This is a genomic window from Plantactinospora sp. WMMC1484, from assembly GCF_049315195.1.
Lineage (GTDB): Bacteria > Actinomycetota > Actinomycetes > Mycobacteriales > Micromonosporaceae > Plantactinospora.
The window spans coordinates 2,867,254-2,924,924 of record NZ_CP186055.1; the positions used below are offsets into that span (position 1 = coordinate 2,867,254).

Annotated in this window: 46 protein-coding genes and 1 pseudogene (2 of these 47 only partly in view); 34 read left to right on the forward strand and 13 right to left on the reverse strand. The window is 72.2% G+C overall.

Going from position 1 to position 57,671, the window contains the following annotated elements; translation table 11 throughout:
• Positions 1–745, reverse strand: partial view of a hypothetical protein gene (locus ACN28C_RS12745; protein WP_422773681.1) — the 5' portion only. It extends 17 nt beyond the left edge of the window; the window shows 745 of its 762 coding nt (coding positions 1–745); it begins with the start codon at positions 743–745; its stop codon lies beyond the left edge, outside the window.
• A gap of 382 nt (positions 746–1,127) precedes the next feature.
• Between ACN28C_RS12745 and ileS the strand changes: the two genes are divergently transcribed.
• Positions 1,128–4,274, forward strand: a complete 3,147-nt coding sequence (gene ileS, locus ACN28C_RS12750; protein WP_422773682.1) for an isoleucine--tRNA ligase — start codon at positions 1,128–1,130, stop codon at positions 4,272–4,274.
• Positions 4,275–4,405: 131 nt separating this feature from the next.
• A complete protein-coding gene (locus ACN28C_RS12755) occupies positions 4,406–5,089 on the forward strand; it encodes a lysophospholipid acyltransferase family protein (protein WP_422773683.1) in 684 nt (227 codons plus the stop codon).
• 84 nt (positions 5,090–5,173) lie between these two features.
• On the opposite strand, the gene ACN28C_RS12760 is transcribed toward ACN28C_RS12755, so the two are convergent.
• Complete coding sequence (locus tag ACN28C_RS12760) at positions 5,174–6,967, reverse strand: hypothetical protein (protein ID WP_422773684.1); 1,794 nt, start codon at positions 6,965–6,967, stop codon at positions 5,174–5,176.
• Positions 6,968–7,203: 236 nt separating this feature from the next.
• Here ACN28C_RS12760 and ACN28C_RS12765 point away from each other — a divergent pair, with 236 nt between their 5' ends.
• The 8 genes from ACN28C_RS12765 (at position 7,204) to ACN28C_RS12800 (ending at position 17,463) form a co-directional block, all read left to right on the forward strand.
• Positions 7,204–9,192: a TIGR03960 family B12-binding radical SAM protein gene (locus ACN28C_RS12765; RefSeq protein ID WP_422773685.1), complete on the forward strand. Its 1,989-nt coding sequence runs from the start codon at positions 7,204–7,206 to the stop codon at positions 9,190–9,192.
• Between the two features lie 152 nt (positions 9,193–9,344).
• A complete protein-coding gene (locus ACN28C_RS12770) occupies positions 9,345–10,091 on the forward strand; it encodes a TIGR03936 family radical SAM-associated protein (RefSeq protein WP_422774641.1) in 747 nt (248 codons plus the stop codon).
• A gap of 110 nt (positions 10,092–10,201) precedes the next feature.
• On the forward strand, positions 10,202–13,510 hold the full coding sequence (locus tag ACN28C_RS12775) for an Rne/Rng family ribonuclease (protein ID WP_422773686.1): 3,309 nt from the start codon (positions 10,202–10,204) through the stop codon (positions 13,508–13,510).
• 323 nt (positions 13,511–13,833) lie between these two features.
• Positions 13,834–14,373 (forward strand): hypothetical protein, encoded by a 540-nt coding sequence (locus ACN28C_RS12780; RefSeq protein WP_422773687.1) that lies wholly within the window; start codon positions 13,834–13,836, stop codon positions 14,371–14,373.
• Positions 14,374–14,668: 295 nt separating this feature from the next.
• Entirely contained in the window at positions 14,669–14,983 is a 315-nt protein-coding gene (gene rplU / locus ACN28C_RS12785) for a 50S ribosomal protein L21 (protein ID WP_422773688.1), read from the forward strand.
• Between the two features lie 29 nt (positions 14,984–15,012).
• A complete protein-coding gene (rpmA, locus tag ACN28C_RS12790; protein WP_422773689.1) occupies positions 15,013–15,270 on the forward strand; it encodes a 50S ribosomal protein L27 in 258 nt (85 codons plus the stop codon).
• Positions 15,271–15,417: 147 nt separating this feature from the next.
• Complete coding sequence (gene obgE, locus ACN28C_RS12795; RefSeq protein WP_422773690.1) at positions 15,418–16,875, forward strand: GTPase ObgE; 1,458 nt, start codon at positions 15,418–15,420, stop codon at positions 16,873–16,875.
• A gap of 138 nt (positions 16,876–17,013) precedes the next feature.
• Positions 17,014–17,463, forward strand: coding sequence for a GNAT family N-acetyltransferase (locus ACN28C_RS12800; RefSeq protein ID WP_422773691.1), 450 nt, complete (start codon positions 17,014–17,016; stop codon positions 17,461–17,463).
• 69 nt (positions 17,464–17,532) lie between these two features.
• On the opposite strand, the gene trpS is transcribed toward ACN28C_RS12800, so the two are convergent.
• The 3 genes from trpS to ACN28C_RS12815 form a co-directional block, all read right to left on the reverse strand.
• Positions 17,533–18,576: a tryptophan--tRNA ligase gene (gene trpS / locus ACN28C_RS12805; protein WP_422773692.1), complete on the reverse strand. Its 1,044-nt coding sequence runs from the start codon at positions 18,574–18,576 to the stop codon at positions 17,533–17,535.
• 221 nt (positions 18,577–18,797) lie between these two features.
• Positions 18,798–21,521, reverse strand: coding sequence for a PQQ-dependent sugar dehydrogenase (locus tag ACN28C_RS12810; protein ID WP_422773693.1), 2,724 nt, complete (start codon positions 21,519–21,521; stop codon positions 18,798–18,800).
• A 291-nt stretch (positions 21,522–21,812) separates the two neighbouring features.
• Positions 21,813–22,031 carry a DUF397 domain-containing protein gene (locus ACN28C_RS12815; RefSeq protein ID WP_101371446.1) on the reverse strand — a complete coding sequence of 73 codons (219 nt, stop codon included), beginning with the start codon at positions 22,029–22,031 and terminating at the stop codon, positions 21,813–21,815.
• A gap of 69 nt (positions 22,032–22,100) precedes the next feature.
• On the opposite strand from ACN28C_RS12815, the gene pepN reads away from it, so the two are divergent.
• From pepN to ACN28C_RS12865, 10 genes and pseudogenes are all read left to right on the forward strand, one after another.
• On the forward strand, positions 22,101–24,677 hold the full coding sequence (pepN, locus tag ACN28C_RS12820; RefSeq protein ID WP_422773694.1) for an aminopeptidase N: 2,577 nt from the start codon (positions 22,101–22,103) through the stop codon (positions 24,675–24,677).
• Positions 24,678–24,743: 66 nt separating this feature from the next.
• Complete coding sequence (gene nadD, locus ACN28C_RS12825; RefSeq protein WP_421494708.1) at positions 24,744–25,340, forward strand: nicotinate-nucleotide adenylyltransferase; 597 nt, start codon at positions 24,744–24,746, stop codon at positions 25,338–25,340.
• Positions 25,341–25,439: 99 nt separating this feature from the next.
• The gene (rsfS, locus tag ACN28C_RS12830) at positions 25,440–25,838 is read left to right on the forward strand and encodes a ribosome silencing factor (RefSeq protein WP_422773695.1); all 399 of its coding nucleotides are present in this window, start codon (positions 25,440–25,442) and stop codon (positions 25,836–25,838) included.
• Positions 25,835–26,464 carry a histidine phosphatase family protein gene (locus ACN28C_RS12835; RefSeq protein ID WP_422773696.1) on the forward strand — a complete coding sequence of 210 codons (630 nt, stop codon included), beginning with the start codon at positions 25,835–25,837 and terminating at the stop codon, positions 26,462–26,464. The genes rsfS and ACN28C_RS12835 overlap by 4 nt, the downstream gene beginning before the upstream one ends.
• Positions 26,465–26,494: 30 nt before the next feature.
• The gene (locus ACN28C_RS12840; protein WP_422773697.1) at positions 26,495–27,340 is read left to right on the forward strand and encodes a DegV family protein; all 846 of its coding nucleotides are present in this window, start codon (positions 26,495–26,497) and stop codon (positions 27,338–27,340) included.
• 295 nt (positions 27,341–27,635) lie between these two features.
• Positions 27,636–28,874: an alginate lyase family protein gene (locus tag ACN28C_RS12845; RefSeq protein WP_422773698.1), complete on the forward strand. Its 1,239-nt coding sequence runs from the start codon at positions 27,636–27,638 to the stop codon at positions 28,872–28,874.
• A gap of 176 nt (positions 28,875–29,050) precedes the next feature.
• Positions 29,051–29,878 (forward strand): helix-hairpin-helix domain-containing protein, encoded by an 828-nt coding sequence (locus ACN28C_RS12850; RefSeq protein WP_422773699.1) that lies wholly within the window; start codon positions 29,051–29,053, stop codon positions 29,876–29,878.
• Positions 29,875–32,319: a ComEC/Rec2 family competence protein gene (locus ACN28C_RS12855; RefSeq protein ID WP_422773700.1), complete on the forward strand. Its 2,445-nt coding sequence runs from the start codon at positions 29,875–29,877 to the stop codon at positions 32,317–32,319. Before ACN28C_RS12850 ends, ACN28C_RS12855 begins: the two co-directional genes overlap by 4 nt.
• A 242-nt stretch (positions 32,320–32,561) precedes the next feature.
• Complete coding sequence (holA, locus tag ACN28C_RS12860) at positions 32,562–33,536, forward strand: DNA polymerase III subunit delta (protein ID WP_422773701.1); 975 nt, start codon at positions 32,562–32,564, stop codon at positions 33,534–33,536.
• Positions 33,533–33,857, forward strand: a pseudogene (locus ACN28C_RS12865) (hypothetical protein); the annotation flags it as partial. The gene holA and the pseudogene ACN28C_RS12865, both read left to right, overlap by 4 nt.
• 573 nt (positions 33,858–34,430) lie before the next feature.
• On the opposite strand, the gene rpsT reads toward ACN28C_RS12865, so the two are convergent.
• Entirely contained in the window at positions 34,431–34,697 is a 267-nt protein-coding gene (gene rpsT / locus ACN28C_RS12870; protein ID WP_422773702.1) for a 30S ribosomal protein S20, read from the reverse strand.
• A gap of 156 nt (positions 34,698–34,853) precedes the next feature.
• A complete protein-coding gene (locus tag ACN28C_RS12875) occupies positions 34,854–35,837 on the reverse strand; it encodes a phosphotransferase family protein (protein WP_422773703.1) in 984 nt (327 codons plus the stop codon).
• 341 nt (positions 35,838–36,178) lie between these two features.
• Between ACN28C_RS12875 and lepA the strand changes: the two genes are divergently transcribed.
• The 4 genes from lepA to ACN28C_RS12895 all read left to right on the forward strand — a co-directional run bounded on the left by lepA (position 36,179) and on the right by ACN28C_RS12895 (position 40,173).
• A complete protein-coding gene (gene lepA, locus ACN28C_RS12880) occupies positions 36,179–38,065 on the forward strand; it encodes a translation elongation factor 4 (protein WP_422773704.1) in 1,887 nt (628 codons plus the stop codon).
• On the forward strand, positions 38,062–38,739 hold the full coding sequence (locus tag ACN28C_RS12885; protein WP_422773705.1) for an NUDIX hydrolase: 678 nt from the start codon (positions 38,062–38,064) through the stop codon (positions 38,737–38,739). Before lepA ends, ACN28C_RS12885 begins: the two co-directional genes overlap by 4 nt.
• Positions 38,740–38,816: 77 nt before the next feature.
• The gene (locus ACN28C_RS12890; protein ID WP_421494695.1) at positions 38,817–39,104 is read left to right on the forward strand and encodes a GlsB/YeaQ/YmgE family stress response membrane protein; all 288 of its coding nucleotides are present in this window, start codon (positions 38,817–38,819) and stop codon (positions 39,102–39,104) included.
• A 265-nt stretch (positions 39,105–39,369) separates the two neighbouring features.
• Complete coding sequence (locus ACN28C_RS12895) at positions 39,370–40,173, forward strand: hypothetical protein (protein ID WP_422773706.1); 804 nt, start codon at positions 39,370–39,372, stop codon at positions 40,171–40,173.
• A 423-nt stretch (positions 40,174–40,596) separates the two neighbouring features.
• Here ACN28C_RS12895 and ACN28C_RS12900 read toward each other — a convergent pair whose 3' ends face one another.
• The 3 genes from ACN28C_RS12900 to ACN28C_RS12910 all read right to left on the reverse strand — a co-directional run bounded on the left by ACN28C_RS12900 (position 40,597) and on the right by ACN28C_RS12910 (position 43,569).
• Positions 40,597–41,499, reverse strand: coding sequence for a phytanoyl-CoA dioxygenase family protein (locus ACN28C_RS12900; RefSeq protein ID WP_422773707.1), 903 nt, complete (start codon positions 41,497–41,499; stop codon positions 40,597–40,599).
• A 314-nt stretch (positions 41,500–41,813) separates the two neighbouring features.
• The gene (locus tag ACN28C_RS12905) at positions 41,814–42,653 is read right to left on the reverse strand and encodes a hypothetical protein (RefSeq protein WP_422773708.1); all 840 of its coding nucleotides are present in this window, start codon (positions 42,651–42,653) and stop codon (positions 41,814–41,816) included.
• Positions 42,654–42,759: 106 nt separating this feature from the next.
• Complete coding sequence (locus ACN28C_RS12910) at positions 42,760–43,569, reverse strand: enoyl-CoA hydratase-related protein (protein ID WP_422773709.1); 810 nt, start codon at positions 43,567–43,569, stop codon at positions 42,760–42,762.
• A 17-nt stretch (positions 43,570–43,586) separates the two neighbouring features.
• Between ACN28C_RS12910 and hemW the strand changes: the two genes are divergently transcribed.
• A complete protein-coding gene (gene hemW / locus ACN28C_RS12915) occupies positions 43,587–44,810 on the forward strand; it encodes a radical SAM family heme chaperone HemW (RefSeq protein WP_422773710.1) in 1,224 nt (407 codons plus the stop codon).
• Between the two features lie 69 nt (positions 44,811–44,879).
• Here the strand turns inward: hemW and ACN28C_RS12920 are convergent, their stop codons facing one another.
• Positions 44,880–45,551, reverse strand: coding sequence for a DUF4870 domain-containing protein (locus ACN28C_RS12920; RefSeq protein ID WP_422773711.1), 672 nt, complete (start codon positions 45,549–45,551; stop codon positions 44,880–44,882).
• 280 nt (positions 45,552–45,831) lie between these two features.
• On the opposite strand from ACN28C_RS12920, the gene hrcA reads away from it, so the two are divergent.
• The 3 genes from hrcA to ACN28C_RS12935 all read left to right on the forward strand — a co-directional run bounded on the left by hrcA (position 45,832) and on the right by ACN28C_RS12935 (position 48,902).
• The gene (gene hrcA / locus ACN28C_RS12925) at positions 45,832–46,851 is read left to right on the forward strand and encodes a heat-inducible transcriptional repressor HrcA (protein WP_422773712.1); all 1,020 of its coding nucleotides are present in this window, start codon (positions 45,832–45,834) and stop codon (positions 46,849–46,851) included.
• A gap of 89 nt (positions 46,852–46,940) precedes the next feature.
• Positions 46,941–48,077, forward strand: coding sequence for a molecular chaperone DnaJ (gene dnaJ / locus ACN28C_RS12930; protein WP_421497418.1), 1,137 nt, complete (start codon positions 46,941–46,943; stop codon positions 48,075–48,077).
• Between the two features lie 81 nt (positions 48,078–48,158).
• Complete coding sequence (locus ACN28C_RS12935; protein ID WP_422773713.1) at positions 48,159–48,902, forward strand: 16S rRNA (uracil(1498)-N(3))-methyltransferase; 744 nt, start codon at positions 48,159–48,161, stop codon at positions 48,900–48,902.
• 57 nt (positions 48,903–48,959) lie between these two features.
• Here ACN28C_RS12935 and ACN28C_RS12940 read toward each other — a convergent pair whose 3' ends face one another.
• Positions 48,960–51,557, reverse strand: coding sequence for a glycoside hydrolase family 3 C-terminal domain-containing protein (locus ACN28C_RS12940; protein WP_422773714.1), 2,598 nt, complete (start codon positions 51,555–51,557; stop codon positions 48,960–48,962).
• Positions 51,558–51,675: 118 nt separating this feature from the next.
• Positions 51,676–52,437 carry an SDR family NAD(P)-dependent oxidoreductase gene (locus tag ACN28C_RS12945; RefSeq protein WP_422773715.1) on the reverse strand — a complete coding sequence of 254 codons (762 nt, stop codon included), beginning with the start codon at positions 52,435–52,437 and terminating at the stop codon, positions 51,676–51,678.
• A 51-nt stretch (positions 52,438–52,488) separates the two neighbouring features.
• Between ACN28C_RS12945 and ACN28C_RS12950 the strand changes: the two genes are divergently transcribed.
• The 6 genes from ACN28C_RS12950 to ACN28C_RS12975 all read left to right on the forward strand — a co-directional run.
• Entirely contained in the window at positions 52,489–52,845 is a 357-nt protein-coding gene (locus ACN28C_RS12950; RefSeq protein ID WP_421494684.1) for a histidine triad nucleotide-binding protein, read from the forward strand.
• Entirely contained in the window at positions 52,842–54,287 is a 1,446-nt protein-coding gene (locus ACN28C_RS12955; RefSeq protein WP_422773716.1) for a serine hydrolase domain-containing protein, read from the forward strand. The genes ACN28C_RS12950 and ACN28C_RS12955 overlap by 4 nt, the downstream gene beginning before the upstream one ends.
• Before the next feature lie 241 nt (positions 54,288–54,528).
• Positions 54,529–55,587 (forward strand): PhoH family protein, encoded by a 1,059-nt coding sequence (locus ACN28C_RS12960; protein WP_422773717.1) that lies wholly within the window; start codon positions 54,529–54,531, stop codon positions 55,585–55,587.
• A gap of 45 nt (positions 55,588–55,632) precedes the next feature.
• Positions 55,633–56,100: an rRNA maturation RNase YbeY gene (gene ybeY / locus ACN28C_RS12965; protein WP_422773718.1), complete on the forward strand. Its 468-nt coding sequence runs from the start codon at positions 55,633–55,635 to the stop codon at positions 56,098–56,100.
• Complete coding sequence (locus ACN28C_RS12970; protein WP_422773719.1) at positions 56,100–57,536, forward strand: hemolysin family protein; 1,437 nt, start codon at positions 56,100–56,102, stop codon at positions 57,534–57,536. The genes ybeY and ACN28C_RS12970 overlap by 1 nt, the downstream gene beginning before the upstream one ends.
• A protein-coding gene (locus ACN28C_RS12975) for a cytidine deaminase (RefSeq protein WP_422773720.1) crosses the window boundary here: on the forward strand, positions 57,529–57,671 show its 5' end (the start). It continues 256 nt past the right edge of the window; 143 of the gene's 399 nt are visible here — the first part of the coding sequence; its start codon is at positions 57,529–57,531; its stop codon lies beyond the right edge, outside the window. Before ACN28C_RS12970 ends, ACN28C_RS12975 begins: the two co-directional genes overlap by 8 nt.

Consider the following 57,671-nt stretch of genomic DNA (forward strand, 5'->3'; position numbering starts at 1 on the left):
TCGGCGTGCCGTTCGGTGGGAGTGCCGCGAGCGCGGCCGAGGCGACCTCCAGCGCGGTCTCCCGGGCCAGCGCGGTCACCTCCGGGCCGTCGGTGCCCGGCCCGAACTTGAGCACCCCCACGGTCAACAACAGCGGACCGTGCGCGAGGAGCAGGTGTGCCTCGCCGGGCAGGTAACCCACCTGAGGGGCAGGGCGGGGGTCGCGTACCGTCCCGGTGGTCAGCCGGGCCGGGACGGCAGCAACCCGTACGGCGGTGCTGGCCCGCCGGACCTTCGTGGTGGTGTAGCTGAGGGTGAAGTCCGCCGGGCACCGGGCCGAGCGGGCCCGCTCGGCGGTCCGCTCCGCCACGGCCGCACTGGCGAACCCGGTAACCGTGACCTCGATGACCGTGGTCGGCAGCGTGATGCCGGCGAACGAGGCGACCGGGTTGACCTCGACCAGTCCGGCGAAGGTCGGCTCCGGCGGCGTGAACGACTCACCGGGGCGGGCCTCGGCGGTGAGCATCCGGCAGGGCCTGACCTGCACCGAGCCGAGCTCCTGCTCGGCGAGCAGCTCCGGCGGGGGTACGTCGCCCCGGGACCGGACCGCCGTCGCGAGGGCCGCGAGCACCGCCTCGGGCCCGTCGGGTGGCGCGGGGGTGACGCTGGGCGCCGCCGTCGGGCTCGGCACCGGGGCCGGCCGCGACGTGCAGGCGGTGAGCACGAGCAGCGTGGTCACGCCGGCCAGTAGTGATCTGCTACGCATCCGGTCCCCGTTCCGTGTGCTGTCGCGGCAGACTAACGTAGCGACCCGATTTACGCTCCCCGATTTCGCGGCGCCCCGCGCCCGCCGGCCGTTTCACCGGCCGAGGGATATCGGGTGGGTGCCGGCGGGGCGGTCGAGTATCGTTGACGGGCACAGGCGTCGACCCGGCCATCACCGGCGAGCCTCCGGAAGAACAGGTGGAGACACCCCAGTAGAACCGGACGGGACCGGCCCGTCACAGCCGGCCAACGAGCGGGTGGTCGATGTCCCGACCGCCAAGCGGGGTGGTACCGCGGGTCCGCGGCACGCCGGTTCCGGCGTACCGGAGGGCTCGTCCTCGCAGACCACGGAGAGTGAGCTGCGACGAGGAGAACGACCCGCGATGGCGTACCCGAAGAACGCTCCCGCCGGCACGGGCGTGCCGGCCAGTCCCGACCTGCCGGCGGTCGAACAGCGCGTGCTCGACCACTGGGTGGCCGACAAGACCTTCGAGGCCAGCGTCGAGGCCCGCGACCCCGGCCCGAACGGCGGCAACGAGTACGTCTTCTACGACGGCCCGCCCTTCGCCAACGGGCTGCCGCACTACGGCCACCTGCTGACCGGCTACGTCAAGGACCTCGTCCCGAGATACCAGACGATGCGCGGCCGGCGGGTGGAGCGGCGCTTCGGCTGGGACTGCCACGGGCTGCCGGCCGAGGTGGAGGCGGAGAAGCAGCTCGGGATCACCACCAAGGCGGAGATCCTCGACCTCGGTGTGGCCAGGTTCAACGACGCCTGCCGCAGCTCGGTGCTGGCCTACACCCGGGACTGGGAGCGGTACGTCAACCGGCAGGCCCGCTGGGTCGACTTCGGCAACGACTACAAGACGCTCGACCTCGACTACATGGAGAGCGTCATGTGGGCGTTCCGCCAGCTCCACGACAAGGGGCTGGTCTACGAGGGGTTCAGCGTGCTGGCGTACTGCTGGCGCTGCGAGACCCCGCTGTCGAACACCGAGACCCGGATGGACGACGTCTACCGGGACCGGCACGACCCGACGCTGACCGTCTGGTTCGAGCTGACTCCGGACGAGGGCGCGCCGGAGCTGCTGCGCGGGCCGGTCCGGGTCGGGGTCTGGACCACCACGCCGTGGACACTGCCGTCCAACCTCGCCCTCGCCGTCGGCCCGGAGATCGAGTACGCGGTGCTGGAGCGGGACGGCCAGCGCCACGTCGTCGGCGCCGCCCGGCTCGGTGCGTACGCGAAGGAGCTGGAGGGCTTCACCCAGGTCGGCACGGTGCACGGCCGTGACCTGGTCGGACGCCGCTACACCCCGCTCTACGACTTCCTCGTCGGCCAGGCCGGCCCCAACGCCTACCAGGTGCTCGGCGCGGAGTTCGTCACCACCGAGGACGGCACCGGGGTGGTGCACCTCGCCCCGGCCTTCGGCGAGGACGACCAGAAGGCGTGCAACGCGGCCGGCATTCCGACGATCGTGACGGTGGACGACCACACCCGGTTCACCGCGCTCGTCCCGCCCTACCAGGGCGAGCAGGTCTTCGACGTCAACAGGTCGGTGATCCGGGAGCTGAAGGAGCGTGGTGTGGTGCTCCGGCAGGACACCTACACCCACCCCTACCCGCACTGCTGGCGCTGCGACACCCCGCTGGTCTACAAGGCGGTCTCCTCCTGGTTCGTGGCGGTGACCAGGGTCAAGGACCGGATGGTCGAGCTGAACCAGCAGATCAACTGGACGCCGGCACACGTCCGGGACGGCTCGTTCGGCAAGTGGCTGGCGAACGCCCGGGACTGGTCGATCAGCCGGAACCGGTTCTGGGGCTCCCCGATCCCGGTCTGGAAGTCGGACGACCCGCAGTACCCGAGGGTCGACGTCTACGGCTCGCTCGCCGAGCTGGAGGCGGACTTCGGGGTGAAGGTGACCGACCTGCACCGGCCCGGCATCGACGAGCTGACCCGGCCCAACCCGGACGACCCGACCGGGCGGTCCACGATGCGCCGGGTGCCGGAGGTGCTGGACTGCTGGTTCGAGTCCGGCTCGATGCCCTTCGCCCAGGTGCACTACCCGTTCGAGAACCGGGAGTGGTTCGAGCACCACTACCCGGGGGACTTCATCGTCGAGTACGTCCCCCAGGTGCGCGGCTGGTTCTACACCATGCACGTGCTGGCGACCGCGCTCTTCGACCGGCCGGCGTTCCGCAACTCGGTCGTACACGGCATCGTGCTCGGCTCGGACGGGCGCAAGATGTCCAAGAGCCTGCGCAACTATCCGGACGTCTACGAGATGTTCGACAGCTACGGCTCGGACGCGATGCGCTGGACGCTGATGTCCTCGCCGGTGCTGCGCGGCGGCGACGTGGTGGTCAGCGAGTCGACGATCCGGGACTCGGTGCGCCAGGTCCTGCTGCCGTACTGGAACGTCTGGTACTTCTTCTCGCTCTACGCCAACGCCGAGAGCTACGAGGCGGTCCGGCGCACCACCTCGGCGAACCTGCTCGACCGGTACGTGCTGGCCAAGACCCGGGAGCTGGTCGAGACGGCACAGGCGCAGCTCGACGCCTACGACATCTCCGGCGCCTGCGGCACGGTCCGGTCGTTCCTGGACGCGCTCACCAACTGGTACGTCCGGCGTTCCCGGGACCGGTTCTGGTCCGGCGACCGGGACGCCTTCGACACCCTCTACACCGTGCTGGAGACGGTGAGCCGGGTGCTGGCCCCGCTGGCGCCGCTCACCACGGAGGAGGTGTGGCGCGGGCTGACCGGGGAACGGTCGGTGCACCTGACCGACTGGCCGGACAGCACCGAGTTCCCCGCCGACCACGAGCTGGTGGCGGCGATGGACGCGACCCGGGCGGTCGCCTCGGCGGCGCTGTCACTGCGCAAGGCGAAGGGGCTGCGGGTCCGGCTGCCGCTGCCGTCGCTGACCGTGGCCACCCCGGCCGCCGCCACGCTGCGCCCCTTCGCCGACCTGATCGCCGACGAGGTGAACGTCAAGGAGGTCACCTTCAGCGACGAGTTGACCGACTACTGCGAGCAGGTGCTCACGGTGGTGCCCCGGGCGCTCGGGCCGCGGGTCGGCAGGCAGGTGCAGAGCGTGATCAAGGCGGTCAAGGCCGGCGACTGGACGCTCGTCGACGGGGTGCCCGAGGCGGCCGGAATCCGGCTGGAGCCCGGCGAGTACGAGCTGAAGCTGGTGCCGGCCGATGCCGAGCACTCCGCACCGCTGCCCGGCGGCGAGGGCGTGGTGGTGCTGGACACCACCGTCACCCCGGAACTCGCCGCCGAGGGTTTGGCCCGGGATGTCGTACGGGTGGTGCAGCAGGCCCGCCGGGAGGCGGACCTGGACGTGTCGGACCGGATCGACGTGCTGCTGTCCGGGCCGGCGGAGGTCGTCGCGGCCGTCGACGCGTACCGGGAGTTCGTGGCCCGGGAGGTGCTGGCCGACTCGGTCGACGTCGCCGACCGGGTGGACGGGTTCGCGGGCGAGGTCGGCGAGGGCGCCCGGGTGACGGTGGCGGTACGGCGTCGCTGATCCCCCGCCCCGCCGGGTAGGGGCTGGCGGACCGGTCGGTCCGGTTGGGTGATCAAGACGGTCACCTACGCGGACCGACCGGCCGTCGGTTAACGTGACAGCGCCCGATCACCTCGACCGCCGGAGGCCCCGTGCCGCTGCTCTACACCATCGGCAAATACACCGTCGGCACCGCGATGCGGGTCGGCTGGCGTCCCACGGTGGAGGGGCTGGAGAACATCCCCGCGACCGGCGGTGCGATCTTCGCGGGCAACCACCTCTCCGTCGCCGACGAGCTCTTCCTCGGCTCGGTGGTGCCTCGGCACATCGCCTTCTGGGCCAAGGCCGAGTACTTCACCGGCACCGGGCTGCGGGGTCGGTTCACGCGCTCGGTGATCAGCGGCCTCGGTGCGATCCGGGTGGAACGCTCCGGCGGTCGGGCCGCGCTCTCCGCGTTCGACGGGGCGATTCCGGTGCTGCGCGCCGGTGACCTGATCGCGATCTACCCGGAGGGGACCCGGTCACCCGACGGGCGGCTCTACCGGGGGCGTACCGGGGTGGCCAGGCTGGCGCTCGCCGCCGAGGTGCCGGTGATCCCGGTCGGGATGATCGGCACCGAGCGGGTGCAGCCGATCGGTGCCCGGGTGCCCCGGCTCGGCACCGGCAAGGTGACCGTCCGGTTCGGCAAGCCTCTCGACTTCGTCGGCCGCTCCGCCGACCGGACCTCGCTGCGGCAGATGACCGACGAGATCATGACGGAGATCCAGCGGCTGACCGGGCAGGAGTACGTGCCCCGCTACGCGCCGGCCCGCCAGGCGCCGGACAGCGGCCCGTAGCCGGCGCCGGGGCGCCGGGCGGTGCGCTCGCTCTCGTGGCCGGCGGCGGGCACCGCGGAGCGGCGCTCGTAGCCGGCAGGCGCGTCAGCCGCTGCTGGGGTTGCCGTTGCCCGAGCCGACCGGGTCCCGTTGGATGATGCTCTCCCGCAGAGCGGTGAGCAGGTCGGAACTGTCTGTTATCGACAGCCGGGTGAAGAGCGCGGTGGCCAGGCTCCCGTGGTCGGCCCACGTGCAGACGACCACCTCGTCGCCGTCGGCGCGGCCCGTGCCGCAACTGCGATACTCGCCGCGCACGCCGGTCGGAACCGACTCCACCGAGGTGACGCCGTACTCCTCCTCAAGCCGGAGGATCTCGTCCTGGACCGCGGATTCCGGGCTGAACCGGAATCCGGTGGTGCCGTAGATGACCACCCGCTTGCCGTTCGAGGTCCGGTAGACGCCCGCGAACGCCTCACCGTCGGTGAACCAGTTCCGCGCCTGGACCTCCTGCTTCAGCTGCTCGGCCGTCTGCCGGCCGGCCGCGTTGTCCAGCAGGCGCAGGTCGAGGATCTCGCTCGGCAGGGGATCGGCCGGCGAGGCTGGATACTGGTCCCAGATCGGCTTGGCGTAGTACGCCGGGATGCCGCAGCAGCAGGCGATGCTGAGCAGCGTCAGCGTGAGCATGACGCGGGGCCAGCGCCGCCGGCGGCGTACCGGAACGGGGACGTAGCCGCGCGGCGCCTGCCAGCCCGGCGGCGCCGGCGCCAGATCGTCCGCCGGGCGGCGCCGCTGTTTCGGCGGCCGTGGCGGGCCTGCGGGGGCCGGTGGTGGTTTCCGCGCGGCGGGCGGTGCCGGGGCCGGCGGCCGGGCGGCCCGGCTCGGCGGCGCCGGTGGAGTGACCCGGTTCGGCGGCGACGCTGGCGGAGCGGCACGGGACGTCAGCGGTGGTGTGGTGCGCGGTGCCTGTGGTGGTGGCGTGGTGGCGTGCGGTGCCTGTGGTGGTGGCGTGGTGGCGTGCGGTGTTGCCGGTGGCGGGGAGGTGGCCGGCGGGGGAAGCCGCCGGGTCACCGGCAACTGCGGGGCCGGAGGAGGACCGGCGGGGATGTCGTATTCGACGGGTGGGTGCGCATGCCAGGGGTCGTCGGCGACGCCGGCCCACGGGTCCACCGGGGTGGGGATCTCCTCGTCGTCGGCCTCCGCCGCCGGCATCTGAAGGGTGGGATCGACCTGCCGGGCCGGGACATCCTGGGGCGCGGGTGCGTCGGCTGCCTCGCCGTCGCCCCGGAACCAGCGACGCCTGCGCTGCCGTGGCGGCGGTACGGCCGCCGAGCCGGTCCAGCGGGGCGTGGCGACCCGGGTCGCCGTTGCCTCGGTCGCGGTCCCGCCGGGAGCGGCCGGGCTCGTCTGGGCCGCCTTGGTCTCGGCCTTGGTGTTGGTCTCGGTCTCGGCCTCGGCCTCGGCCTCGGCCTCGGCCTTGGTCTCGGTCTCGGCCTCGGTCGGAACGGCCGGGTTCGTCCGGGACGGCTCTGCCTGGGACAGCTCTGCCTGGGACAGCTCTGCCTGGGACAGCTCTGCCTGGGACAGCTCTGCCTTGGTCGGCTCGACCCTGGTCGGTTCGGCCTGGGACGGCTCGCTCGGTGCGTGCTGAGCCGGGGTGGGTGCGGCGGGGCTGTTCCCGGGCGGCGGAGTGGGCCGCGTCGGCTGGTCGTCGAGGTCGACGGCATCGATGTCGTCCACGGCGTCGGCAGGGCCGTCCGGCTCCGCCGGGTGGTGCCGGGCCGCCTCGTCCGGCTGACCCTCCCGACCACCGGCCGCCTCGGTCGCCGTCTCCGGGCTCGGCGGGTCGGTGGGCACGGCTCTGCCCGCCGGTGCGGTCTCCTCCGGCTGCGGCTGGGACATTGTGCGGCTCTCCTCTCGCGCCCGTTCGAGGTTAGTACCGCCCGACCAATCGGTCGTTCCGCGCCGGATCGTACGACTGTCCGGGAGGGCCGGGAAACGCCGATCGGAACGGGTCCGGAGCATCTTGCGACGGCAGCCGGGACACGGCCGGTCACCGGGGACGTCGGATCGGCCGCACGTGCGGCGCGTACCCTGGGTGGTTGCCGGTGTTCCAGCCGAGTGTTCCGGGAGGTTCCATGAGCGCCGCGTCGTCCGTCGCGGGCAGGTCAGCGGCGATGACGGTCTGGCCGCAGCTCGAACGGCTGCTGCCCCAGGTGAGCAAGCCGATCCAGTACGTCGGCGGTGAGCTGGGCGCGGTGGTCAAGGACTGGGAGTCGGCGGTCGTCCGTTGGGCGCTGATGTATCCGGACGCCTACGAGGTGGGCCTGCCGAACCAGGGCGTGCAGATCCTCTACGAGGTCCTCAACGAGCAGCCCGACGTGCTGGCCGAGCGGACGTACGCGGTCTGGCCGGACCTGGAGCGGCTGATGCGGGCCGAGGGTGTGCCGCAGTTCACCGTCGAGGCACACCGGCCGGTCGGCGCCTTCGACCTCTTCGGCATCTCGTTCGCCACCGAGCTCGGCTACACCAACCTGCTCACCGCGATCGACCTGGCCGGCATCCCGCTGCTGGCCGCCGACCGGACCGACGAGCACCCCGTGGTGCTGGCCGGTGGGCACGCCGCGTTCAACCCCGAACCGATCGCCGACTTTCTCGACGCGGCGGTGCTCGGCGACGGCGAGGAAGCGGTCCTGGAGATCACCGAGATCGTCCGGACCTGGAAGGAAGAGGGCAGCCCCGGCGGGCGGGACGAGCTGCTGCTGCGGCTCGCCCGGACCGAGAGCGTCTACGTGCCGCGCTTCTACGACGTGGACTACCTGCCCGACGGCCGGATCCGGCGGGTCGTGCCGAACCGGGCGGACGTGCCGTTCCGGGTACACAAGCGCACGACGATGGACCTGGACGCCTGGCCGTACCCGAAGAAGCCGATCGTGCCGCTCGCCGAGACCGTGCACGAGCGGTACGCGGTGGAGATCTTCCGGGGCTGCACCCGGGGCTGCCGGTTCTGCCAGGCGGGCATGATCACCCGCCCGGTCCGGGAGCGTTCCATCACCACCGTGGGGCAGATGGTGCAGGAAGGGCTGGAATACTCCGGCTTCTCCGAGGTGGGTCTGCTGTCGTTGTCGTCGGCCGACCACTCCGAGATCGGCGACATGTGCTCCGGCCTGGCCGAGCAGTACGCCGGCACGAACGTCTCGCTCTCGCTGCCCTCGACCCGCGTCGACGCGTTCAACATCGAGCTGGCCCAGGAACTCTCCCGCAACGGGCGCCGGACCGGACTCACCTTCGCCCCGGAGGGTGGCTCGGAGCGGATCCGTAAGGTGATCAACAAGATGGTGTCGGAGGAGGATCTGATCCGCACCGTGGTCACCGCGTACACCAACGGGTGGCGGCAGGTGAAGCTCTACTTCATGTGCGGGCTGCCGACCGAGACCGACGAGGACGTCCTCCAGATCGGCCGGCTCGCGCACGAGGTGATCAAGGCGGGTCGGGAGGCAACCGGCTCCCGGGACATCCGCTGCACGGTCTCGATCGGCGGCTTCGTACCCAAGCCGCACACGCCGTTCCAGTGGGCCCCGATGGAGCGGCCGGAGGTGATCGACAACCGGCTCAAACTGCTCAAGCAGGCGATCAACGCCGACCGGGCGCTCGGCCGGGCCATCGGCTACCGCTACCACGACGGCGAGCCGTCGCTGATCGAGGGCCTGCTCAGCCGGGGCGACCGCCGGGTCGGGGCGGTGATCCGGCGGGTCTGGGAGGACGGCGGCCGGTTCGACGGCTGGAGCGAGCACTTCTCCTACCGGCGCTGGGTCGACGCCGCCGCCGAGGTGCTGCCGGCCTTCGGAGTGGACCTCGACTGGTTCACCGTGCGGGAGCGGGAGCAGGCCGAGGTGCTGCCCTGGGATCATCTCGACTCCGGCCTGGACAAGGAGTGGCTCTGGCAGGACTGGCAGGACGCCCTCACCGAGTACGAGCAGGACGACTGCCGCTGGACTCCGTGCTTCGACTGCGGCGTCTGTCCCTCCATGGACACCGAAATCCAGATCGGCCCGACCGGCAAGAAGTTGCTGCCGCTCACGCCGGTCAACACCGGCCTGCGCATGGCGGCCGGCGCCGGACACTAGCGCCGCCGTCCGCGCCGAGGCCGGATCAGGCCGCTTCCGCCGGGACATCCGGGTGGCGGGGCGGCACCCTCACAATCCGTACGAGGAGCAACACGATCAGCAGGAAACCACAGCCGGAGGGCGGCCAGGCGCCGGTCGTACAGCGGATCCGGATCAGGTACGCCAAGCGGGGGCCGCTGCGGTTCACCTCGCACCGGGACTTCGCCCGGGCTTTCGAGCGGGCACTGCGCCGGGCCGGCGTACCGGTGGCGTTCTCGCAGGGCTTCACGCCGCATCCCAAGATCTCCTATGCCAGCGCCGCGCCGACCGGGGTGGCCAGCGAGGCCGAATACCTGGAAATCGGGCTCCAGCAGCCGGTGGAGCCGGCCGCGTTGCGCGGTGCCCTGGACGCCGCCCTGTCACCGGGGCTCGACATCCTCGACGCGGTGGTGGCGAGCGGCGGCAGTCTGGCCGACCGGATCGACGCGTCACGCTGGCGTGTCGAACTGCCGGGCGTCGGGCCGACCGGCCTCCAAGCCGCTGTCTCGGCCTTCCTGGGCGCCTCTGAAGTGCTCGTCGAGCGGATGACCAAGCAGGGGCGGCGCGTCTTCGACACGCGCGCCGCGGTGGTCGGCATCGATGTGATCGAGGGGACGGAGGCACCTTCCGGGGTCGCGGGCATACCGTGTGCGATACTCGAGATGGTCGTCCGGCAGGTCACCCCGTCCGTACGACCCGATGACGTCCTTTCCGGCCTCCGCGTGGTGGCCGACCTGGAGCCGCCGGTGCCGCCGCAGGCGACCCGGCTGGCGCAGGGCACGCTGGCCGCGCAGGGGGAGATCGTCGATCCGTTGGAGGCGGATCGCGACGGGACCGCCATCGGTGAACGCCAGCCGGAAGCCCGGCCGGCGGTCAGGTAGGCAGACTTCGGCGACCGCGGTCACCTTGACGCGTCACCGGAAATACTTTGCGGCAACCCTGCGTGGCAGCGCTCACCCGCGCCCGGGGAAGCCAGAACTGGAGAACGTCCATGCTCGAGAACGAGCCAGAGGGCGGAGAACGGACCGGCGCCCAGCCGGCCGTCGACGCCAGCACCACCAGTAGCGGCAGCACCGCCAGCGGTAGCACCGGAGGTGGTGTCGGAAACAGTGGCAGAGCCGAGACCGATAGCGGCGGCAGAAGCCCGGAAGCGGCGAACGCCAGCGACACCGGTGGCAGCGGCGGGGCCGAGAGTGGCAGCGGCGGTGCCGAGAGTGGCAGCGGGGAGGCCCCCGTCCGGCGGCGTGCCAGCCGGCGCCGGACATCGACGACGGCGAGCGAGCCCGCGCCGACCGGCGTACCTGTCGAGGCGCCGATCTCGGCCCGGACCACAAGCGCGGAGGCGGCCGATGTCGAGGTGCTGGCGCCGGTGGCCGGCGACACCGACCCCGCTCCCAAGGCAACCCGCCGACGGCGCAAGGCCACCACGGCGGAGAAGAAGGCCGGCACGGGCGAGAAGGACGGGACCGGACTTCCGGCCGGCGTAGCGACTCCGGCCGGCGATCCCAGCACGTCGGCGGCCGATCCCGGCACTTCGGGGGATGATTCAGGCGCCTCTCCCTCCCTTTCCGGCACGGAGGCAGCCCCCGGCGAGCAGGCAGCTGGAGCGGTGACCGAGCCGGTACCGCCGGTGAAGGTGACCCGTACCCGGCGGAGGAAGGCGGCCTCGGCCCCTCCGGCCGAGCCGACCGCAACGGCGGCCACCGGCGCTAGCTCCGCCGAGTCCGACCGTCCGGCCGCCGACGTCGGATCCGCCGACCGTCCGGCCGCTGCGGGGACGCCTTCGACGCCGACGAGCACCCCGGTGGGGACCGGCGATGCTCCGGTGACCGGTTCGGAGGTCGGTGCTCCGGCCGTACCGGAGTCGACCGCCGGCACGCCCGCCCCCGGTGACGAGGCCGACACCGAGGTGGCGGAGGAGACCCGCCGGGGACGTCGACGCCGCGCCGCGCTCTCCGCTCCGACCGTGCTGTTCATGGCGCCGGAGGCGGAGTCTCCGGCGAGCCGGGGCCCGGCGACGGGCACGGGCACGGTCACGGGCGAGTCTGCTCCGGTTTCTCGGTCAGCCGAGGTCGAGGAGGAGCCGGCCGAGTCGGCCGAGACCGGGCGGCGGCGCCGCCGGGGCCGACGCGGCGGTGAGCCGGTCACGCCGGAGGCGGAGGCCGAGGTCGAGGTCGAGGTCGAGGTCGCGACCGTCGAGCAGGAGTCCTTCGACGACACCGAGCCTGGGGTGGACGGGGCGGAAGACGAGGAGAGTGCGTCCGCCCGACGTCGGCGGCGTCGTGGTCGCCGGGGTCGGGGCCGGGGCAAGGGCACCGCGGACGAGATCGAGGACGACGAGGAGAACGAGGAGCCGGCGGCCCAGGTCGAGACCGACGAGGACGACGAGGCCGAGGTGGGCGACGGGGACGGGGACGGGGATGGCGTGACCCGCCGTCGTCGCCGTCGGCGGCGCAAGGGCGCCGGTGACTCCGACAGCGCGGCCGAGGACGGCGTGCACACCGTCGTCAAGATCCGCGAGCCCCGCAAGTCGGTGGACGAGGTACAGGGCGTCTCCGGCTCGACCCGGTTGGAGGCCAAGCGCCAGCGCCGCCGGGACGGCCGGGAACAGCGGCGCACCCGCCCGCCGATCCTGAGCGAGTCGGAGTTCCTGGCCCGCCGGGAGGCGGTCGACCGGGTGATGGCGGTACGCCAGCGCGGTGACCGTACCCAGATCGCCGTCCTGGAGGACGGGGTGCTGGTCGAGCACTACGTCACCCGCGCCTCCGCCGGCACCATGGCCGGCAACGTCTATCTGGGCAAGGTGCAGAACGTGCTGCCCAGCATGGAGGCGGCCTTCGTCGACGTCGGGCGCGGCCGCAACGCGGTGCTCTATGCCGGCGAGGTCAACTGGGACACCACCGGCCTGGAGGGGCGGGCCCGCTCGATCGAGCAGGCGCTGCGCTCCGGCGACTCGGTGCTGGTGCAGGTCACCAAGGACCCGATCGGGCACAAGGGCGCCCGACTGACCAGTCATATCGCGCTCTCCGGGCGGCACCTGGTCTACGTACCACATGGCAACGCCTCGGGGATCAGCCGGAAGCTGCCGGACACCGAGCGCAAGCGGTTGCGCGACATCCTGAAGAAGCTGGTCCCGGACGGCGCGGGCGTGATCGTCCGGACCGCGGCCGAGGGCGCCAGCGAGGACGAACTGGCCCGGGACGTCAAGCGGCTCCAGGCGCAGTGGGAGGACATCCAGGCCAAGGCTGCCGAGGGTGGCGCCCCGGTGCTCCTCTACGAGGAGCCGGACCTGGTGATCCGGGTGGTCCGGGACCTGTTCAACGAGGACTTCCGGGAACTCGTCGTGCAGGGCGACGAGGCGTACGACATGGTCGAGTCCTACCTCTCGCACGTCTCGCCCGACCTGGTGCCCCGGCTGCGCCGGCAGACCGGCACGGCGGACGTGTTCGCCGAGCGGCGCATCGACGAGCAGATTCTCAAGGGTCTGGACCGGAAGGTCTTCCTGCCCTCCGGCGGTCACCTCGTGATCGACCGGACCGAGGCGATGACGGTCATCGACGTCAACACCGGCAAGTACACCGGCGCGGGCGGCAACCTGGAGGAGACCGTCACCCGGAACAACCTGGAGGCGGCCGAGGAGATCGTCCGTCAGTTGCGCCTGCGTGACCTGGGCGGCATCGTCGTGATCGACTTCATCGACATGGTGCTGGAGTCGAACCGCGAACTGGTGCTGCGCCGGCTCACGGAGTGCCTGGGCCGGGACCGGACCAAACACCAGGTGACCGAGATCACCTCGCTCGGCCTTGTCCAGATGACCCGGAAGCGGATCGGCGCCGGACTGCTGGAGGCGTTCAGCGAGACCTGTGACTGCTGCAAGGGCCGCGGCGTGATCATCCACACCGAGCCGGTGCCGGAGAAGTCGCGTCCGGCCGCGGGGGACAGGGTCAAGGCCGTCGCCTCCGCCGCACCGGCCTCGGAGTCGTCGACGACCGGCGGTCGCCGCCGGGGCCGGAAGTCGGCCTCGCCGGAGCGGGTCGTCGTCGAGGTCTCGGACTCGGACTCGGACTCGGACTACGAGGACACCATGGGGTACGACCTGTCCCGCTACGAGGTGGAGACACCCGAGGCCGGGGAGGCGGCCGGGTCCGCGCCGGCCGAGTCGATGCGGCTGGCGGGTGCCGGCGATCCCGACGGTGTCGACGAGACCGGTGACCCGGACGGAGAGGCCGACGGCTCGGAGGCCGGCGGCGGTCGTCGCCGGGCCCGGCGCGGAGGCACCCGGCGCCGTACCCGGCCCTGACCGTATCCACGCGTCCCCGCCCCGGTCGCCCGACGGTGGACCGCACCGGTCCTCTCGGGCGAGGGCGGGTGGCGGTCGCGCATCCGCAGGCGGAGTGCGGTGGCGGTCGCGCATCCGCAGGCGGAGTGCGGTGGCGGTCGCGCGCACCGGGTGGTGGCGGAGTGCGGTGGCGGTCGCGCACCGGGTGGTGGCGGTTGCCGGGACTGCGCCGATGGCGGAGAAGGTGGCTAGGCTGGTCACTCGTTCGCGATCGTCGACCGGTCGCCGGCCACCGTCGGGACCGCCTCGTGCGGGACCGGGCGCACCCCCCGGAGGAGAAGACCATGCGACGCCTGCTGGTGACCGCCGCTATCGCCGCCGTGCTGTCCGCGGCGGCCGGCTGCTCGGGTGAACGGGACGGCGCATCCGGACCGGGCCCCTCGGCCGGCCCGTCGTCCGGGGCATCGGCATCGGCGTCGGGTGCCGCGACGCCCGGTGTCAGCCCGGGCGCACCGGGCGGCTCACCAGCGGTGGTGGACACCAGGCCCGCCGGCGGCAACGGCAGGGAGGTCTGCGAGGCGGCCACCAAGGCCAGCACGTCCTCGGTGCAGACCTTCGTCTCGGAGCTGGGCAAGTCGCTCCAGGCCGCCGGCACGGGTGACACCGCCGGGGCGGACGCCGCCCGAAGCAGGGCGGAGGCGGCGCTGCAGACCTGGGGCAACGCGATGCGGGAACAGTCCGCCCGAGCCACCGACGAGCGACTCAAGGCCGTACTGGCCGAGATCGCGACCGAGGTCGGCACGATGAAGGCCAGCATCGAGTCCGTCGACGAGAACAAGCTCCAGGAGCTACAGCAGCGACTCGACCAGCTCTGCGCGACCTGACGGCGCAGGACCTGACGGCGCAGGACCTGACGGCGCAGGACCTGACGGCGCAGGACCTGTGCGGCTTTCTGGCGGCGGTTTCGCTCACCGGAGGGGCGACCGGGGCCGGCCGGCGGCCCGCCGTCCGCTGCCGGACCAGGGCCGGTTTGGGTGAGCGGCCCGTCATGGCGTACGCTGGCCTGCGGCGCAGATTACGTGCCACGTTCTCGCGTGCCCGCCCCCGCACCCCGTGCGGTCGAGCTGGCCGTCGCGAACAACACCACCCGCAGCCTCAACGACAGGGAGTCCGCGTCCGATGTACGCGATCGTCAAGACCGGCGGCAAGCAGTACAAGGTCGCCGAGGGCGACGTGATCGAGGTCGAGAAGCTGGTCGGCCAGCCGGGCGACGCGATCAAGCTCGCCGCCGTCCTCCTCGTCGACGGGGACAACCTGGTGACCGACGCCGGGCAGTTGGCCAAGGTCGCGGTGTCCGGCGAGATCGCCGAGCACACCAAGGGTCCGAAGATCCGGATCCACAAGTTCAAGAACAAGACCGGCTACCACAAGCGCCAGGGTCACCGCCAGCCGTTGACCAAGGTCAAGGTGACCGGCATCTCCAACGGCAAGTAAGCCCCAGCGGAAAGACAGGTCGTCCTCAGATGGCTCACAAAAAAGGTGCGTCCAGCTCGCGGAACGGTCGCGACTCCGCGGCGCAGCGACTCGGCGTCAAGCGGTTCGGTGGGCAGGTGGTCAACGCCGGCGAGATCCTGATCCGGCAGCGGGGCACGAAGTTCCACCCCGGTGACCTGGTCGGTCGCGGTGGCGACGACACGCTGTTCGCGCTGGCGGCGGGTGCGGTCAAGTTCGGCACCAGGCGCGGCCGCAAGGTCGTCAGCATCGTGCCGTCCGAGCGGTAACGTCAGCTTTCCGGCGGAGCGGGCCGCGGACCTGGTGTCCGGGCCCGCTCCGCCGTTTCGCGCCGAGCCGAAGGTGCCCGGCGCACGGCGGGGCGACCCGCCACGTTTGCGGTGCCGGTCTCCGGCGCCGATGAAAGGATTGGCAGCGTGACCACGTTCGTTGACCGGGTCGTACTGCACCTGCAGGCCGGGGACGGTGGGCATGGTTGCGTCTCGATCCATCGGGAGAAGTTCAAGCCGTTCGGCGGGCCGGACGGCGGCAACGGCGGGCATGGCGGCAGTGTCGCCCTGGTGGTCGACCCGCAGGTGCACACCCTGCTCGACTTCCACTTCCGGCCGCACGTCAAGGCCGAGAACGGCAAGGGCGGTGCCGGTTCCAACCGGGACGGCGCCAACGGGCGCGACCTGGTGCTCAAGGTCCCGGACGGGACCGTCGTGCAGGCCATGGACGGTACGGTGCTGGCCGACCTGGTCGGCACCGGGACCACCTTCGAGGTGGCCCGGGGCGGTCGGGGCGGTCGGGGCAACGCCGCGCTGGCCAACGCCCGGCGCAAGGCGCCCGGCTTCGCCGAGCTGGGCGAACCGGGCGACCGGCTCGATGTCGTACTCGAACTCAAGAGCGTCGCCGACGTCGGCCTGGTCGGCTTCCCGTCGGCCGGCAAGTCCTCGCTGATCTCGGTGCTCTCGGCGGCGAAGCCGAAGATCGCCGACTATCCGTTCACGACGCTGGTACCGAACCTCGGCGTGGTCCGGGTCGACGAGCACACCTTCACCGTCGCCGACGTGCCGGGGCTGATTCCCGGGGCTGCCACCGGCAAGGGGCTCGGGCTGGCGTTCCTGCGGCACATCGAGCGCTGTGCGGTGCTGGTGCACGTGGTGGACACCGCCACCCTCGAACCGGGCCGCGATCCGCTGGCCGACATCGACGCCATCGAGGCCGAGCTGGCCGAGTACGGCGGGCTGGCCGACCGGCCAAGGCTGGTCGTATTCAACAAGATCGACGTGCCGGACGGGCGGGACCTGGCCGAGCTCGTCCGGCCGGACATCGAGGCCCGTGGGTTGCGGGTCTTCGAGGTCTCGGCGGTGACTCGGGAAGGGCTCCGCGAGCTGACCTTCGCGCTGGCGGAGCTGGTCGAGCAGTCCCGGGCGGCCGCACCGGAGCTGGAGCCGACCCGGATCGTGATCCGGCCCGCCGCCGTCGACGACGCCGGCTTCAGCATCGAGACGGCACCGGACGGGGCGTACGTGGTGCGCGGGCAACGACCGGAGCGCTGGGTACGGCAGACGAACTTCGACAACGACGAGGCGATCGGCTACCTGGCTGACCGGCTGGCCCGGTTGGGCGTCGAGGAGCAGCTTGCCAAGGCCGGCGCCGAGCCGGGGAGCCTGGTCCGGATCGGCGAGCGGGAGTTCGACTGGCAGCCGACGCTCTACGCCGGTGCCGAGTACGTGCCGAGCGCGCGCGGCACCGACAGCCGGCTGGCGGAGAAGGTGACCCGGCCGACCGCGGCCGAGCGGCTCGCCGCCCGAAAGGCTCGCCGGCAGCGCCCGCCGGAGGAGGTCGCCGACGGGACACCGCCGGACGATCCGGAAGACGACTCGTAGGGCTGGTCGGAGCAGAAGGTTCGTAGGGCCGGCGAGGCGGGCGCGGCGGCGGGCGGGCGCGGATTGGTTCTCTACGCTCCGTATCGGGTCCACCCGGCCGAAACCTTGGCGAAATGCCCGCTGTTTACCGTCGATGGTGTGCTGATCGAGTCACGCATGTCGTCGGATCCCGAGCTGGCCGCCCTGATGGCAGCAGAGCAGCGGGAGCTGCGGGAGGCCGGTGGTGGTCTGGACGGGCAGACCTTCCGGCCGCACGACGATGCCCGCTATCTGGTCGGTGTCCTCGGCGGTCGGGCGGTCGCCTGCGGGGCGATCCAGGCGCTGGACCGGGAGACCGCCGAAGTCAAGTGGATGTACGTCCGGCCGGCACACCGGGGTCAGGGCCTGGCCCGACAGATCCTCGGCGCGCTGGAGGAACTCGCTCTACGGTCGGGGCACACCGTGCTGCGGCTGGAGACCGGCAGCCACCTTCCCGGCGCGATCCAGCTCTACCTGTCGTCCGGTTACGCCGAGATCCCCGTCTACGGCGAGTACGTCGACAACCCGTACAGCATCTGCTTCGAGAAGCGACTGCCGGTCCTGGCCTGAGCGGCTGCCGGTCCGTCCGCCCGTGCGGGCTGCCGGTCCGTCCGCCCGACCGCCCGTGCGGGCCGTTCCTCAATGGCTGAGCAGGCCGATCGCCCGCTTCGCCCGGTGAACCGTGTCGGCGGCGTTCTCCCGGGCCCGTTCGGCGCCGTCGGCAAGCACCCGCCGGACGTACCCCGGATCACGGGCGAGTTCGGTGTAGCGGGTCCGGATCGGCCGGAGAATTCCCTCGACCGCCTCGGCGACCGCGCTCTTGAGCTGGGCATACGAGCCGTAGTCGGCGGCCAGTGCGGCCGGTGAACCGCCCAGGCAGGAGGCCAGGATCTCCAGCAGGTTCGTCACGCCGGGACGGCGCTGCGGGTCGTACTCGACGGTGCGGCCCGGGTCGGTCACCGCGCGCAGCATCTTGCGGCGGATCACCTCGGGCGGATCGAGCAGGAAGACCGTCCCCGCCGGGCTGGCACTGGTCTTGCCCATCTTCGCGGTCGGGTCGGCCAGGTCCATCACCCGGGCCGACACCGCCGGATGCACCGCACGGGGCACCGTGAAGGTGTCGCCGTACCGGGCGTTGAACCGGTTCGCCACGGTGCGGGTGAGTTCGAGGTGCTGGCTCTGGTCCTCGCCGACCGGCACCTCGTGCACGTCGTGCAGCAGGATGTCGGCCGCCATCAGCACCGGATAGCTGAGCAGGCTCAACCGGACCTGCTGGCGCTCCGCGGACTTCTCCCGGAACTGGATCATCCGCTGCGCCTCGCCGTATCCGGTGGCACATTCCAGCAGGTAGTGCAACTCGGTGTGTTCCGGCACCTGGGACTGCACGTAGAGCAGGGCCCGGTCCGGATCGAGGCCGGCGGCGAGCAGCATCGTCGCCTGTTCCAGGGTGAGCCCGCGGATCCGCTCCGGCTGGTGGGTGACGGTCAGCGCGTGCAGGTCGGCGAGGAAGACGATCGTCTCCGCCCGGTACTGTCCGTCGACGACCGGCCGGATCGCGCCGGTCAGGTTGCCCAGGTGCAGGTGACCGGTGGGCTTCAGGCCGGTGATCCGGCGTACCCGGGAGGTGGTCGGGCCGCCCGCGGTGGTCGGGCCGCCCGCGGTGGTCGGGGTGCTGGTGTGCATGAGCTGCTCCTTCGACGGGGTCGCCACCCCGGGGAGCGCATGCGAAACGGCCGCCCGGAGGGGCGGCCGTTGGCTGTTGTCGGGACGCGGATGCGATGGCCGCCCGTCTAGGGCGCCCACCAGCCGTTCGTGGTCATCCGCACACCCGGCACCCTACCAGGCGCGTTAGGAAGGGCCCCTTCATATACAAAAAGCGATAAGAAGGGGCCCTTCCTTGCGGGTCAGCCGGTGGGGACCACGCCGACGTTGAGTTCGGCGACCGAGGTCCAGCGGTCACCGTTGACCTCGCCGAGGGCGCGGAGCCGGATGTACCGGCCGGTGGTGGGCGCGATGGTGACGGTCTGTTCGGCGGCCGTGTTGGGGAAGGTGCCGGTGGCTACCGGGGTGCCCCAACTGCTCCGGCTGTTGGAGACGTAGACCTCGTAGCCGGTGATCCGGCCGGCGGTGTTGGAGCCCTGCCGGGGCAGGTAGTAGAGCCGGTTCACCGTCCGGGCACTGCCCAGGTCGAGGTCGATCCAGTGCGGGTGCGAGGAACTGGAGAGCAGCCGGCGGGTGTGCCAGATCGACGAGCTGTTGCCGTCCCGGACGTTGGTGGCCCGGCCGTTGACCAGGAGGGTTTCCTGGCTGTCCGCGCCGGCCACGGACCACTGCGACTGGGGCAGCCGGACGCTGCCGGACTGCGGGTTGTAGGTGGCGGTGTAGCCGGCCGGGGTGCTCGGGGCGGTGATCACGTGGGTCTGGGCGCCGCCGTCGGACCAGGAGCCGAAGACGTACGGGACGCCGCCGACGGTCTGCGGGGTGACCGCGCTGACCGTGTTGCTCGACCCCTGGATGACGGTACGGGTGAAGGGCGCCGTCTGGGCCGTCGAGCCGAAGACCAGTTGCAGCCCGGTGGGGCTGGTGTCGAAGGTCAGGTCGACGGTCTTGGGGTCGAGCCGCACGCTTGTGCTGTGCGACAGCCCGCCGCTGTCCGTGGCGGTCAGCACCAGCTCCAGGTACGACGGATACTCGTGGTCCGGCCCGAACATGCTGCCACTGCTGCCGGTGAAGTCCTGCAACGTGTGGGTGTGGCAGTTGTCCAGGGTGTAGCAGTGGTGCAGGAACATCCGCCAGTGCAGCGCGCTGGGCGGCAGGGTGCCCTGGTCGGGGTCGGTGGCGTGCCCGGTGAAGCTGATCGGGTCGTTGACCGCCCAGCTGAAGTCGTCGCCCGGGGTGTCGATCACGGCGGTCGGCATGCTGTTGCCGGTCTGGATCGGCACCGTCTGGGTGCCGGAGGCGCCAAGCGTGTCGTAGACGGTCAGCCGGGCCGTGTACGGGCCGCCGGCCGGATAGGTGTACGACGCCGTCGCGGTGGTCGCGTCGACGGTGCCGTCGTCGGTGAAGTCCCACTCGTAGCGCAGCCGGCCGGCGTCGGCGGGGTCGGCGTCGGAGGAGCCGGTGCCGTCGAAGTTCACCGTCAGCGGTGCGGTGCCGGAGGTCGGCGAGGCGGCGATCGACGCGACCGGCGGTTGGTTGCCGGGGAAGTAGCGGATCCGGCGTACCGAACCGGCGTGGTCGACGTAGTAGAGGTCACCACCGGGCCCGACGGCCAGGTCGACCGGGTTCGCCGCGGCGCTGCCGAAGGTGCGTCGGTTGGCCGCCACCGGAAGGCCGCCGGGTGCGCCGGGCATCATCGCCCAGATGCAGTCCCGGGAGTAGTCGGAGAAGAAGAGCGCGCCCGCGTACTCGGCCGGGTAGCTGCCGCCGGCGGCCGGATAGAAGGCGGCGCCGGAGACCGAGGAGCTGCCGGTCGGGCAGGCCTCCCCGGCCACCACCCGGGCGGCGTGGTCGTAGGTGTAGAACGGCGCGGTCTGTCCGGCTCCGGTGTAGAGGCTCTCGCACATGTCGAGGTTGGCGCTGTCGTAGCCGCTCTGCCGGCCGGCGCCCTCGTAGCACGGCCAGCCGAAGTTGGTCACCCCGGCGGTCGGGTCGACCACCCGGTTGACCTCCTCCCACCGGGTCCAGCCGACGTCACCGAGCCAGACCTCGTTGGTGCCGGGCCGGATGGTGAACCGGAACGGGTTGCGCAGGCCCTGCGCGACGATCCGCCGGATGTTCGGGTCGGGGCTGGCCGCCGACGGGTTGCCGGGGGCGGCGGCGCCGGTCAGCGGGTCGAGCCGGAGCACCGTACCGTCCAGGCTGGTCGGGTCGGCCGTGGTGCGGGAGTCCTGGGAGCGCAGCGCGCCGCCCTCGGCGGTCGGCGGGGTCATCGTCCCGCCGGGCGGGTCGGCGCACGGGTTGGGCGGGTTGCCGAGCTGGCCGTAGTCGACCAGGTCGTAGCTGGCCCCGTCACCGGCGCTGGCGTAGAGCATCCCGTCGGCGCCGAACCGCAGGTCGCCGGTGGCGTGGCTGGCGTACTGCTGGCACCAGTCCTGCACGAAGACCTGCTCGGTGCCGGTCATCGTGTTGCCGGCGGCGGTCAGCCGGGAGAGCCGGCCGGTGACGATGCAGCGACCGCCGTTGGTGCCGCCGACCGCGGCGCAGTTGTCGTTCCAGTACGGCGCGGTCTGCCCGGGTGGCGCGTCGTAGGCGTAGAGCACGTAGACGTAGGGCTGGGTCGGGAAGTCCGGGTGCAGGGTCATCCCGAGCAGCCCCCGGTCGTGCTGGTTGTGCACGTTCGCCGACAGGTCGGCGAAGACGGTGGCGGTGGTGTCGGCGAGGTTGTCGTAGACCTTGATCCGGCCGCCCTTCTCGGCGACGAAGACCCGGCCGTCCGGGGCGAACTCGATGTTTGTCGGCTGGTTGAGGCCGGTGAAGACGATCTGCTCCTGGAATCCGGTCGGCAGCACCACCGCGGCGGCGGGTGCCGGGCCGGTGATCGGCGCGGCGAGCGCGGCCACCAGGGTGACGGCGACTCCGGTCCTCAGCAGACGGGTGATCGGTGACGGTCGTGCGGAAGATGGCATGCCTTCCCCCAACTTGGCGCAGCTCCAAGTAGTGCACGGTGCAACCTTCGCCCTCCGGCCGGGGCCGGGTGCACAAAGGATCTGTCACGCTAGGGGTACGGACGGTGCGGGGCAGCCCCGGTGCGCCCGGAGTGAGCATGCCGTGAGTACGGGCTAACCGTACGTCATTCTTCTATCCGGATGATGCCGCCCGGATCCCGACGCACCGACTCGGCGGATCATCGGAGAGTGTCCGGCCGGTCGGGCGAGTCCACTCCGACCGACCGGCCGACCGTGGGCGGATGCTCGCATTCAGTCGAGGTCGAACTCGCCGTCCTGGGCGCCGGCGACGAAGGCGTCCCACTCGGCCTGGGTGAAGACCAGCACCGGGCCGTCCGGTTCGGCGGAGTTACGCATACCGATCAGGTCGTCGACGAACGCGATCTCGACCGCTCCCTCCGAGTCGTCGCCCTCGGCGCGTTGCCACACGGCGCGCGACAGGTCGAAATCGCCCTTGGGGTGCTGCGCCATCGTCCGTTCCTCCATCGGTAGTCCGTCCGGGACCGAGTCGTCCGCGGACCCATGGTGCAGGATAAGCGGATGCCGAGCCTGACCCGGGTAGCGGCGGCGGAACGCGCCGCCCTGCTCACCGTCGAGTCGTACGGGATCGAACTCGATCTCACCGGGCCGGCGGAGCACTACCGGTCGACCAGTACCGTCCGGTTCCGTTGCGCCACCCCCGGGGCCGGGACGTTCGTCGAGGTCAGGCCCCTCCGACTGCTCGGCGTACGGCTCAACGGCGTCGACCTGGACCCGGCCGCGCTGGCCGACAACCAGTACCCGCTGACCGGGCTGGCCGCCGAGAACACGCTGGTGGTCGAGGCGGAGATGGCGTACTCGAACAGCGGGGAGGGGCTGCACCGTTTCGTCGACCCGGCCGACGGCGAGACCTACCTCTACGCGATGTCGGGGTTGGACAACGCCCAGCGGATATTCGCCTGCTTCGACCAGCCCGACCTGAAGGCGCCGGTGACCCTGACCGTCACCGCGCCGGAGGGGTGGATCGTGGCCGGCAACGGGCGGCTCGCCGCCGGGCCGGTCTCCGGGCGCTGGACGTTCGCCCCGACACCGCCGCTGGCCACCTACCTCGTCACGCTGGTCGCCGGGGCGTACACCGTGTTGCGGGCCGCGCACGACGGCATCCCGCTCGGCCTCTACTGCCGGCGCTCGCTCGCCGGGATCCTCGACCGGGACGCGGAGGAGATCCTCGCGGTCACCCGGCAGTGCCTGGACCGGCTGCACGGGCTCTTCGGGGTGCGCTACCCGTTCGACAAGTACGACCAGGCGTTCGTGCCGGAGTTCAACATGGGCGCGATGGAGAACCCGGGCCTGGTCACCTTCCGGGACGACTACCTGTACCGCTCTGCGGTGACGGAGAGCGAGCGGGAGCTGCGGGTCACCGTCATCGCGCACGAGATGTCGCACATGTGGTTCGGTAACCTGGTCACCCTGCGCTGGTGGGACGACCTGTGGCTGAACGAGTCGTTCGCCGAGTACTTCGGCACCCGACTCACCGCCGAGGCGACCCGGTTCGACGGGGCGTGGACCACGTTCACGCTGCGCCGCAAGGCCCTGGGTTACGCGGCCGACCAGCGGCCCTCCACCCATCCGGTCGCGCCGACCGAGGTGGTCGACGCCGCCGAGGCGGTCTCCAACCTCGACGGCATCTCGTACGCCAAGGGTGCCTCGGTGCTCCGTCAGCTCGTCGCCTGGCTCGGCGACGACGCCTTCCTGGCCGGGCTGCGCGGATACTTCGTCGCGCACCGGTTCGGCAACGCCACCCTGGCCGACCTGTTGGCGGCGCTCGCCGACGGCAGCGGACGCGATCTGACCGGCTGGGCCGAGGTCTGGCTGCGTCGGCCCCGGCCCAACACCCTCCGCACCGAGGTGCGGTTGCGCGACGACGGTTGCTACGCCGAGGTCGCCGTCGTGCAGGGCGCGCCGCCGGTGCAGGGCGTGTCGCTGCTGCAGGGCGCGTCGTCGGTGCAGAGCGCGTCGCCGGTACAACCGGTGCTGCGCCCGCACCGGATCGGCGTCGGGCTCTACGACGCCGATCCGCCCGGCGGGGGGAGCGCGCTGACGCTCCGGGAGCGGGTCGAGGTGGACCTCGACCCGGCGGTGGACGGCGGGCGTACGGTGCTGGCGGCGCTGGCCGGGCAGCCGGCGGCCCGGCTGCTGCTGCCCAACGACGGCGACCTCACGTTCGCCAAGGTGCGCCTCGACCCCGCCTCGGTCGCCGCGGTGCCGGCGGCGTTGCCGGTGCTGGCCAACCCGCTGACCCGCGCGCTGCTCTGGGCGGAGACGCTGGACGCGGTCACCGACGGCGAACGCCCGGTCGCCGACCTGGTGTCGCTGGTCGTGGCCGCCCTGCCGGCCGAGCGTGAGGTGGTCGTGGTGCAGGACGTGCTGCCCCGGATCCGATCGCTGCTGGACCGCTATCTGGAGCCGGAGCTGCGGCCGGCCGCGCTGGCGCAGGTCGCGGGCGCCTGCGACCGGCTGCTCGCGGCGGCCCCGCCCGGCGGCTCCCACCAGCTCGCCGCGGTACGCGGGCTGGTCGACACGACCGTCGACGCCGCCCGGCTGATCGGCTGGCTGGCTGGCAAGGACGTTCCCGACGGGCTCGCGGTCGACGCCGAGCTGCGCTGGGCGGTGCTGCGCCGGCTGGCCGTGCTCGGCGCGGTGGGGGAGCCGGAGATCGCCGCCGAGGAGGCCGACGACGGTAGCGCCAGCGGCGCGGAGCGGGCCGCGACCTGCCGGGCCGCGCTGTCGGACGGGGTGGCCAAGGAACGGTCCTGGCGGCTGCTCGTCGGGGAGACCGGCCTCTCGAACCGGCTGTTGGAGGCCACCGCCGCCGGATTCTGGCAACCCGAGCAGGCGGAGCTCACAGAATCCTACGTGGAGCGGTTCTTCGCCGAGATGCCGGTGGCGGCGTCGCGTCGTACGCCCTGGGTCGCCGACCGGGTCGCCGGGCTGGCCTATCCGCGGTACGCCGTGGCCGCGCGGACCCGGGATCTGGCCGCCGCGCTGCTGGCCCGCGACGACCTGCCATCCGGCCTTCGCCGGGTGGTGGTCGACGCGGACGACGACCTGCGACGGGCGCTCGCCGCACGCCGGTGACCGGCGGACGTGCGATCTGCCTCATGTCCGGCAGAACCGACGGCGCCTCCGGCCTACGATCATCTGGTGGAGGCAGACATCCGTCGGATAGGGATCATGGGGGGCACCTTCGACCCGATCCACCACGGGCACCTCGTGGCCGCGAGCGAGGTGGCCGACCGGTTCGAGCTGGACGAGGTGGTCTTCGTGCCAACCGGCCAGCCGTGGCAGAAGGCGGACGAGCCGGTCAGCCCGGCCGAAGACCGCTACCTGATGACCGTGATCGCGACGGCGTCGAACCCGCGGTTCCAGGTGAGCCGGGCCGACATCGACCGGGGCGGCCCGACCTACACCGTCGACACCCTGCGCGACCTGCACTCCGTGTACGGCCCGAAGGTGCAGCTCTTCTTCATCACCGGAGCCGACGCGCTGGAGAAGATCCTCTCCTGGAAGGATCTCGACCAGATGTTCGAGTTGGCCCACTTCATCGGGGTCACCCGGCCCGGTTTCGTCCTCTCCGACGCGCACCTGCCGGCCGACACCGTCAGCCTGGTCGAGGTGCCCGCGATGGCGATCTCCTCGACCGACTGCCGCGCCCGGGTCGCCGCAGGTGGGCCGCTCTGGTATCTCGTTCCCGACGGTGTGGTGCAGTACATCGCCAAACGGGGACTCTATCGAGGGTGATTTCGCCCGTTTTCGTGCTTACCGTTCGTTAACCGCCGGGCCGTACCGTGGGGCCGTGTGAGAGGCTAGGAGGGTCCGACGGTTGATCGAAGGAGAACGGTGACAGCTTCCGACCGCGCCCGTGAACTGGCACTGGCCGCCGCACAGGCCGCCGCTGACAAGAAGGCGCAGGACATCGTCATCATCGACGTGGCGGACCAGCTGGTGATCACCGACGCGTTCCTGCTCGCCTCCGCTCCGAACGAGCGGCAGGTGACCGCCATCGTGGACGCGATCGAGGAGGCGCTGGTCGGTCTGCCGGAGAAGGCCAAGCCGGTCCGCCGGGAGGGCGAGCGGGCGGGGCGCTGGGTGCTGCTCGACTACGTCGACCTGGTGGTGCACGTCCAGCACAGCGAGGAACGTGAGTTCTACGCGCTCGATCGGCTCTGGAAGGACTGCCCGACGATTCCGTTCGTCGACCGGGACCTGGTGGAGGCCGAGGCGGGCATCGCCGAATGACCCGGCTGATCGTCTGGCGGCACGGCAACACCGACTGGAACGCCGCCAACCGGGTGCAGGGACAGCTCGACATCCCACTGAACGACCTCGGCCGGGAGCAGGCCGCCGCCGCGGCACCACTGCTCGCCGCGCTGCGGCCGGACGCGATCGTCACCAGCGACCTGCGCCGGGCCGCCGACACCGCCGCCGCGCTGGTGGCACTGACCGGCCTGCCGGTCCGCACCGACGCCCGCCTGCGGGAGCGGTACTACGGCCGGTGGCAGGGACTCACCATGACCGAGGTGGCGCAGCGGTTCCCCGCCGAGCACGCCCGCTGGCGGGCCGGCGAGCCCGACCCCGGCAACGAGGTGGAGAGCCTGGAGGATCTCGGCAAGCGGGTCGGCACGGCGTTGCAGGAGGCCGCCGACGCGGTGCCGGGCGGCACTGTCGTGGTGGCCACGCACGGCGGCGGCGCCCGGCAGGGGTGCGGCTACCTGATCGGCTGGGACTCGACGGTGTTGCGCTCGGTCGGGCCGCTCAACAACTGCCACTGGACCGAGTTGCGCTTCGACGAGGTACGCGGCTGGCAGTTGCGCGGGCACAACGTCGGCCTGATCACCCAGGCGCCACCGCCGGCGCCCGTCTGAGTCCCGTCGGCGATCGGCTAACGTGCCGGGATGCCTGTCGCGGTCGTCACCGACTCCACCGCCTACCTGCCGGCCGACCTGGTCGACCGGTACCGGCTCACCGTCGTGCCGCTCATCGTCGTCCTGGACGGGGCGCAGCGGCGGGAGGGCGTCGACGTCGGCCCGGCGGACGCGGCACAGGCCCTGCGGGCCCGGCGGGTCACGATGAGCACGTCGCGGCCGGCGCCGGAGCAGTTCGCCGAGACGTACCGGCGGTTGCTCGCCGACGGGGCCGACGCGGTGGTCTCGGTGCACCTCTCGGCCGAGCTCTCCGGCACCGTGGAGGCGGCCCGGCTGGCCGCTGCCGAGACGGGTCCCCGGGTCAGCGTGGTCGACTCCCGGTCTGCCGGGATGGGTCTCGGCTTTCCTGCGCTCGCCGCCGCGGCGGCCGCCGCCCGGGGCGCGGGACTGACCGAGGTACGCCGGGCGGCGCTGGACGCGATCGACCGGACCAGCACGTTCTTCTATGTCGACACCCTGGAGTTCCTGCGCCGGGGTGGCCGGATCAACGCCGCCGAGGCGCTGCTCGGCACCGCCCTGTCGGTCAAGCCGATCCTGCACGTGGCGGACGGGGTGATCGCGCTACGGGACCGGGTGCGTACCGCCGGGCGGGGACTGGCCCGGCTGGTCGACCTGGCGGTGGAGGCGGCCGGGACGGGGCAGGTCGAGATCGGGCTGCACCATCTCGCCGTGCCGGGCCGGGCGGCAGACCTCGCCGCCGAACTGGGTGCCCGGCTCGGTTCCCGGCTGCACGCCAGTTACCTCACCGAGGCGGGCCCGGTGATCGGTGCGCACGCGGGGCCGGGCCTGGTCTGTGTGGTGGTCCACCGCCGGTAGCCGACGGAGGCGTACCCCACGCGTCGTGTGTCACGTCGGTTGTCGTACCCGTTTCGTAGCGTCCCCGCATGCCCGTTTCGTAGCGTTCCCCGCATGCCCGTTTCGTAGCGTTCCCCGCATGCGCACGCCGGTTTGTCGTTGACAGGCGTTGACGTCGGTTGATCTGGATGGTCCTATTGGATAGGAAACCTTCCTAAGGATTGCGTCTCGGTGACGAGTCGCGGCCCCCCGAGCAGGAGGAGTCGTGTCCAGATCCCGTTCTCGCCTCAGGGCATTCCGGATGATTGCCGCCGGGATGTTGCTGTCGACGGCCGTCGTCGTCCCGCACTCCGGTCCCGTCGCCGCCGCCCCGTCGACGGGCGGCGTCGCCACCGCCACCGTCGGTCGACTCGCCCCGCCTTCCGGCGGGCCGCTCGACAGCGACCTGCGGATCGCCGCGCCCCCCACCTTCACCCACCCCGGCGTGCTGGTCAGCCGGCCACAACTCGACTTCGTCCGGGACCGTGTCAACGCCGGGGCGCAGCCCTGGAAGGGCGCCTACGACCAGATGATGGCGAGCGGCTTCGCCTCCCTGTCGCGTACCCCGAAGCCCCGGGCCGTGGTCGAGTGCGGTTCCTACTCCAATCCCAACAACGGTTGCACGGACGAGCGGCAGGACGCGCTTGCCGCGTACACCCTGGCGCTGGCCTGGTACATCACCCGGGACAGCCGGTATGCCGACAAGGCCATCCAGATCATGGACGCCTGGTCGGCGACGATCCGGGACCACACCAACAGCAACGCCCCGTTGCAGACCGCCTGGGCCGGATCGAGCTGGCCCCGGGCAGCCGAGATCATCCGCTACACGTACGGGGGCTGGTCGTCGACCGGGGTGAGCCGGTTCGGTGCCATGCTGCGCGACGTCTACCTGCCGGAGATCATCAACGGCAACCTGACCAGCAACGGCAACTGGGAACTGAGCATGATGGAGGCGAGTCTCGGGATCGCGGTATTCCTGGAGGACCGGGCGGCCTACGACCGGGCGGTCGGCAAGTTCCGTGACAGGTTGCCGGCCTTTCTCTACCTGACCAGCGACGGGGCGTACCCGCGCGGTCCGGTCGGCAGCAGCATCGACACCCGGGCGGAGGTCGTCTCGTACTGGCACGGCCAGCAGGTCTTCTCCGACGGTCTCTCCCAGGAGACCTGCCGCGACCTCACGCACACCGGCTACGGCATCTCGGCGATCTCCCACGTCGCGGAGACGCTTCGGCACCAGGGCCAGGACATCTACCCGGAGATCCAGGACCGGCTGCGGCACGCGCTCGGCTTCCACTCGAAGTACGAGCTCGGCGACCCGGTGCCGTCCACGCTCTGCGGCGGCAGCCTGAACCGGGGGCTCGGACCGGTCACCGAGGTTGCCTTCAACGCCCTGCACCACCGGCGGGGCGTCGCGATGACCCGGACCCAGCAGCTCACCGAGCGGCAGCGCCCGGCCGGGACGAACTACCTCTTCGTGGCCTGGGAGACCCTGACCCACGCCGGCAACCCCAACTGACCCCGGTCGGTCCGCCGGCCGGCAACCGCGTCGGCCGGCGCATCCCGGTCCCGCTTCGGGCGGGTACGCCTTAGCACACTCCAGCATGATCAGGGCGTTCTCCACAGGGGCGCCGATTGTCCACAGGTGCCGCGTCCGGCCCTCGTGGCCGGCGCCCGGTTGCCTACGTTCGCCGGGTGTCCGACGACGAGGAAACACTGGTGCGGCAGCGGTTGTTCCGGCTGCTCGACGGTCGCACCGGGGCGGTGGGTGGCCTTCCGGTCGACAATGCGAGCGCCGCGGGGCCCGCGCGCATTCCGAGGAGCGCGGGCAGCGACAACGGTCCGGGAGTGGCGCCGGCCATGCCGGAGGAGCCCAGGCGGTTGGCCGGCCCGGGCGCCTTCGATCCGGGGCGGCGCGGGATCAGGGCCCTCGCCGTGGTGGCGGCGCTGGTGGTTCTCGCCGCGGCGGGGTGGGCCTGGCTGTCCCGACCCCGTACCGAATCGGTCGCGTCCCCGCCGCCACCCTCGGCACCCGCGCTCGCCCCGGCACCGGCGGGCTCGGGCGGCACGGAGACCGGCGCCGCCGAGGTGGTGGTCGCGGTCGCCGGCAAGGTACGCCGACCCGGCCTGGTGCGACTGCCCGCCGGCGCCCGGGTCGCCGACGCCCTGCAATCCGCGGGCGGCCCGCTGCCCGGCGTCGACGTGGCGCTGCTCAACCTCGCCCGAAAGGTGACCGACGGCGAGCTGATCCTGGTCGGGGTGACCCCGCCCCCGGGAGCCGGCCCGGCCGATGCCGATCCGGCCGCTGCCGGCGGGGCGCGGCCGGGCGGCGGGAAGGTCAACCTCAACACCGCCAGCGTGGCGCAGCTCGACGCCCTGCCGGGGGTGGGCCCGGTGCTCGCGCAGCGCATCGTGGCCCACCGGGAGGAGCACGGCGGCTTCCGTTCCGTGGCGGACCTGCGCCAGGTCACCGGCATCGGCGACGCCCGTTACGAGGATCTCAAAGACCTGGTGACGGTGTGACGGCCGACCACCACCGGCACGGCACCCCGCGCGGTCCCGAACGGCGGCCGGTGGACCTCCGGCTGGCCGGCCTGGCGGTCGGGGCCTGGCTCTCGGCCCTGACCGGGCTCCTGCTGGGCATGAGACCGACCCTGCTGGTCGTGGCTCTGGCCGGTGCCGCCGCGCTGGCCCTCACGGCCCGAATGGCGAGCCGCAGAGTTTCGGCGAGCCGTCGGTCCCCGGACGTGGCCGTTCGTGGGCTGGTGCTTGTGGACCGGTGCGGCTGGGTCGTGGTCGGTGTGCTGCTCGGCGTGATCTGTGGAGGGGCCGCCACCGCCGCCCGGCTGGAGGTGCGGGACGCCGCGCCGATCAGCCGCTTGGCCGAGGCACGGGCCAGGGTCAGCGTCGAGCTGGTGGTCCGGGACGATCCACGCGCGATCCGCGGTTCCGCCGGGCGATCCGCGAACTATCTACTCTCCGGTCGGCTGGTCTGGGTGCACGTGGAGGAGCGCGGCCGGGTCAGGGTGCCGGCCCGGATCCTGGTGCTCGCCACCGATCCGGGCTGGCGTCGCCTACTGCCCGGTCAACGGGTCACCGCCACCGGACGGCTGACGGCACCGCGCGGCGGTGATCTCACCGCCGCCGTCCTGTCGGTCGGCGCCCCACCCGTGCTGCTCGGAGTTCCGTCCTGGCCGCAGCGGATTGCCGGCTCGCTCCGGGCCGGGTTGCAGCGGGCCTGCACCCCGCTTCCCGCCGAACCGGGGGGATTGTTGCCCGGGCTGGTGGTAGGCGACACCAGCCGACTGGAGCCAGCGGTCGAAGAGGACTTCCTGACGACGGGTATGACGCACCTGACTGCGGTATCCGGCTCCAATGTGGCCATCGTCGTCGGCCTGGTGCTGCTGCTCGCCCGTTGGGCCCGAGCCGGCCCCTGGCTCGCCGCCGCGCTCTGCGGGGTCGCGCTGGTCGGTTTCGTGATCCTGGCCCGGCCGTCGCCGAGTGTCGTCCGGGCCGGCACCATGGGCGCCATCGGCCTCGTGGCACTGGCCGCCGGGCGTCCCCGGGCCGCCGTGCCGGCGCTGGCGGGTGCGGTCACCCTCCTGGTTGTCGTCGATCCGGAGCTGGCCGCCGACGCCGGGTTCGCCCTCTCCGTACTCGCCACTGGAGGGCTCCTGCTGCTCGCGCCCCGATGGCGGGACGCGCTGCGCCGTCGGGGCGTACCGGCCGGTGCGGCCGAGGCGCTGGCCATCCCGGCGGCGGCGCAACTGGCCTGTGCACCGGTGGTGGCCGGACTGTCAGGCACCATAAGCCTGGTGGCCGTGCCGGCCAACCTCCTCGCGGTGCCGGCGGTCGCCCCCGCTACCGTGCTCGGCGTGACGGCGGCGGTGCTGTCGCCGCTCTGGCCGGCCGCCGCGGCGGCCGTCGCGTGGCTCGGGAGCTGGCCGGCATGGTGGCTCGTCCTCGTGGCGCGGTACGGTGCGCGTCTGCCCGCCGGCACGCTGCCCTGGCTCGACGGGGCCGCCGGTGGAGTGCTGCTCGGCGCCCTCACCGTCGCGCTGCTGGTCGCCACGCGCCGGCCGTTGGTGCGCCGGCTCGTGGCGGTGGTCGCGGCCGCCGTGGTGATCGGTGCGATGCCGGTGCGGCTGATCGCGTCCGGATGGCCGCCGCCGGGCTGGCTGATCGTGGCCTGTGCGGTAGGCCAGGGCGACAGCCTGGTCCTGCCGGTCGGAGCCGGTCGGGCGGTGGTGGTGGACGCCGGCCCGGAACCCGGCGCCGTCGACCGCTGCCTGCGCCGGCTCGACGTACGGACGGTGTCCCTGCTGGTGCTGAGTCACCTGCACGCCGACCACGTGGCCGGGGTGGACGGTGTCTTCCGGGGCCGCCGGGTGGAGGCGGTGCTCGTGCCGCAGTGGCCGGAGCCGGTGGAGGGGCGGGCCGCAGTGGAACGCGCCGGCAGGGCGAACGGCGTACCGGTCGGCACGGCGGGCGTCGGCTGGGCGTACACGGCCGGTCCGTTGGTGCTGACCCTGCTGGGACCGCCGTTCCCGCTTCAGGGCACCCGCTCGGACCCGAACAACAACTCGCTGGTCCTGCGCGCCGAGGTACGCGGCGTCAGCATCCTGCTCACCGGGGACGCCGAAACCGAGGAGCAGCAGGCGCTGCTCGACCAGGTTCCGGAGGCCCTGCTCCGGGCGGACGTGTTGAAACTCGCTCACCACGGCTCGGCGTACCAGGAGCCGGCGTTCCTCGGCGCGGTACGCCCGGCGGTGGTGCTGGTGCCGGTCGGCGTCGACAACGGCTACGGGCATCCCAGCCCGGGAGTGCTGGCCAGGCTGACCCGCTCAGGTGCCCGGGTGCTGCGGACCGACCGGGACGGCGATCTGGCGGTCGTCCGGCCTGACGGCGGAGACCTGTCGGTGGCGGTCCGGGGCCACGACCCTGGCGACCCCACCCTCCGGTGAACAGGTCGCGCGACCCGACCGGTCCACCGGGACTACCGGGGGGATGTTCGGGTGCGACACCGCCGCGTCGTACCACCCCGGACGCCGGTTCCGGCGGTACGCTCGGATCCGGGCCGGACAAGCCACTGGCGAGCAATGCCAGGCTTAAGATAAATGTCTAGATTTGCACTAAGTGCAGGCTCGGCCGCAGCGAGCCGGGTGACCAGGCCCGATGGGCGCACGCGGCGTGCGACGATGACCCCGTGACCCCCGCTAGCCTCGCCCCCGTCATACTCGTGCTCGGTGACGAAGAACTGCTCGTCACCCGGGCTGTCGCCGGGGTGGTCGACGCGGCCAGAGCCGCCGACCCGGACGTCGACGTGCACGACCAGGAGGCAAGTGCGCTGGGGCCGGGGGAGATCGCCGAACTGCTCGGACCATCCCTTTTCGGCGGTCGGCGGGTGCTCATCGTCCGGGCCGGACAGGATGCCCGGAAGGACCTGGCGGCCGCGCTGCTGGCGTACGCCAAGAATCCGGATCCGGACGTGCAGTTGGTGGTCGCGCACGCGGGCGCGGCCAAGGGCAAGGCCTTTGCCGACGGGCTGCGGGCGGCCGGTGCGGAGGTCATCCCGGCGGCGAAGCTGAAGGGGCACCGCGACCGGGTCGCGTTCGTCCGGGACGAGATGCGCCGCGGCGGTGGCCGGTGCACCGAGGAGGCGGCCGAGGCGCTGATCGCGGCGGTCGGCAACGACCTGCGCGAGATTGCCTCCGCCTGCTCCCAGTTGCTGGCCGACACCGACGGCCGGATCGGCGTCGAGACCGTGGCCCGGTACTACCGTGGTCGGGCCGAGGTCAGCGGGTTCACCGTTGCCGACGCGGCGATGGCCGGGGACGTGCCGGGTGCCCTGGAGGCGCTCCGCTGGGCGCTGCACGTCGGAGTGGATCCGGTCCCGATCGCCGACGCGATCGCCGACGGGGTGCGGACGGTCGCCCGGGTCAGTTCAGCTGGCCGGGGCAGCGCCTACCAACTCGCAAGCAGCCTGGGGATGCCACCCTGGAAGATCGAGAAGGCGCAGCGCGTGGGCCGCGGCTGGCCCCCGGAAGGGCTGGCGGACGCCATGTACGCCGCTGCGGAGTGCAACGCCGCCGTGAAGGGCGGGTCGGACGACCGGGGCTACGCCCTGGAACGCGCCGTCGTCGCGGTCGCGGCCGCACGCAGGGCGAGTACGTCGCGATGACCGCCGCTTCCGCGGTGCCGGCGGACGAGGAGCGGCTACGACCGCTCTACGTCCGCGTGCTGCGGTTACGCCACGTCGATCCGGGCGGGATGCTCTGCTTCGTCTACTTCGAGGGCACCGTGGCCCTGGCCATGCTGCTCGCCCTCGCCGAGCTGGTGAGCTGGTGGGGAGTACTCGTCCTGCCGGCGACGGTCGCGGTCATGGTGAAGCTGAACGATGCGGTGGCCGCCGCCGTGGTCCGTTCCGCAGCCCGGGTGCCGGCCCAGGAACGCGAACGGTTCCGTCGCGAGATCCAGCCGGCCGTCGGCCGGGCGAGCGTGCCGAAGGGGTCGCTGGCCGAGCCCGGAGAGGCTCTCCGGCCCGCCACCGTCGGTCCCGGCGTCTCGGATGCCGGTGATGCGCCGACCCGACGGGCAAAGGCCGACAACCGGCCGCCGGCCCGCTTCCTCCCGCTCGGGCGTCCGCTCAGCATGACGGCGACGGTCCGGGCGAGGCCGGAGTCCGGAAACCGGCGCCGTCCCGGCCCGGAGTCGACGCCGTCCGTTCCAGCACCCGGGGAGGCACAGGCCGGATCACCCCCATCGCCTACCGGCGGCACCGTTCGTGGCAGGAACGGCGGACTTGCCGAGCGACTGGACCAGCGACCGGTGCGGCGCTGGCTCTCCCGGCAGGCCCCGGTCGACACCACCCGCCAGTCGGCCAGACGCCGCTATGAGTGAAGACGCCGCCATGAGTGACACGCCCACCCGTGTGGCGCACACGTCGAGCCCCGGGTAGACGCACACGCCGATCCGCATGGTGGGCAGGTGGGGGCGTCGTCGGACGGAGAACGTGTGTGGCCCCCGACCCGACCGGCTCGGGGGCCACACACCAGGTCTGTGCGCTGATCCGCCGTCAGACGGAGAGCGACTGCAGCCGCTTGGCGATCGCCGACTTCCGGTTCGCCGCCTGGTTCCGGTGGATCACGCCCTTGCTGACTGCCTTGTCAAGCTTGCGCGAGGCGTCCCGCATCAGCTCGGTCGCCTTCGCGTTGTCTCCGCTCTCGGTCGCCTCGTGGAACTTGCGGATGGCAGTCTTCAGCGACGACTTGACCGACTTGTTACGCAGCCGGCGCTTCTCGTTCTGCCGGTTGCGCTTGATCTGGGACTTGATGTTCGCCACGCGACAGCCTCGTCCTGGTAGCTAGGGTTACGTTTGCCTTGGTGCGCGGGCGACGACGCACGTCACAAGCGGCCGTGTCGGCACGCGCGAAGAGCTACGTTACCAGCTACGCCCCGCCGAGGCCAAAACGGCTCATCGTCGTCCCCGTCCGGACGGTCACCGCCAGCCCTGCCGCTCGGCCAGCCAGTTGAGCGCGGTCTCGCCGCTCCACCGTTGGTGCGCCCGCATGTGCGGCGAGCCGGCGCTCGGGCCGGCCGCCGCACGGATCAGCCAGTACCCGGAGAGGGCGGCGAGCGCGGCGTCGAGTCCGTCGGCCGGAGCGTCACGCGCGGCCGGGTGGGCGCGGAAGAGGCCGTCGGCGTCCAGCCCGCTGGCGTACGCGGTGACCAGCAGCCCGGCCAGGTCGAACCAGGGCGGGCCGTAACAGAGCCACGTCCAGTCGCAGAGCCAGGCGAGCCCGCTCGCGTCGAGCAGGACGTTGTCCACCCGCAGGTCCCCGTGGATCAGGGACGTGCGGTCGGCGTACCCGGGGAGCAGAGCCTCCAGGGCGGCCAGCTCGGGGAGCCGGTGCTGGGCGACCGCGGGCATCTCCGACAGCGTCTCGCGGCCGGTGGCCAGCTCGGCCCACCAGGCGAGGTCCGCCCGGGCCAGGTCGGCGAGCCGGGGTACGCCCACGGCCACCAGCTCGGCCGGTGGCTCCCGGAGTGCCTCCGCCACGGTCGCGTAGCTGGTGAGGGTCGCCGCGAGTTCGGCCGGGGCCCAGGGCAGCCCCGGCATCCGACCGTCGATGGCGTCCAGGCAGATCACGTGATATCCGGCGGCGGTGAGCGTCCAGCGGGGGCGGGCGGCGGGAAGCCCGGCCGGCAGCGCGGCGGTGATGGCGACCTCCCGTGCGTACCAGTCGCTGAGGTGCCGCTGGTCGACCAGGGACGCCGCCTTGACGAAGACCCGGTCCCCGGCCACCGTCTGCAACACTCCGGCGAACCCCCGGGTGAAGCCACCGCCGGCGGTGCTCGCCCAGTTGACCCGGGCGCCCAGCCGGGCGGCGATCGCGGCCCGCAGGTCAGCCGGCAGATCTGCCCAGGCCGGCCGTACGGCGGTCGCGTCGTACGGGCGGGGCGGTACGGAGATGGCGGCCATGATGTCAAGTCTGCCCTGGTCCGGTCACGTAGCGCGGATTTCGCCGTCCCCCGGTCGGCCGTGGCGCCGCCGTCCTGAGGTCGGCCGTTGGCGCTGCCGTCCGCTGCCGTCCGCTGCCGTCCGCTGCCAGCCGTCGGCGCCGCGCCCTGCGGCGGCGTGGGCGAGTGGGGCGAGCGCGTACCCGAACCGGGCCGTCGCCCCGCAGCGGTGGCGCGGGACCCTGCGTGCTGCCCGGTGGTGACGGAACTCGCGGTGGTGATCCGGCGGCCTCGGCCGGGCGCTTCCGGGCGGCATGGGAACATAGAAAGCCCATCGTCGTCAGCCAAGCAGAACGGATCGCCGTGCCACCGACGCCCGACTCCGGCGCGAACACTCCTGGTGCCACCGAACCCGGCCGCATCAGGAACTTCTGCATCATCGCCCACATCGACCACGGCAAGTCGACGCTGGCCGACCGGATGTTGCAGCTCACCGGTGTGGTCGACGAGCGGCAGATGCGCGCCCAGTATCTCGACCGGATGGACATCGAGCGGGAGCGCGGCATCACGATCAAGAGCCAGGCGGTCCGCATGCCGTGGACCGTGCGCGAGGGCGAACAGCAGGGCCAGCAGGCCGTGCTGAACATGATCGACACGCCTGGGCACGTGGACTTCACCTACGAGGTGTCCCGGTCGCTCGCCGCCTGCGAGGGGGCGATCCTGCTGGTCGACGCCGCCCAGGGGATCGAGGCCCAGACCCTGGCCAACCTCTATCTGGCGCTCGAGAACGACCTGCACGTCATCCCCGTGCTCAACAAGATCGACTTGCCGGCCGCCCAGCCCGACAAGTACGCCGAGGAGCTGGCGCACCTGATCGGCGGGGACCCGGGCGACTGCATCCGGGTCTCCGGCAAGACCGGCGAGGGGGTGCCGTACCTGCTCGACGAGATCGTCCGGCAGTTCACCCCGCCGGTGGGGGAGGCGGAGGCCCCGGCACGGGCCATGATCTTCGACTCCGTCTACGACGTCTACCGGGGTGTGGTGACGTACGTCCGGGTCGTCGACGGCCGGATCGAGGCGCGCGACAAGATCAAGATGATGTCGACCGGCGCCGTGCACGAACTGCTCGAAATCGGCGTGATCTCCCCGGAGATGCAGAAGGCCGGCGCGCTCGGGGTCGGCGAGGTCGGCTATCTGATCACCGGCGTGAAGGACGTCCGGCAGTCCCGGGTCGGCGACACCGTCACGATCAACACCCGGCCGGCGGCCGAGGCGCTCGGCGGCTACAAGGATCCGAAGCCGATGGTCTACTCCGGGCTCTACCCGATCGACGGTTCGGACTATCCGGCGCTGCGGGACGCGCTCGACAAGCTGAAGCTCAACGACGCCGCCCTCAGCTACGAGCCGGAGACCTCTGCCGCGCTCGGCTTCGGCTTCCGCTGCGGCTTCCTCGGCCTGCTGCACCTGGAGATCATCGGAGAGCGGCTCGAGCGCGAGTTCAACCTCGACCTGATCTCCACGGCACCGAACGTGGTCTACCGGGTGATGCTGGAGGACGGCAAGGAGGTCACGGTCACGAACCCGAGCGAGTACCCGACCGGCAAGGTGGCCGAGGTGTACGAGCCGGTGGTCCGGGCCACCGTGCTGACCCCGAACGACTATGTCGGTGCCGTGATGGAACTCTGCCAGGGGCGGCGCGGCTCGCTGAAGGGAATGGACTACCTCTCCGCCGACCGCGTCGAGCTGCGCTACACCCTGCCGCTCGCCGAGATCATCTTCGACTTCTTCGACCAGCTCAAGAGCCGCACCAAGGGCTACGCCTCGCTTGACTACGAGCCCTCGGACGAGCAGCAGTCCGAGCTGGTCAAGGTCGACATCCTGCTCAACGGCGAGCCGGTGGACGCGTTCAGCGCGATCGTGCACAAGGACAAGGCGTACAACTACGGCGTGTCGATCGCGGCGAAGCTGCAGAAGCTGATCCCCCGGCAGCAGTTCGAGGTGCCGATCCAGGCGGCGATCGGCAACCGCGTGATCGCCCGGGAGACCATCCGGGCGATCCGCAAGGACGTGCTGGCCAAGTGCTACGGCGGTGACATCACCCGGAAGCGCAAGCTGCTGGAGAAGCAGAAGGAGGGGAAGAAGCGGATGAAGATGGTCGGCCGGGTCGAGGTGCCGCAGGAGGCCTTCATCGCCGCCCTCTCCACCAGCGACTCCGGCGACGGCGGCAAGGGCGGCGGCGGCCGGAAGTGACGCCCCGGGGGTACGGCCCCGGGGCCGCCTTCTGCCCCCGGTGCGCGGCACCGCTGCCGGGCCCTCCGCCGGCCACCTGCACCGGGTGCCGCTACCAGCTCTTCGTCAACGCCCGACCCACCGTCGGGTTGGTCATCCTGGACTGTGACCCGGCGACCAGCAGCGGATCCGCCGCCAGCGACGGATGCGCTACCAGCGGTGGGGCTGGTGCCGATGGTGGCGCTGGTGCCGATGGTGGGGCTGGTGCCGGTGGTGGCTCCGGTCTCAGCGGCCGATCCGGTTCCGGCGGCGGACCGGGTTCCGACGGGCCGCGCTTCCTGGCGCTGCGGCGGGCGGCGGAACCGATGATCGGGCGGTGGGAGACGCCGGGCGGCTTCTGCGACGGTCGGGAGCACCCGGCCGAGGCCGCGATGCGGGAAGCCCGGGAGGAACTCGGGGTGACGGTCATCCTCGGCGACCAGCTCGGCATGTACATCGGCAGCTACGAATTCCAGGACGAGGTCCTGCCGGTGCTCGACATCTTCTTCCTGGCGAGCCTGGACGATCGACGAATCGTGCTCAACCCGGCGGAGTCGACCGGGCTGGCCTGGTTTTCCCTGGTGGATCCGCCCCCGCTGGCCTTTCCCACGATGGATGCGGCGGTTCGGGCCGCGGCGCGGCGTCTGGGTCGCTAGGCCGGTTTGAGTTTTTCGACGGCCGGGAATCTAGCAGTCACCACGCCAACGTGTGACACATTCGAAGGAGGACGGCCGTGGAATTCACCGTCTGGGGTATCATCACCGCGCTCATCGTCGGTCTCATCATCGGCGCTCTCGGTCGTCTGGTCGTTCCGGGCCGCCAGGACATGCCGATCTGGCTGACCATGCTCATCGGTGTCGGTGCCGCGCTGCTCGGTACGGTCATCGCCCGGGCCGCCGGCATTGCCACCGTGACACCGGGCATCGACTGGATGGAGCTCCTGGTCCAGGTGGTGCTGGCGGCCATCGCGGTGGCCCTGGTGGCCGGGGTCGGCCGCCGTCGCCGGGTCAGCCGGTACTGAGCACCCCGCTCCCGGTAGCAAGGGGCGCCGGCCGACTCGGCCGGCGCCCCTGCTGGCGTTCCGGGGCCGGCCGGCACGGATCGATACCGGCGGGCCTGGCGCAGATTGCCGTAAACCGCTAAATTCTCCACGGCCGCACGATCGACTGTGGTGATCGACCGGCTTTCGTCACCTACAGTTGAGACGTTTACTCACATTTGCTTAAATGATCTCTCCATGTTACGCTCTGTAAGTGTCTGTGGGCTCTCTCTCAGGAAGCGTCAGGGTGTCACCTCAACAGGTTTCGGACCGGCATCCCAAGGTCGCGTTGTACCTTGAGGCGTACACCCCCCTGGTCGAAGAGTGGTTTTCCGTGCTGCGGGATTCCGAGGCGCTGACAGAATTGCGCCGTACGGCACCAGGGCGCGATCTCGTCGACAATCTCCAGCGGCTCGACCAGCTTTTTCGGGGCCTGGTCGACGACCTGTTCGCCCACCCGTCGCCGGTCCTGGAGCACGCCCTCGCGGTGGTCGCCGAGCACCGGACGGCGGTCGTCTGGGAGGACCAACTCGTGCCGCGCCCCGGAGCCGGCGCAGACGAGTTGGCGGCGTCGCTGCGACACAAGTTCAAGCGCAACATCAGCCTCGCCCTGTTGGAGGCCCTGATCTGCCTGGAGTCCGCGTTGACGTACGGGCGGGAGTGCCTGGGGCTGTCCGGGGAGGCCCTCGAGCAGACGCTGCGGGGCAGCACGTCGATGCTGGCCAGTCTCTCCGTCCTGCACGACCAACAGGAGACGGCCCGGATGCGGCAGTTGACGGGGGACGCGACGGAGATCCAGCACCCCAGGTTCACGGTCGCGGACATCGTACGTGGAGCGTTCCGGATCGGCTTTGACAAGTTCCGGGCCGTCGGGCCAGCGGGGCAGCAGAGAATCCGGTTCGGCAGCGTCGCGCCGCACGGGGTCGAGTTGTCGAGTCCGACCATGAAATGTCCGGCGCACCGGCTGACCAACGAAGAGGGCCAGCCGGTGAACAACGACTTCTGGGCGCTGCTCGTGGACGTCTACCGGATGTCCGGTCGACTGGCCTAGGAGCACCGGGCGGCGGCAGGCCCGAACGGCGGGCCAGGTGTCGGGCCGAACGTGAATAACGTGGTTGTCCAGTCGCGTTAGCGGGCCCATTATGGTGCCACAAGAACCGGCGGCTGGCCGCTGCCTCGGCTATCCGGCGGTATCGCCCTCCGAGAATAATCCGGCCTGCGCGCCGGCACTTCCGCGAGGCCGGATCGATCGCCGATACGAGCCAGGAGATTACCCAGGGTTATACGCTTCACCCGGCGGGCAATGGTCCCGTGCCCGGGACGGAAGGGATACCGGCCGGCCCTTCCGGCGTACCTTGTCCGATCGCCGGTGCGGGGCCTTTCCGAACCGGAGCGGAGCTGTCGGCGCGAGCCGGAGGGGTTGCGATCGGCCGGTCCCGCAGCTCTCGAGGGCGGGACCGGCCGATCCGGCGGGTCAGCGGAGCCAGGGGATGCTGCGGTCGAGCAGGCCGCGTTCCTTCAGCTCCTTGCGCAACGGGATCTCGTCGTCGACGTACCCGTTCCAGTTGATGCCCCAGTAGTTGGCGGTGTGCGTACCCTCGCCGAGCAGCTGGCGCTGTACCGGGGTCCGGTTCTGGTACCAGGTGCCGTCCTTGTCCGGGTGCAGCTCGTCGAGCGGCCGGATCCACCGGTAGGTGTAGCCGACGAAGAGCATCTTTCGGGTGACGGTGGAGAGGTTGGTGGACCGGGAGTGCCACTGGCGCCGGTCGAAGATGAAGGCGTCGCCGGGGTTGGCGGTGATCTCGACGGTGCCCTCCGGGTCGGGGTTGTGCACCGTCAGGTCGGCCGGGCGCGGCAGCGAGTTCCACAGGTGGCTGCCCGGGATGACCTTTGTCGCTCCCCGCCCCTTCTCCGACAGGTCGGAGAGCACGTAGGCGACCTTGAGCGAGAACATCGGCCGGGGCACGTTCGGATCCATCGTCTCCGGGTCCGAGTTCTGCCGGTAGCCGTCCTGGTGCCAGCCCCAGTAGGGCTTCTCCGGCTCCAGAGCCGGTGGCGTGACGTCCAGGTGGTTGTGGTGGGTGTAGATGTTCCACCCGGCGAGGCCCCACATGTAGGGGAACGCGATCGGGTGGGTGAGCAGATCGCCGAAGAGTTCGTCCCGCTCCAGGAAGCCCAGCAGGTGCAGGGTGCCGTCCTTGGTGGTGTTGCCGGCCGCCTTCTCCTCGGCGTAGACCCGGTCGACCGCCGCTTCCAGGGCCGCACGGTGATCCTCGGTCAGGACGTTGCGGAGCAACAGGAAGCCCTGCTCGTGGAACTCCTTGCGGTCCGTGTCACTGATCGGCTCGTATCCGGTCAAGCCGCCGTAGTCGAACACCGCTTCCCCTCCCCATAGGGTGAAACTCTTTCTGGACACACAGGCTGCCGATCGTAACCCTCTCCGCAAGACCCGCATCCGGACGCTCGGCCGGCGTATCGACGTAGATCGTCCAGGGGTACGCACGGAAGTCGACGCATCACCCGGCGTGACCGTCTGGTCGGCAAACTGGGGAGTAGATCCGACTTTGCCCGTTTGTGCAATCACTGCGGGTTATCGAAACTGCAGGCGTGCAACCGAATCGACGCAGGATCGGTCCGGGCGACCTCCGGATCGGTCCGGTCGCCCTCGGCTCGGTCCGCGAAGACCTCGGCTCAGTCCGCGAAGACCTCGGCGACCACCTGGTGCGGCGTCGGCGTCACGTCCTCGACCTGTGACCAGGCCCCGCCGTCCGCCGTCCACTGCAGGTCGCCGAAGCGCACCGCCTTCACCCCGTGATCATCGGCGTGCGACACCAGCCAGTGGGCGTAGCGCCAGCCCACCCGCGGATCGGTCGTCGGCACCGCCAGCCCGGTCGACTCGATCGGAGCCGACGTCTCCAGCCGGCCCCAGTCCAGCTCCAGCCCGGCGGTGAGCGCGGCGGTGGCCGCGTCGCCGCGCATCGCCGGCTGCCGGCCCACCGTGCAGGCCACCGCGCCGGTGGCGTTGCCCAGCAGGGCCCGGGTCAGCACCTCCGACTCGTCCGCCCACTGCTGGTAGGCGCGCGGGAAGGCCGACCGCTGCACCTTCTGCGCCGCGACCGTGACCTCCATCTGTTCCCAGCCGCGGACCCTCTTCAGCGCGTTGTAGAACCTGGTCGCGGCGTAGCGTGGATCCCGGATCTGCTCCGGCGTGCCCCACCCCTGGCTCGGGCGCTGCTGGAACAGCCCGATCGAGTCCCGGTCGCCGCCGGCCAGGTTGCGCAGCCGGGACTCCTGGAACGCGGTTGCCAGGGCCACCACCACGGCCCGCTCCGGCATGTTCCGCCGGACGCCGACGGCGGCGATGGTGGCCGCGTTCGCCATCTGCTCGGCGTTCAGCTTGACCCGCCCGTCTGCCTCGACCACGCAGCCGGGCGCCGCGCTCGGTATCGGCAGGCTGGGCCCGACCTCGCGGGCGCCCAGGTAGAGGCCGAAGCCGGCGACCGCCGCAAGCGCCAGGCCCGCCGCAACCATGCCCCGAGTCTGCACCCGCCACCCCCTGCTCGATAGTCGGACACAGCCTACTTCGGCGACCCAAAGTTCCGGAGCGGTTGCCAACGCCGACCGGCCGGTACGGCGGTCAGCTTCCCGGGGGTACCCAGCGAGCGGCCCGTTTCTCGCCGAACGCGGTGACTCCTTCCCGGCCCTCCTCGGAGTGGAAGTACCGGACCGACAGGTCGCGCAGCCGTGCCAGGTCGGCCCGGAAGCTCTCCGCCGAGGCGTCGTACCGCCGCCCGCCCGCCGCCCGGAGCAACTCCTTGGCGCCGGCCAGCGCACCGGGCGCACCCCGGACCAGGGCCAGGCAGTAGGAGGCGACCGTCTCGTCCAGCGCCTCCGCCGTGGTGACCGTGGTGACCAGCCCGATCTCGGCCGCCCGGCGCCCGTCGAAGGTGTCCCCGGTCAGGTAGAGCTCGGCGGCGGCCCGGGGTTGCAGCCGGGGCAGCACTGTCGCCGAGATCACCGCCGGGATCACCCCGAGCCGTACCTCGGTGAAGGCAAAGGTCGCCTCCTGGGCGCAGATCGCGATGTCGGCCGCCGCCACCAGGCCGAGGCCGCCGGCCCGGACCGGCCCGCCGACCCGGGCCACCACCGGCTTCGGGCACTCCCAGATCGCCGCGAGTACGTCACCCAGCATCGCCACCGGCACCGTGCCCTCGCGGTACGCCGCCGCCGTCTCCTTCAGGTCGGCGCCGGAGCTGAAGACCGGGCCGGTGTGCGAGAGCACCACCACCCGGACGTCGTCGTCGGCCGCCGCCGCGCCCAGCGCGTCGAGCAGTTGGCCGAGCAGCACGCTGGAGAGCGCGTTGCGGTTGTGCGGGCTGTCCAGGGTGAGAGTCGTCACGCCATGCGTGGTGGAGACCCGGACGAGCGGATCCGGTGGTGAGGTCATGGCGGCACACTAGTCGCATGCCTGGTCTGCTCCCAGCGGGTGAGCCCGTACCCGTCGACGGGACGCTGCCCGACGCCGCCCTGGCCACGGTCGGCGACCGCGGCTTCGGTGTCTACGTCCACGTGCCCTTCTGCGCCAGCCGCTGCGGCTACTGCGACTTCAACACCTACACCGCGAGCGAACTCGGCGGCGCGGCGGGCCGGGACGGCTACGCCGACCAGGTCCTCGCCGAGCTCTCCCTCGCGGGCCGGGTGCTGGCGGACCGGCCGCCGCCCCGGGTCGACACGGTCTTCGTCGGCGGCGGTACGCCGACCCTGCTCCCCCCGGACGACCTCGCCCGGATCCTGGACGGCATCGACCGGACCTGGGGGCTGGCCACCGACGCCGAGGTCACCACGGAGGCGAACCCGGAGTCCGTGACCCCGGCCTCGCTCAAGGAGCTTCGGGCCGCCGGCTACACCCGGATCTCCCTGGGCATGCAGTCGGCCACCCCGGCGGTGCTGGCGATCCTCGACCGCCGGCACACCGCCGGCCGGGCGACCGAGGCCGCCCGGGAGGCCCGGGACGCCGGGTTCGCGCACGTCAACCTGGACCTGATCTACGGGACACCGGGGGAGCGTGCCGAGGACTTCGCGGCGTCGCTGGCGGCGGTGCTGGCGGCGGGCGTGGACCACGTCAGCGCGTACGCCCTGATCGTCGAGGACGGCACCCGGTTGGCCGCCCGGATGCGGCGCGGCGAGCTGCCGTACCCGGACGACGACGTCGCGGCGGACCGCTACCTGGCCGCGGAGGCGGCGCTGCACGCGGCCGGCTTCTCCTGGTACGAGGTGTCGAACTGGGCCCGGACGCCGGACGCCGCCTGCCGGCACAACCTGCTCTACTGGACCGGCGGCGACTGGTGGGGTCTCGGACCGGGCGCGCACAGCCACGTCGGCGGGGTCCGCTGGTGGAACGTGAAGCATCCGGCGAGCTACGCCGCCCGGCTCGGCGCGGGTTCCTCGCCGGGACAGGCCCGGGAGGTGCTGTCGGCGCAGGAGCGGCGGGTGGAGGACGTGCTGCTGCGGATCCGGCTCGCCACCGGACTGCCGCTGGCCACCCTCGACGACCAGGGGCGGGCAGGTGCGGCCCGGTCCCACGAGGCGGGCCTGCTGGACGGGTCCGCGTACGCGACGGGGCGGGCCGTGCTCACCCTCCGGGGCCGGCTGCTCGCCGACGCGGTGGCCCGGGAGCTGCTGCCCTGACTTGTGCTGCCCTGACTTGTTAGGAGGGGGCCCTTCTTATACAGAAAACGATAAGAAGGGCCCCCTCCTTCACTTGACCATGCGGATGGTCATCGGATAGCGGTACAGCACACCCTCGTTCGCCTTCATGCCGGCGATGATCGAGAAGACCAGCACCACCACCCAGGCGATGAACGGCAGGAAGAGCAGCACGATCGTGCACATGCCGATGATCAACGAGACGATCGAGATGATGCCCCAGGTGATCTGGAAGTTGAGCGCCTCGACCGCGTGGGCGCGGACGGTCGGTGACTCGTTGCCCTTGGCCAGCAGCGCGACCAGACCGGCGAGGAAGCCGACCACGATGCCGCCGAAGTGGGCGATCAGGGCCCAGGTCTTCTCGTCGTCGTTGGCGTAGCCGGCCGGGGCCTGGCCGCCGTACGGGTTGCCGGGCGGTGGGTAGCCGGCACCGGGGTAGCCGCCGCCCGGGGGCTGGCCACCGGGGGGCGGATAGCCGCCACCGGGCGGGGGATAGCCGCCGGGCGGCGGGTAGCCGCCGGGCTGCTGGTAGCCGCCGCCGGAGGTCGGGTATGTGCCGCCGCCGGAGGTCGGCGGGGGAGTGTCGGATGCGCCGTACTGGGGTGCCGAGGGCGGCGGCGGGTATCCCTCGCCGGGCGTCGAGTACGAGCCCGGAGACATCGGGGCGGTGGGGTCGTGGGGCTGGCCGCCGTACTCACCAGGAGGGCGAGGTGGTTCAGTCATGCGGTCACGGTAGGGGGCGGGGACAAGCGGCGCCACCCACCCCTCGGATCGAGTCTGGACAATAGCCGACCGTACCTGCTAGGTCGACCGGGGTAGGGTGTGCTGGCAAGCCTGTTGTCCGGGTTCGGATAGCCCATCCAAACGATCATCGCGTCGGGTACGTCTTGGTCGTAGACTGGCACTCGCTACAGTCGAGTGCCAGGGGATTCCGTGGCCCGACCGTCGTGGTCGCCCCGGTCGTTTCGCCCAGCCGGGGCCGGGACGTCGCAGGGAGGTGAGGATGGGTCTCGACGACCGCAAGCTCGACGTGCTGCGCGCGATCGTGGAGGACTACGTCGCCACCCAGGAACCGGTCGGCAGCAAGGCCCTCGTCGAGCGGCACCAGCTCGGCGTCTCGCCGGCCACCGTCCGCAACGACATGGCCGTGCTGGAGGAGGAGGGCTACATCCGGCAGCCGCACACCAGTGCCGGCCGGGTCCCCACCGACCGTGGTTACCGCCTCTTCGTGGACCGGCTCTCCCGGGTCAAGCCGCTGACCCCGGCCGAGCGGCGGGCGATCGAGCGTTTCCTGGTCGGTGCGGTGGACCTCGACGACGTGGTGCACCGTACGGTCCGGCTGCTCGCCCAGCTCACCCGGCAGGTCGCCGTCGTGCAGTACCCGAGCCTGGCCCGCTCCTCCGTCCGGCACCTGGAACTGGTGCCGATCTCCACCACCCGGCTGATGCTCGTCATGATCGCCGACACCGGCCGGGTGGAGCAGCGGCTGGTCGAGCTGCCCACGCCGATCAGCGCCGACGACGTCACCGAGCTGCGCCGGCTGATCAACGAGCGGCTCGGCGGCCGGAAGCTCGCCGAGACCCCGCCCCTGGTCCAGGCCCTGGTCGACGAGGCGGTCCCCGGGCTCTGCCCGGCGATGACCACGCTCGCCACCGTCCTGCTGGAGACGCTGGTCGAGCGGCACGAGGAGCGGATCGCGCTGGCCGGCACCGCCAACCTCACCCGGGGTGGCCTGCTCGACTTCCAGGGTTCGCTGCGGCCGATCCTCGAGGCGCTCGAGGAGGAGGTCATCCTGCTCAAGCTGATCGGCGAGGTGGAGCCGAACACGCTCCAGGTCCGGATCGGCGACGAGAACGAGATCGACAACCTTCGGGCCACCTCGGTGGTCAGCACCGGATACGGTCCGGGTACGACCATCGTCGGCGGGCTCGGCGTGTTGGGGCCCACCCGGATGGACTATCCGGGCACCATCGCCACGGTGCGGGCCGTGGCACGCTACGTCGGCGACGTGCTGGCGCAGTGACCACCAAGCTCACCTGACGAGACCACCGCACTCACCTGACGACGACCGGCGGACGGTAACGCGAGACAGACATGAGGACACGGAACGCAGTGGCCAAGGACTACTACGGGATTCTCGGCATCAGCCGGGACGCCTCCGACGACGACATCAAGCGCGCCTACCGCAAGCTGGCGCGGCGGTACCACCCGGACGTGAATCCGGATCCGGAGGCACACGAGAAGTTCAAGGACATCAACGCCGCGTACGAAGTCCTTTCGGACGACCAGAAGCGGCAGATCGTCGACCTCGGCGGCGACCCGCTGGCCCCCGGTGCCGGGCCAGGTGCCGGCCCGGGTGGCGCCGGTGGCCCCTTCGTCGGCTTCCAGGACATCATGGACGCGTTCTTCGGCGCCGCCGGCGGCTCCCGCGGGCCGCGCCCGCGGACCAGGCCGGGCGCGGACGCGATCCTTCGGCTCGAACTCGACCTGCCGGAGACGGCGTTCGGGGTGGAGGCGCCGATCGCGGTGGACACCGCCGTGCTCTGCACCACCTGCTCCGGCGCCGGCACCGCCCCCGGCACCCACCTCGCCACCTGCGAGGCGTGCGGCGGGCGCGGCGAGGTGCAGTCGGTGCAGCGCACCTTCCTCGGCCAGGTCGTCTCGTCCCGGCCGTGCACCGTCTGCCAGGGCTACGGCACCGTCATCCCGCACCCCTGCCCGACCTGTGCCGGGGACGGCCGGGTGCGTACCCGCCGCTCGCTGACCGTCAAGATCCCGGCCGGGGTCGAGGACGGCATGCGGATCCGCCTGGCCCAGCAGGGCGAGGTCGGCCCCGGTGGCGGTACGGCCGGCGACCTCTACGTCGAGATCCACGAGCGCCCGCACGACGTCTACTCCCGCAAGGGCGACGACCTGCACTGCCGCGTCACGGTGCCGATGACCGCCGCCGCACTCGGCACCCGGCTGACGATCAAGACGCTGGACAGCGAGGAGCCGGTCGACGTCAAGCCGGGCACCCAGCCGGGCTCGACGCTGCGGTTGCGGGCCCGGGGCGTGCCGCACCTGCGTGGCACCGGCCGGGGCGACCTCTACGTGCACCTCGACGTGCGCACCCCGACGAAGCTCGACGCCGAGCAGGAGCGGATGCTGCGCGAGTTCGCCAAGACCCGGGGCGAGGAGGTCGCCGAGCTGACCAAGCAGGGCGGCTTCTTCTCCCGGATGCGCGACGCCTTCAACGGCCACGGCTGACCCGCCGTCCCGGCCGGCCGGGACGACCCGCCGGCCGGTCGGGCGGCCGCGCCGGCCGGTCGACCCGCTAACCTCCTCGCCGTGAGCGCACCGCTGTTCCTGGTCGAGTCGCTGCCGCCGGGCGACCTCGTCACCCTCGACGGCCCGGAGGGGCACCACGCCGCGACGGTGCAGCGGCTGCGTACCGGCGAGGAGCTGCTGCTCGCCGACGGACGTGGCGGCACCGTCGCCGCCGTGGTCACCGCCGTCGGCCGGGGCACCCTGACCGCCTCCGTCACCACCCGCCGGTACGCCGACCCGCCCGACCCGCGTCTCGTCGTCGTGCAGGGCATCGCCAAGGGCGACCGGGCCGAGCTGGCGGTGCAGGCGATGACCGAGGTCGGGGTGGACGAGATCGTGCCCTGGGCGGCGGAGCGCTCGGTGGTGCAGTGGCGCGGCGACCGGGGCACCCGGGCCCGTGAGCGCTGGGTCGCCACCGCCCGCGAGGCGGCCAAACAGGCGCGCCGGCCCTGGCTGCCGGCGGTCTCCGGCACGCCACAGGCACCCGCCGAGCCGACCCGGACCGTCGCCCGCCGGATCACCGGAGCCGCCGCCGGCTTCCTGCTGCACGAGGAGGCGGAGGCCCGGCTCAGCACCGCCGAGCTGCCCGGCACCGGCGACATCGTGCTGGTGATCGGCCCCGAGGGTGGGATCTCCCCGGCCGAACTGGCCGCCCTCACCTCGGCCGGTGCCGTACCGGTCCGGCTCGGGCCCGAGGTGCTGCGTACCTCCACCGCCGGGGTTGCCGCGCTCGCCGTCCTCGCCACCCGCCTCGGCCGCTGGTGAAAGGAAGGGCCCCTTCTTATCGTTTTCTGTAGAAGAAGGGCCCCCTCCTAACATCCGTCAGATGTCGGTGGTGCTGCTCAGGCGGATGTCGGCGACGTTGTGTGCCGCCTCGATCCGGTAGCGGGCGGGGCGGAGCCGCCAGCCGTCCGGTTCCCAGACCTGGAATGTCCGCGCGGGGAGTGGCACCCGGACGGTGACGGTCCCGCCGGGGGCGGCCTCGGCAGCGGCGAAGCCGGCGAGCCAGCGGACCGGGCGGTCCGGCTCGGCGGCCTCCGGGCCGACGTACACCTGCACCACCTCGCGGCCCGGCCGGGAGCCGGTGTTCCGGAGCGTGACCACCGCGACCGGTCCGTCCGGCCGCTGCGGTCCCGCCGATCCCGCCTCGACCGTGAGCGAGTCGTAGGCCCAGTCGGTGTAGCCGAGCCCGTGTCCGAACGGGAAGAGCGGCTCGGCGCGCCAGCCGCGATAGCCGACGAAGACGTCGTCGGCGTACTCCAGCGTCCCGGCCACCGGGGTCGTCTCCAGCGCCGGGCAGTCCTCGGCCCGGCGCGGCCAGGTGGTGGGCAGCCGTCCGCCCGGCTCCGCCCGCCCGAGCAGTACGTCGGCGAGCGCCACCCCGGCCTCCTGGCCCGGAAACCAGGTGAGCAGGATCGCGGCCACCTCGTCGGCCCAGGGCATCAGCACCGGCGAGCCGGAGTTGACCACCACCACCGTCCGGGGGTTGGCCGCCGCGACCCGGCGGACCAGCTCGTCCTGCCGGCCGGGCAGCGCCAGCGTGCTCCGGTCGAAGCCCTCCGACTCGACCTCCTCGGTGGTGCCGACCACCACCACCGCCACGTCGGCGTCGGCGGCCACCCGGACCGCCTCGTCGAGCAGGGCGTCGGCCGGGTCACCGGTCCCGCCCGGCGGGGCCGGGACGGGCTCGGCGTGCCCGAGGGTGAACGACACGAAGCCGGGGTGCTCGCCCTCGACCTGGCGGCGGGTGAGCCGCACCTCGACCGGCTCGCCGGCCCGGACCTGCAGCTCGAACCGGCGCTCGACGCCGGCCTGGAAGACGGTGCCGGGCTCCTCCGCCGGGTCGTAGAGCGGGCCGTCGAAGAGTTCCGTGCCGTCCACCGTGAGGGTGAAGAGCCCGAAGCCCTCGACCGCGAGCCGGGCGGTGCCGCCGGCCAGCGGCGTGTGCGTGGCGGCGAGTTCGACGCTGGCCAGCTCGGCCAGGGGAAGCCCCTCCGGCAGGTCGCCCATCCAGCGCACCGTCGCCCGGTCCAGTTCGGCCCGGTAGCGGTCCCGGCCGTCCGCGTCGCGCAGGGTCGCGGTGATCGGCGTCCACGCCACGCCGCCGGCGGCCGGCAACCGGAGCCGGGGGTCGGCGCCGACCGCGTACCGGAACTCGGCCTCGGGGAGCGCGGCGGTCAGTCCGGCGAGCGGGGAGATGGCGTGCGGCGGCGAGACCAGGGCGCTGCCGCCGCCCTGAATCCGGGCGTCGTCGGCGAGTGCGCCGAGGACCGCCACCCGGCGGAGCCGGCCGGGGTCGAGCGGCAGAAGCCCGCCGTCGTTGCGGGCCAGCACGAAGGAGCGGACCGCCACCGCGTGCGCCAGGGCGGTGCCGTCGGGCGCCACCGGTCGCCGGGCCGGGTCCACCGCCGGGGGTACGCCGTCGAGCAGCCCGAGCCGGCCGGCGAGCCGGAGCACCCGGCGTACCTTGTCGTCCACCTCCCTCTCGGCGACGGTGCCGGCGCGGACGGCGGCGACCAGTGCGTCGCCCCAGGGATCGCCGGCGGCCGGCATCACGACATCGAGCCCGGCGTTCGCGGACGCCTCGGTGCTGCGCGCCGCCGTCCAGTCGGAGACGACGGCCCCGTCGAAGCCCCACTCCTCCTTGAGCAGGTCCCGGAGCAGACCTGCGTGCTCGGTCATGGTGGCGCCGTTGACCCCGTTGTACGCCGCCATCACCGCCCACACCCCGGCGGCGACGATCCGCTCGAACGGGGCGAGGTAGAGCTCCCGGAGCGCCCGCTCGGAGACCCGGACGTCGACGGTGAACCGCTCGGTCTCCGAGTCGTTGGCGACGAAGTGCTTCACCGTGGCGCCGACGCCGGTCTCCTGCACGCCGGTGACGTAGCCGATCCCGATCGCGGCGGTGAGCAGCGGGTCCTCCGAGTAGCACTCGAAGTGCCGGCCGCCGAGCGGGCTGCGCTGCAGGTTGACGGTGGGGGCGAGGAGTAGGTGCACCCCCTTGCGGCGGCACTCGGCGCCGAGCAGCCGTCCGGCCTGCCGGGCCAGCTCGGGATCCCAGGTGGCGGCGAGCGCGGTGGGGCTGGGCAGGGCGATCGACGGGTCGTCCGGGGTCCAGCGGACGCCGCGTACCCCGATCGGGCCGTCCGACATCACCAGCGGGTCGAGCCCGATCCCGGGCACGGCGGGGAGCGTCCAGAAGTCCTGGCCGGAGAGGAGCCGCACCTTGGTCTCCAGGTCCAGGGCACTGAGCGCCCGCTCGATCACCGCCTCGTCCCTGCCGGTCACCGTCTCGTCCCTGCCGGTCACCGTCTCGTCCCTGCCGGTCACCGTCTCGTCCCTGCCGGTCACCGTCTCGTCCCTGCCGGTCACCGTCTCGTCCCCGCCGGTCGTCGCCTCGTCCCGCCGGTCCGCCGTCATCGTCGCCCCTTCCGCCGCCGGCCAAATATCGATCATCCTGCCAGCCGCAGACGTGGGCCGCCCGTGACAGCGTCCGGTGGCCGGCGCCGGTGCGGCGTCCAGGCGGTGCTGGGCGGCGTCAGGTGCGCAGGTAGGAGGCGCCGTTGAGGTCGACGATGGTGCCGGAGGCCCACTCCGCCTCCGGCGAGGCGAGCCAGTGCACGGCGGCGGCGATCTCCTCCGGCCGGGCGACCCGGTGGAACGGGCTCTGCGCCCGGATCTCGTCGCCACGGGGCGCCTTCAGGTGCTCGTTGGTCATGTCGGTCTCGACGAAGCCGGGCGCGACCGTGGCGACCGCGATGCCGTACGGGGCCAGGGCCACCGCGAGCGACTGACCGAGCGCGTTCAGCCCGGCCTTGCTGGCGCCGTACGCCGGCTGGGTCGGCTCGCCCCGGAACGCGCCCCGGGACGAGACGTTGACGATCCGGCCACCCCGTTCCCGCAGGTGCGGAGCCGCGCACCAGATGGTGTTCGCCGCGCCGAGCAGATTGACGTCGAGGGTGCGGCGCCACTGCTGCTGCCACTGCTCGTATGAGGAGTCGAAGATCGGGTGCCCGGCGTCGGCGGCTCCGAAGACCCCGGCGTTGTTCACCAGGACGTCGAGCCCGCCGAGCCGGGTGGCGGCGTCGTCGACCATCGCGCGCACCTGCTCCGGGTCGGCGAGGTCGGCCCGGACCACCACGTGCCCCTCGCCGGGCAGGGCCGCGACGAGCTGCTCGGCCAGCGGTGTCGAGTCGCGGTGGTGCACGGCCACCCGATCGCCACCAGCGGCGAACGCCGTCGCCACCGCCCGCCCGATTCCCCGGGACGCCCCCGTCACCAGCACCGCTCGTCCAGCCACCCGGTCATGATGCCGGGCACGCATCCGGCACCGGTAGCCCCTACGATGCCGATGATGGAGAACGACTGCTTGTTCTGCCGGATCGTCGCGGGCGAGATCCCGGCCACCGTCGTCCGGGAAACCGACACCACCCTCGCCTTCCGGGACATCGACCCGAAGGCGCCGGTGCACGTGCTGGTGATCCCGAAGGAGCACTATGTCGACGTGGCGACCCTGACCCAGGCCGATTCCCGACTCGCCGGCGACGTGCTGGAGACGGCGTCCGTGGTGGCCGAGAGCGAGGGGTTGCTCGCCGACGGCTTCCGATTGATCTTCAACACGGGCCCGTACGGCGGCCAGGAGGTCTTCCACGTGCACGCACACGTGGTCGGCGGTGCGCCGCTGGGGCCGATGCTGGCCCGACCGTGACCGAGGTGCACCGGCAGTTCGAGCGGTTGGTCCGGCAGGCACAGGCCGAGTCGCGCATCCCGGCGGTCTCGGCCGCGCTGCACCGGGCCGACCGGCCGCTCTGGACCTGCACGGTCGGCACGACCGGCAACGACGCCCCGCTGGGCCCCGGCACGGCGTTCCGGATCGGCTCGGTGACCAAGACCTTCACCGCCGTACTCGTCCTGCAGTGCCGCGACGACGGCCTGCTCGACCTGGACGACCCGGTCGGGGCGCACCTCGATCTGCCCGCACACGGAGAGCTGACCGTGCGCCGGCTGCTGTCGCACACCTCCGGAATACAGCGCGAGCCGTACGGCGACATCTGGGACACCCTGCGTACCCCCGAACTCGACGAGTTCCTCGCCGGCCTGGACCGGGCCGAGCGGGTGCTGCCGCCGGCCCGCCGGTTCCACTACTCCAACCTCGGTGTCGCGCTGCTCGGCCAGGCCGCCGCCCGGCTGCGCGGCGGTACCTGGGCGGAGGTGGTCGCCGAGCGGATACTCGGTCCGCTCGGGCTCGCCGACACCCGTCCGGCCCCTCCGGCGGGCGCCGCGACCGGCTTCCTGGTCGACGCCTACTCCGACCACGCCCGGCCGGAGCCGGAGACCGACCTCGGCGCCGTCGGGCCCGCCGCCCAGCTCTGGAGCACCGCCGCCGACATGGCCCGCTGGGCGGCGTTCCTGGTCGACCCGGCCGCGATCGATCCGGCCGGCGCGGTGCTCCGGCCGGCCACCCTCGACGAGATGCGTTGGCCGGTGACGGTGACCGACGAGTCGCTCTGGGCCGCCGGTTTCGGGTTGGGCCTGATCCTGCTGCCCCAGCGCGACCGCTCCGCTCCCGTCGACCGTTCCGCTCCCGTCGACCGCTCCGGTGCCGCCGAACGGCCCGGTGCCGCCGAACGGACGGTGCACGTCGGGCACGACGGTGCCATGCCCGGCTTCCTGGCCAGCGTCTACGGCCGGCGCGGCGGCCCCGGCGCCCCGGGCGCGATGGGCTGCGCCGTGCTCGGCTCCTCCGGCACGGGTGCCGCGGTGAACGAGCTGGCGCACCAGCTCCTCACCGCCTCGGCCCGGGACGATCCGGCCGACATCACGCCGTGGACGCCGGGCGAGCCGGCGCCAGAGCCCTACCGAGGGCTGCTCGGGCGGTGGTGGGGCGAGGGCTACGAGTACGTCTTCTCGTGGCGGGACGGCACCCTGCGGGCCCGGGGCGCGGCCGACCCGGCCGGCCGGCCGCCGGCGGTCTTCGAGTCGCTGCCGGACCGGCCGGACGTGCTGCGTACGGTCTCCGGCCGGGAGGTCGGGGAGCTGCTCCGGCTGACCCGGGACGACCGGGGCGAGGTGGTGACGATGCACTGGGCCACCTACCGCTTCACCCGCGCCCAGGAAACCTTCGACCGTTTCGACTTCCGCGCGCCATGACGGGTGCAAGGAAGGGCCCCCGCTTATCTCTTTCTGTATATGCGGGGGCCCCTCCCAACGCCCCATCCGGGGACGAGTTGGTCAGCGGGGCGAAGACTGGCGGAAATGGAGAGCGTGCCGTCGGCGTTGAACGGATACGATGACCTCAACGTCCGCACGCCGTGCGACCAGCCGGGAAAGCTCCCGCGACAGCGCGGCACCGAGATCGGAAGCAGGTGGCACAGGGCCTCGGGCCCGACCCATGACCGGTACTCCACCCCCCGGGCAGACCCGGGTGCAGACCAGGATCACGGTTCCTGACTCCAAGATCATGGTTAACCTGCTCGGCGCGGGCGACGAGATCCTGCGGCTGATCGAGCGGTCGCTCCCCAGCGACGTGCACGTCCGGGGGAACGAGATCACCATCACCGGTTCCCCAGGCGACAACGCCTTCGCCGAGCGGCTCTTCACCGAGCTGCTCGAGTTGATCGAAAAGGGCGAGACGCTGACCACCGACGCCGTGCGGCGTACTCTCGGCATGATCGAGCAGGGCGGCGCCGAGCGCCCGGCCGAGGTGCTGACGCTCAACATCCTCTCCCGGCGCGGCCGGACGATCCGCCCCAAGACCCTCGGCCAGAAGCGGTACGTCGATGCGATCGACGGGCACACCATCGTCTTCGGCATCGGCCCGGCGGGCACCGGCAAGACCTACCTGGCGATGGCAAAGGCCGTGCAGGCCCTCCAGGCCAAGCAGGTGAACCGAATCATCCTGACCCGGCCGGCGGTCGAGGCCGGCGAGCGGCTGGGCTTCCTGCCGGGCACGCTCTACGAGAAGATCGACCCCTACCTGCGCCCGCTCTACGACGCGCTGCACGACATGCTCGACCCGGACTCCATCCCCAAGCTGATGGCCGCCGGGACGATCGAGGTCGCGCCGTTGGCATACATGCGGGGTCGCACCCTCAATGACGCGTTCATCATTCTCGACGAGGCGCAGAACACCACGCCGGAGCAGATGAAGATGTTCCTCACCCGGCTCGGTTTCGGCTCCAGAATCGTCGTGACCGGTGACGTCACCCAGGTCGACCTGCCCGGTGGCACGACCAGCGGGCTGCGGGCGGTCCGGGACATCCTGGAAAACGTCGACGACGTGCACTTCGCCCAGCTCGGCAGCTCCGACGTCGTGCGGCACCGGTTGGTCAGTGACATCGTGGACGCGTACGCCCGCTGGGACGCCGAGCGGGAGTCGCAGCAGGGCCAGGGCGTGCACGCCGTACCGGGACGGACCGCGCACGGCGGTCGGGCCGGCCGGCGCCGCTAGAGCGGCCGACAAGTGCAGGGACACACAGCTCAACAGGGGAACCAGTTGTCCATCGAGATCGCCAACGAGTCGGGGACGAGCGTCGACACCGACGCGGTGCTCGCGGTAGCCCGGCACGCCCTCGACGAGATGGGAGTGAACTCCCTCGCCGAGCTGTCGGTGCTGCTCGTCGACGTCGACTACATGGCCGAGCTGAACCATCGCTGGATGGGCGGCGACGGGCCGACCGACGTGCTCGCCTTCCCGATGGACGAGGGGAGTGTCGACCACGGGCCCGGCGAGGTCAACGGTGGTGAGCCGGCGCTCCTCGGCGACATCGTGCTCTGCCCGGAGGTCGCCGCCAAGCAGGCCGCTGCCGCCGGGCACTCGGCCGCCGACGAACTGCACCTGCTGACCGTGCACGGCGTGTTACACCTACTCGGCTACGACCATGCCGAACCGGAGGAGGAACGGGAGATGTTCGCGCTACAGGCGCGGCTCCTGGACAGCTGGCGTGCGACGCGGACCCAGTGATGCCTGACCTTTTAGCCGCGCTGCCCGCGTCCCTGGCGTCCTCCGCCGGTGCCCCGGGCGGCCTACCCGATCTCCAGTTGCTCTTCCTCGCCGCCGGGCTCGTGGTGCTCGCCGGGATATTCGCGATGGCCGACGCCGCGCTGGCCGCGGTCTCCCCGGCCCAGGCCGGCGAGCTGGCCCGCGACGGCGTACGCGGTGCCCGTACCCTGCAGCTCGTCGCCGCCGACGCGGTCCGGCACATCAACCTGCTGCTGTTGCTGCGGCTGCTCTGCGAGCTGACCGCGACCGTCCTGGTCGCGCTCGTCGCGGTCGACACCTTCGGCGCCGGCTGGACCGCCGCCCTGGTCACCGCCGGTGCGATGACCGTGGTCAGCTTCGTGGTGGTCGGGGTCGCGCCGCGCACCATCGGCCGGCAGCACGCCTACACCGTGGGTCGGGTCACCGCGCCGCTGGTCCGCTGGCTGGGCCGGGTGCTGAACCCGCTCGCCTCGCTGCTGATCCTGATCGGCAACGCGGTGACGCCGGGGCGGGGTTTCCGGGAGGGGCCCTTCGCCACCCAGGTCGAGCTGCGCGAGCTGGTCGACCTCGCCGAGCAGCGCGGCGTCGTCGAGCACGGCGAACGACAGATGATCCACTCGGTCTTCGCGCTCGGTGACACCATCGTCCGCGAGGTGATGGTGCCGCGTACGGAGATGGTCTGGATCGAGGCGCACAAGAAGCTGCCGCAGGCGCTGGTGCTCTTCCTCCGCTCCGGCTTCTCCCGGATCCCGGTGATCGGCGAGAGCGTGGACGACGTGCTCGGGGTGCTCTACCTCAAGGACGTGATCCGGCAGACCCAGGGCGACGACCCCGCCGCCACCGAGCGGCCGGTCTCCGAGGTGATGCGGTCCGCCACCTTCGTGCCCGAGTCGAAGCCGGTCGACGACCTGCTCTCCGAGATGCAGGCGGCCCGCACCCACATGGTGATCGTCGTCGACGAGTACGGCGGCACCGGGGGGCTGGTCACCATCGAGGACATCCTGGAGGAGATCGTCGGCGAGATCACCGACGAGTACGACGTCGAGCGCCCGCCGGTCGAGCGCCTCGACGACGGCCAGGTGCGGGTCACCGCCCGGCTGCCGGTGGAGGATCTCGGCGAGATCTTCGACGTCGAGTTGCCGGCCGACGAGGTGGAGACGGTCGGCGGGCTGCTCGCCCAGGCCCTCGGCCGGGTGCCGCTGCCCGGCGCCTCTGCCGACGTGGCCGGGCTGCGGTTGATCGCCGAGGGCACCACCGGCCGGCGCAACCACATCGACTCCGTGCTGGTCCACCGGGTCAGCGAGGCGGACGCACCCGAGGAGAAACCGCAGACCCCCGCCGAGGCCGAGCCGCGGGGCACAGAGAGCACCCGGGAGCAGCACTCCCGGGCCGAGGAGAGGCAGCCCGCCGATGCCTGAGCCGTCCGGCTCACCTGCCACCGTCCCGTCCCGGGAGCACACCCCGACGGGCGGGGGCGAACTGACCGCCGAGGACGCCAAGCTGGTGGTCCTGGCCCGGGGTGCCCGGGGCCGGATCGGCGCGGTCGAGGGCGC

What these genes read in the sequence shown, in the direction of transcription:
- pepN (WP_422773694.1), top strand. Translation starts at nt 22,101, where the DNA reads ATGCCGAGCCTGACCCGGGTAGCGGCGGCGGAACGCGCCGCCCTGCTC.
- ACN28C_RS12765 (WP_422773685.1), top strand. Translation starts at nt 7,204, where the DNA reads ATGAGCGCCGCGTCGTCCGTCGCGGGCAGGTCAGCGGCGATGACGGTC.
- ACN28C_RS12775 (WP_422773686.1), top strand. Translation starts at nt 10,202, where the DNA reads ATGCTCGAGAACGAGCCAGAGGGCGGAGAACGGACCGGCGCCCAGCCG.
- ACN28C_RS12875 (WP_422773703.1), bottom strand. Translation starts at nt 35,837, where the DNA reads ATGGCCGCCATCTCCGTACCGCCCCGCCCGTACGACGCGACCGCCGTA.
- rplU (WP_422773688.1), top strand. Translation starts at nt 14,669, where the DNA reads ATGTACGCGATCGTCAAGACCGGCGGCAAGCAGTACAAGGTCGCCGAG.
- ileS (WP_422773682.1), top strand. Translation starts at nt 1,128, where the DNA reads ATGGCGTACCCGAAGAACGCTCCCGCCGGCACGGGCGTGCCGGCCAGT.
- ACN28C_RS12810 (WP_422773693.1), bottom strand. Translation starts at nt 21,521, where the DNA reads ATGCCATCTTCCGCACGACCGTCACCGATCACCCGTCTGCTGAGGACC.
- ACN28C_RS12815 (WP_101371446.1), bottom strand. Translation starts at nt 22,031, where the DNA reads ATGGCGCAGCACCCCAAGGGCGATTTCGACCTGTCGCGCGCCGTGTGG.
- trpS (WP_422773692.1), bottom strand. Translation starts at nt 18,576, where the DNA reads ATGCACACCAGCACCCCGACCACCGCGGGCGGCCCGACCACCGCGGGC.
- ACN28C_RS12970 (WP_422773719.1), top strand. Translation starts at nt 56,100, where the DNA reads ATGCCTGACCTTTTAGCCGCGCTGCCCGCGTCCCTGGCGTCCTCCGCC.
- ACN28C_RS12845 (WP_422773698.1), top strand. Translation starts at nt 27,636, where the DNA reads ATGTTGCTGTCGACGGCCGTCGTCGTCCCGCACTCCGGTCCCGTCGCC.
- ACN28C_RS12905 (WP_422773708.1), bottom strand. Translation starts at nt 42,653, where the DNA reads ATGGTTGCGGCGGGCCTGGCGCTTGCGGCGGTCGCCGGCTTCGGCCTC.
- hrcA (WP_422773712.1), top strand. Translation starts at nt 45,832, where the DNA reads ATGGGTCTCGACGACCGCAAGCTCGACGTGCTGCGCGCGATCGTGGAG.
- hemW (WP_422773710.1), top strand. Translation starts at nt 43,587, where the DNA reads ATGCCTGGTCTGCTCCCAGCGGGTGAGCCCGTACCCGTCGACGGGACG.
- ACN28C_RS12760 (WP_422773684.1), bottom strand. Translation starts at nt 6,967, where the DNA reads ATGTCCCAGCCGCAGCCGGAGGAGACCGCACCGGCGGGCAGAGCCGTG.
- ACN28C_RS12950 (WP_421494684.1), top strand. Translation starts at nt 52,489, where the DNA reads ATGATGGAGAACGACTGCTTGTTCTGCCGGATCGTCGCGGGCGAGATC.
- ACN28C_RS12910 (WP_422773709.1), bottom strand. Translation starts at nt 43,569, where the DNA reads ATGACCTCACCACCGGATCCGCTCGTCCGGGTCTCCACCACGCATGGC.
- ACN28C_RS12840 (WP_422773697.1), top strand. Translation starts at nt 26,495, where the DNA reads ATGCCTGTCGCGGTCGTCACCGACTCCACCGCCTACCTGCCGGCCGAC.
- ACN28C_RS12920 (WP_422773711.1), bottom strand. Translation starts at nt 45,551, where the DNA reads ATGACTGAACCACCTCGCCCTCCTGGTGAGTACGGCGGCCAGCCCCAC.
- ACN28C_RS12960 (WP_422773717.1), top strand. Translation starts at nt 54,529, where the DNA reads ATGACCGGTACTCCACCCCCCGGGCAGACCCGGGTGCAGACCAGGATC.
- ACN28C_RS12940 (WP_422773714.1), bottom strand. Translation starts at nt 51,557, where the DNA reads ATGACGGCGGACCGGCGGGACGAGGCGACGACCGGCGGGGACGAGACG.
- ACN28C_RS12780 (WP_422773687.1), top strand. Translation starts at nt 13,834, where the DNA reads ATGCGACGCCTGCTGGTGACCGCCGCTATCGCCGCCGTGCTGTCCGCG.
- ACN28C_RS12835 (WP_422773696.1), top strand. Translation starts at nt 25,835, where the DNA reads ATGACCCGGCTGATCGTCTGGCGGCACGGCAACACCGACTGGAACGCC.
- rpmA (WP_422773689.1), top strand. Translation starts at nt 15,013, where the DNA reads ATGGCTCACAAAAAAGGTGCGTCCAGCTCGCGGAACGGTCGCGACTCC.